This window comes from Rhizobium sp. AB2/73 (assembly GCF_020871915.1).
Classification (GTDB): Bacteria; Pseudomonadota; Alphaproteobacteria; order Rhizobiales; family Rhizobiaceae; genus Rhizobium; species Rhizobium dioscoreae.
The window spans coordinates 1,985,122-2,042,124 of record NZ_CP067071.1 but is presented as its reverse complement, the minus strand read 5'-3'; the positions used below and the strand labels follow the sequence as shown (position 1 = coordinate 2,042,124).

Annotated in this window: 52 protein-coding genes, 1 other RNA gene and 1 riboswitch (2 of these 54 cut by a window edge); of the genes, 32 read left to right on the top strand and 21 right to left on the bottom strand. The window is 59.1% G+C overall.

All coding sequences use genetic code 11. From position 1 onward, the window contains the following. Nucleotides 1-637, bottom strand: partial view of a BadF/BadG/BcrA/BcrD ATPase family protein gene (locus tag I8E17_RS10135; RefSeq protein ID WP_069612581.1) — the 5' portion only. The gene continues 248 nt to the left of window position 1, outside the view; only the first 637 of its 885 coding nucleotides appear in the window; its start codon is at nucleotides 635-637; its stop codon lies off the left edge, out of view. A gap of 545 nt (nucleotides 638-1,182) precedes the next feature. Between I8E17_RS10135 and I8E17_RS10130 the strand changes: the two genes are divergently transcribed. The 7 genes from I8E17_RS10130 to phnF all read left to right on the top strand — a co-directional run bounded on the left by I8E17_RS10130 (nucleotide 1,183) and on the right by phnF (nucleotide 8,094). Then, nucleotides 1,183-2,442, top strand: coding sequence for an ABC transporter substrate-binding protein (locus tag I8E17_RS10130; protein WP_069612843.1), 1,260 nt, complete (start codon nucleotides 1,183-1,185; stop codon nucleotides 2,440-2,442). Nucleotides 2,443-2,643: 201 nt separating this feature from the next. After that, nucleotides 2,644-3,597 (top strand): sugar ABC transporter permease, encoded by a 954-nt coding sequence (locus I8E17_RS10125; protein WP_069612580.1) that lies wholly within the window; start codon nucleotides 2,644-2,646, stop codon nucleotides 3,595-3,597. A gap of 12 nt (nucleotides 3,598-3,609) precedes the next feature. Next, on the top strand, nucleotides 3,610-4,449 hold the full coding sequence (locus tag I8E17_RS10120; RefSeq protein WP_069612579.1) for a carbohydrate ABC transporter permease: 840 nt from the start codon (nucleotides 3,610-3,612) through the stop codon (nucleotides 4,447-4,449). Nucleotides 4,450-4,496: 47 nt separating this feature from the next. Further along, nucleotides 4,497-5,510: a Gfo/Idh/MocA family oxidoreductase gene (locus I8E17_RS10115; RefSeq protein WP_229002113.1), complete on the top strand. Its 1,014-nt coding sequence runs from the start codon at nucleotides 4,497-4,499 to the stop codon at nucleotides 5,508-5,510. 12 nt (nucleotides 5,511-5,522) lie between these two features. After that, on the top strand, nucleotides 5,523-6,527 hold the full coding sequence (locus tag I8E17_RS10110; RefSeq protein ID WP_069612577.1) for an ABC transporter ATP-binding protein: 1,005 nt from the start codon (nucleotides 5,523-5,525) through the stop codon (nucleotides 6,525-6,527). A 150-nt stretch (nucleotides 6,528-6,677) separates the two neighbouring features. Next, the gene (locus I8E17_RS10105; RefSeq protein ID WP_069612576.1) at nucleotides 6,678-7,364 is read left to right on the top strand and encodes a methyltransferase domain-containing protein; all 687 of its coding nucleotides are present in this window, start codon (nucleotides 6,678-6,680) and stop codon (nucleotides 7,362-7,364) included. Between the two features lies 1 nt (nucleotide 7,365). Further along, complete coding sequence (gene phnF / locus I8E17_RS10100; protein ID WP_069612575.1) at nucleotides 7,366-8,094, top strand: phosphonate metabolism transcriptional regulator PhnF; 729 nt, start codon at nucleotides 7,366-7,368, stop codon at nucleotides 8,092-8,094. Nucleotides 8,095-8,132: 38 nt separating this feature from the next. Here the strand turns inward: phnF and I8E17_RS10095 are convergent, their stop codons facing one another. The 7 genes from I8E17_RS10095 to I8E17_RS10065 all read right to left on the bottom strand — a co-directional run bounded on the left by I8E17_RS10095 (nucleotide 8,133) and on the right by I8E17_RS10065 (nucleotide 14,349). After that, nucleotides 8,133-8,483: a VOC family protein gene (locus tag I8E17_RS10095; protein ID WP_069612574.1), complete on the bottom strand. Its 351-nt coding sequence runs from the start codon at nucleotides 8,481-8,483 to the stop codon at nucleotides 8,133-8,135. Nucleotides 8,484-8,543: 60 nt separating this feature from the next. Next, on the bottom strand, nucleotides 8,544-9,020 hold the full coding sequence (locus I8E17_RS10090; RefSeq protein WP_069612573.1) for a 6,7-dimethyl-8-ribityllumazine synthase: 477 nt from the start codon (nucleotides 9,018-9,020) through the stop codon (nucleotides 8,544-8,546). Between the two features lie 89 nt (nucleotides 9,021-9,109). Next, a riboswitch (FMN riboswitch) is annotated at nucleotides 9,110-9,256 on the bottom strand. Between the two features lie 106 nt (nucleotides 9,257-9,362). Continuing rightward, entirely contained in the window at nucleotides 9,363-10,424 is a 1,062-nt protein-coding gene (locus tag I8E17_RS10085; RefSeq protein ID WP_069612572.1) for an ABC transporter ATP-binding protein, read from the bottom strand. An 11-nt stretch (nucleotides 10,425-10,435) separates the two neighbouring features. Then, nucleotides 10,436-11,224, bottom strand: coding sequence for an ABC transporter permease (locus tag I8E17_RS10080; protein ID WP_015340397.1), 789 nt, complete (start codon nucleotides 11,222-11,224; stop codon nucleotides 10,436-10,438). After that, nucleotides 11,221-12,111, bottom strand: a complete 891-nt coding sequence (locus I8E17_RS10075; protein WP_113332876.1) for an ABC transporter permease subunit — start codon at nucleotides 12,109-12,111, stop codon at nucleotides 11,221-11,223. Before I8E17_RS10075 ends, I8E17_RS10080 begins: the two co-directional genes overlap by 4 nt. A 73-nt stretch (nucleotides 12,112-12,184) precedes the next feature. After that, entirely contained in the window at nucleotides 12,185-13,288 is a 1,104-nt protein-coding gene (locus tag I8E17_RS10070) for an ABC transporter substrate-binding protein (RefSeq protein WP_069612571.1), read from the bottom strand. A gap of 188 nt (nucleotides 13,289-13,476) precedes the next feature. Further along, complete coding sequence (locus I8E17_RS10065) at nucleotides 13,477-14,349, bottom strand: MurR/RpiR family transcriptional regulator (RefSeq protein WP_069612570.1); 873 nt, start codon at nucleotides 14,347-14,349, stop codon at nucleotides 13,477-13,479. A gap of 180 nt (nucleotides 14,350-14,529) precedes the next feature. Between I8E17_RS10065 and I8E17_RS10060 the strand changes: the two genes are divergently transcribed. From I8E17_RS10060 to I8E17_RS10040, 5 genes are all read left to right on the top strand, one after another. Then, entirely contained in the window at nucleotides 14,530-15,297 is a 768-nt protein-coding gene (locus I8E17_RS10060; RefSeq protein ID WP_069612569.1) for an N-formylglutamate amidohydrolase, read from the top strand. A 126-nt stretch (nucleotides 15,298-15,423) separates the two neighbouring features. Continuing rightward, nucleotides 15,424-16,995, top strand: a complete 1,572-nt coding sequence (locus I8E17_RS10055) for an amino acid permease (RefSeq protein WP_069612568.1) — start codon at nucleotides 15,424-15,426, stop codon at nucleotides 16,993-16,995. A 148-nt stretch (nucleotides 16,996-17,143) separates the two neighbouring features. Then, the gene (locus I8E17_RS10050) at nucleotides 17,144-18,514 is read left to right on the top strand and encodes a glutamine synthetase family protein (protein ID WP_113366033.1); all 1,371 of its coding nucleotides are present in this window, start codon (nucleotides 17,144-17,146) and stop codon (nucleotides 18,512-18,514) included. Between the two features lie 154 nt (nucleotides 18,515-18,668). After that, nucleotides 18,669-20,054: an aldehyde dehydrogenase family protein gene (locus I8E17_RS10045; protein WP_069612842.1), complete on the top strand. Its 1,386-nt coding sequence runs from the start codon at nucleotides 18,669-18,671 to the stop codon at nucleotides 20,052-20,054. Continuing rightward, nucleotides 20,051-21,199, top strand: coding sequence for an iron-containing alcohol dehydrogenase (locus I8E17_RS10040; RefSeq protein WP_069612566.1), 1,149 nt, complete (start codon nucleotides 20,051-20,053; stop codon nucleotides 21,197-21,199). The genes I8E17_RS10045 and I8E17_RS10040 overlap by 4 nt, the downstream gene beginning before the upstream one ends. A 116-nt stretch (nucleotides 21,200-21,315) precedes the next feature. On the opposite strand, the gene I8E17_RS10035 is transcribed toward I8E17_RS10040, so the two are convergent. Then, a complete protein-coding gene (locus I8E17_RS10035; RefSeq protein WP_113366034.1) occupies nucleotides 21,316-22,776 on the bottom strand; it encodes a L,D-transpeptidase in 1,461 nt (486 codons plus the stop codon). Between the two features lie 216 nt (nucleotides 22,777-22,992). On the opposite strand from I8E17_RS10035, the gene I8E17_RS10030 reads away from it, so the two are divergent. The 3 genes from I8E17_RS10030 (at nucleotide 22,993) to I8E17_RS10020 (ending at nucleotide 24,673) form a co-directional block, all read left to right on the top strand. Then, entirely contained in the window at nucleotides 22,993-23,832 is an 840-nt protein-coding gene (locus I8E17_RS10030; RefSeq protein ID WP_069612564.1) for a DUF4432 family protein, read from the top strand. Between the two features lie 72 nt (nucleotides 23,833-23,904). Further along, the gene (locus I8E17_RS10025; protein ID WP_219510695.1) at nucleotides 23,905-24,243 is read left to right on the top strand and encodes a sulfur transferase domain-containing protein; all 339 of its coding nucleotides are present in this window, start codon (nucleotides 23,905-23,907) and stop codon (nucleotides 24,241-24,243) included. An 85-nt stretch (nucleotides 24,244-24,328) separates the two neighbouring features. Further along, entirely contained in the window at nucleotides 24,329-24,673 is a 345-nt protein-coding gene (locus I8E17_RS10020) for a RidA family protein (protein ID WP_112721022.1), read from the top strand. 40 nt (nucleotides 24,674-24,713) lie between these two features. On the opposite strand, the gene I8E17_RS10015 is transcribed toward I8E17_RS10020, so the two are convergent. From I8E17_RS10015 to I8E17_RS10000, 4 genes are read right to left on the bottom strand one after another with little or no spacing between them, the layout of a single operon-like run. Next, entirely contained in the window at nucleotides 24,714-26,372 is a 1,659-nt protein-coding gene (locus I8E17_RS10015) for a thiamine pyrophosphate-binding protein (protein WP_069612561.1), read from the bottom strand. Next, nucleotides 26,369-27,571, bottom strand: a complete 1,203-nt coding sequence (locus I8E17_RS10010) for a CaiB/BaiF CoA-transferase family protein (RefSeq protein ID WP_069612560.1) — start codon at nucleotides 27,569-27,571, stop codon at nucleotides 26,369-26,371. The genes I8E17_RS10015 and I8E17_RS10010 overlap by 4 nt, the downstream gene beginning before the upstream one ends. Nucleotides 27,572-27,589: 18 nt before the next feature. Next, a complete protein-coding gene (locus I8E17_RS10005; RefSeq protein WP_069612559.1) occupies nucleotides 27,590-28,549 on the bottom strand; it encodes a DMT family transporter in 960 nt (319 codons plus the stop codon). 19 nt (nucleotides 28,550-28,568) lie between these two features. Further along, nucleotides 28,569-29,501 (bottom strand): alpha/beta hydrolase, encoded by a 933-nt coding sequence (locus tag I8E17_RS10000; RefSeq protein WP_113366035.1) that lies wholly within the window; start codon nucleotides 29,499-29,501, stop codon nucleotides 28,569-28,571. Between the two features lie 166 nt (nucleotides 29,502-29,667). Here I8E17_RS10000 and I8E17_RS09995 point away from each other — a divergent pair, with 166 nt between their 5' ends. The 4 genes from I8E17_RS09995 to metF all read left to right on the top strand — a co-directional run bounded on the left by I8E17_RS09995 (nucleotide 29,668) and on the right by metF (nucleotide 34,312). After that, complete coding sequence (locus I8E17_RS09995; protein ID WP_069612557.1) at nucleotides 29,668-30,414, top strand: ribonuclease; 747 nt, start codon at nucleotides 29,668-29,670, stop codon at nucleotides 30,412-30,414. Between the two features lie 125 nt (nucleotides 30,415-30,539). After that, nucleotides 30,540-32,189 carry an energy-dependent translational throttle protein EttA gene (gene ettA, locus I8E17_RS09990; RefSeq protein WP_069612556.1) on the top strand — a complete coding sequence of 550 codons (1,650 nt, stop codon included), beginning with the start codon at nucleotides 30,540-30,542 and terminating at the stop codon, nucleotides 32,187-32,189. A 193-nt stretch (nucleotides 32,190-32,382) separates the two neighbouring features. Then, nucleotides 32,383-33,408 (top strand): metalloregulator ArsR/SmtB family transcription factor, encoded by a 1,026-nt coding sequence (locus I8E17_RS09985; RefSeq protein ID WP_069612555.1) that lies wholly within the window; start codon nucleotides 32,383-32,385, stop codon nucleotides 33,406-33,408. Nucleotide 33,409: 1 nt separating this feature from the next. Next, on the top strand, nucleotides 33,410-34,312 hold the full coding sequence (gene metF, locus I8E17_RS09980; RefSeq protein ID WP_069612554.1) for a methylenetetrahydrofolate reductase [NAD(P)H]: 903 nt from the start codon (nucleotides 33,410-33,412) through the stop codon (nucleotides 34,310-34,312). Between the two features lie 413 nt (nucleotides 34,313-34,725). On the opposite strand, the gene I8E17_RS09975 is transcribed toward metF, so the two are convergent. The 5 genes from I8E17_RS09975 to I8E17_RS09955 form a co-directional block, all read right to left on the bottom strand. After that, entirely contained in the window at nucleotides 34,726-35,652 is a 927-nt protein-coding gene (locus I8E17_RS09975; protein ID WP_069612553.1) for a DMT family transporter, read from the bottom strand. 144 nt (nucleotides 35,653-35,796) lie between these two features. Further along, a complete protein-coding gene (locus tag I8E17_RS09970) occupies nucleotides 35,797-37,041 on the bottom strand; it encodes a lytic murein transglycosylase (RefSeq protein WP_069612552.1) in 1,245 nt (414 codons plus the stop codon). Between the two features lie 79 nt (nucleotides 37,042-37,120). Next, on the bottom strand, nucleotides 37,121-37,912 hold the full coding sequence (locus I8E17_RS09965) for a GH25 family lysozyme (protein WP_069612551.1): 792 nt from the start codon (nucleotides 37,910-37,912) through the stop codon (nucleotides 37,121-37,123). A gap of 214 nt (nucleotides 37,913-38,126) precedes the next feature. Further along, on the bottom strand, nucleotides 38,127-38,747 hold the full coding sequence (locus I8E17_RS09960) for a class I SAM-dependent methyltransferase (RefSeq protein ID WP_069612841.1): 621 nt from the start codon (nucleotides 38,745-38,747) through the stop codon (nucleotides 38,127-38,129). A 50-nt stretch (nucleotides 38,748-38,797) separates the two neighbouring features. Further along, nucleotides 38,798-40,045 (bottom strand): DUF3419 family protein, encoded by a 1,248-nt coding sequence (locus I8E17_RS09955; protein ID WP_069612550.1) that lies wholly within the window; start codon nucleotides 40,043-40,045, stop codon nucleotides 38,798-38,800. 192 nt (nucleotides 40,046-40,237) lie between these two features. Here I8E17_RS09955 and I8E17_RS09950 point away from each other — a divergent pair, with 192 nt between their 5' ends. Further along, the gene (locus I8E17_RS09950; RefSeq protein WP_069612549.1) at nucleotides 40,238-41,626 is read left to right on the top strand and encodes a serine hydrolase; all 1,389 of its coding nucleotides are present in this window, start codon (nucleotides 40,238-40,240) and stop codon (nucleotides 41,624-41,626) included. A gap of 28 nt (nucleotides 41,627-41,654) precedes the next feature. Here I8E17_RS09950 and I8E17_RS09945 read toward each other — a convergent pair whose 3' ends face one another. From I8E17_RS09945 to I8E17_RS09935, 3 genes are all read right to left on the bottom strand, one after another. Then, the gene (locus I8E17_RS09945; protein WP_083258163.1) at nucleotides 41,655-42,815 is read right to left on the bottom strand and encodes a lytic transglycosylase domain-containing protein; all 1,161 of its coding nucleotides are present in this window, start codon (nucleotides 42,813-42,815) and stop codon (nucleotides 41,655-41,657) included. Nucleotides 42,816-42,949: 134 nt separating this feature from the next. Continuing rightward, a complete protein-coding gene (locus I8E17_RS09940; protein ID WP_069612548.1) occupies nucleotides 42,950-43,585 on the bottom strand; it encodes a LysE family translocator in 636 nt (211 codons plus the stop codon). A 120-nt stretch (nucleotides 43,586-43,705) separates the two neighbouring features. Beyond that, nucleotides 43,706-44,917: a pyrophosphate--fructose-6-phosphate 1-phosphotransferase gene (locus I8E17_RS09935; RefSeq protein ID WP_069612547.1), complete on the bottom strand. Its 1,212-nt coding sequence runs from the start codon at nucleotides 44,915-44,917 to the stop codon at nucleotides 43,706-43,708. A gap of 274 nt (nucleotides 44,918-45,191) precedes the next feature. Here I8E17_RS09935 and I8E17_RS09930 point away from each other — a divergent pair, with 274 nt between their 5' ends. From I8E17_RS09930 to mraY, 12 genes are all read left to right on the top strand, one after another. After that, nucleotides 45,192-45,902: a DnaJ family molecular chaperone gene (locus I8E17_RS09930; RefSeq protein WP_069612546.1), complete on the top strand. Its 711-nt coding sequence runs from the start codon at nucleotides 45,192-45,194 to the stop codon at nucleotides 45,900-45,902. After that, nucleotides 45,899-46,660, top strand: a complete 762-nt coding sequence (locus I8E17_RS09925) for an N-acetylmuramoyl-L-alanine amidase (RefSeq protein WP_069612545.1) — start codon at nucleotides 45,899-45,901, stop codon at nucleotides 46,658-46,660. The genes I8E17_RS09930 and I8E17_RS09925 overlap by 4 nt, the downstream gene beginning before the upstream one ends. Nucleotides 46,661-46,927: 267 nt before the next feature. Next, nucleotides 46,928-47,485, top strand: a complete 558-nt coding sequence (locus I8E17_RS09920; RefSeq protein WP_069612544.1) for a transglycosylase SLT domain-containing protein — start codon at nucleotides 46,928-46,930, stop codon at nucleotides 47,483-47,485. Between the two features lie 78 nt (nucleotides 47,486-47,563). Further along, nucleotides 47,564-48,757 (top strand): FAD-dependent oxidoreductase, encoded by a 1,194-nt coding sequence (locus I8E17_RS09915; protein WP_069612839.1) that lies wholly within the window; start codon nucleotides 47,564-47,566, stop codon nucleotides 48,755-48,757. Nucleotides 48,758-48,824: 67 nt separating this feature from the next. Then, an RNA gene (gene rnpB, locus I8E17_RS09910) (RNase P RNA component class A) lies at nucleotides 48,825-49,224 on the top strand. A gap of 428 nt (nucleotides 49,225-49,652) precedes the next feature. Next, nucleotides 49,653-50,093, top strand: a complete 441-nt coding sequence (mraZ, locus tag I8E17_RS09905; RefSeq protein WP_069612838.1) for a division/cell wall cluster transcriptional repressor MraZ — start codon at nucleotides 49,653-49,655, stop codon at nucleotides 50,091-50,093. Nucleotides 50,094-50,107: 14 nt separating this feature from the next. Then, on the top strand, nucleotides 50,108-51,133 hold the full coding sequence (gene rsmH / locus I8E17_RS09900) for a 16S rRNA (cytosine(1402)-N(4))-methyltransferase RsmH (protein ID WP_069612543.1): 1,026 nt from the start codon (nucleotides 50,108-50,110) through the stop codon (nucleotides 51,131-51,133). Nucleotide 51,134: 1 nt separating this feature from the next. Beyond that, on the top strand, nucleotides 51,135-51,656 hold the full coding sequence (locus I8E17_RS09895; protein WP_069612542.1) for a hypothetical protein: 522 nt from the start codon (nucleotides 51,135-51,137) through the stop codon (nucleotides 51,654-51,656). After that, nucleotides 51,656-53,410, top strand: a complete 1,755-nt coding sequence (locus tag I8E17_RS09890; RefSeq protein ID WP_069612541.1) for a penicillin-binding protein 2 — start codon at nucleotides 51,656-51,658, stop codon at nucleotides 53,408-53,410. Before I8E17_RS09895 ends, I8E17_RS09890 begins: the two co-directional genes overlap by 1 nt. Before the next feature lie 66 nt (nucleotides 53,411-53,476). Next, nucleotides 53,477-54,940 carry a UDP-N-acetylmuramoyl-L-alanyl-D-glutamate--2,6-diaminopimelate ligase gene (locus I8E17_RS09885; protein ID WP_113366036.1) on the top strand — a complete coding sequence of 488 codons (1,464 nt, stop codon included), beginning with the start codon at nucleotides 53,477-53,479 and terminating at the stop codon, nucleotides 54,938-54,940. After that, the gene (locus I8E17_RS09880; RefSeq protein WP_069612539.1) at nucleotides 54,937-56,397 is read left to right on the top strand and encodes a UDP-N-acetylmuramoylalanyl-D-glutamyl-2,6-diaminopimelate--D-alanyl-D-alanine ligase; all 1,461 of its coding nucleotides are present in this window, start codon (nucleotides 54,937-54,939) and stop codon (nucleotides 56,395-56,397) included. The genes I8E17_RS09885 and I8E17_RS09880 overlap by 4 nt, the downstream gene beginning before the upstream one ends. Nucleotides 56,398-56,408: 11 nt before the next feature. Further along, on the top strand, nucleotides 56,409-57,003 hold the 5' portion of the coding sequence (gene mraY, locus I8E17_RS09875) for a phospho-N-acetylmuramoyl-pentapeptide-transferase (RefSeq protein WP_069612538.1). Its footprint extends 527 nt past the window's final position; the window shows 595 of its 1,122 coding nt (coding positions 1-595); its start codon is at nucleotides 56,409-56,411; the stop codon falls past the right edge of the window.

Genomic DNA, 57,003 nt, shown 5'->3' with positions numbered 1-57,003 from the left:
CGGCATATTCGAAGATAACAGGCGCATAGCGGGCAAAATCCTTTGGCTTGGAGGCGTGCGCAAATTCGACGATCCGTTCGGGATCATTGCCGTATTCCGCCATGATCGATGCCGTCAGCGCCGAGCCGGGTGTCACCCGGTCATGAGCCAGAAGCGCTTTTTCGAGCAGATCGCGACCAAGGCGTGCGCCGCTTGCCTGATCGCCGACGACAAACCCCCAGCCGCCAATGCCCCAGCTTTTGCCGCCGCGGCGGGCATTGTAGACAGAGCCGGTGCCAAAGGCGCCGATAACGCCATCGGCGTCGCCAAGCGCGCCTTGAAGGGCGATGGTCGCATCGGTGACAACATGCGTGCTCGCAAAGGGCAGGGCGCCTTCGACCTGCGTACCATAATTGCCGACATTGGCCCCGGCGGTTCCGATAATGGCAGGCAATTCCCGCAGCAGTTCAGGGGCGAGGTTCGCATCGATCAGGGCCTGCCTTGCCGAGGCGACGATATGGATCAGCGAGTTTTCCAGATCGGAGAGGATGTTCGCCGCGCCGGCTTTGCCGGTGCCGAGCACCTTTCCCGCAGCGTCTGTGACAGCTGCCCTGCAACTCGTGCCACCGCCATCGATACCAATTGCAAACTGCCCCATCACGCCTCCGGATGCCGCCTGTTCCCCGTTTTTCCATACAATACCAAAAAAATACCATTTACCAATAGGCAAGGCAGGCATTTTTGATTGTTTTCATCCCATTGAATCGCCTTGCTAAATTAATAAGATTCAATCTTTTTGTATCCGAAAGTTAAATTCGGCTGGACAATTGGTATTTTTTTGGACTTAATTCGGTCCAAGGGAACAGTGCGAACGGACATCGGCAAAGCCGGCAGAAAAACAACAGCCGGTAAGTGAGGCGGAAGGGCGCGCATCTCGTCGTTGCGCAAGGCCGTTAGGGATCAGGAGGATCCCGTTTCGACGTTCGGCATAATTTTCCCGCGTGGTTCTTGCCGTGTCTCCGTCTAGTGGCGGCGACGGCAGTTGATTGGGCCGATCGGGCGCAAAGCCTCTGAAGCCTTTTGCATGGAGGGGTCGGCAATATTGGCGGTCCCTATGGAGCGCTGACCGTCTCCTCCGACAGGCCAGCGGATTTTCAGATCGAGAACAGCGCCTCGCTATGGCGCGGAAAACAGGAGAGGGAAATGAAAAACAATGTTCTGAAAGGCTTGCTTCTTGCATCGAGCCTGCTGACTTCTGTCAGCCTGGCACATGCGGCCGATGTGACGCTGACGGTTGAAAGCTGGCGTAACGACGACCTGCAGATCTGGCAGGAAAAAATCATCCCGGCTTTCGAGGCGAAGAACCCGGGGATCAAGATTGTCTTCTCGCCGACGGCTCCAACCGAATACAATGCATCGCTGAACGCGAAGCTCGATGCCGGTTCCGCGGGCGATATCATCACCTGCCGTCCGTTCGACGCCTCGCTCGACCTCTTCAACAAGAAGCATCTTGCCGATCTGACCAAGCTGAAGGGCATGGAAAACTTCTCGGCTGTCGCCAAGGCCGCCTGGTCGACCGATGATGGTAAGTCGACCTTCTGCGTGCCGATGGCTTCGGTTATCCACGGCTTCATCTACAACAAGGACGCTTTCGACAAGCTCGGCCTGAAAGTGCCGACGACGCGTGACGAGTTCTTCGCCGTTCTCGACAAGATCAAGGCTGATGGTACCTACATTCCGATGGCGATGGGCACGAAGGACCTCTGGGAAGCCGCAACCATGGGCTACCAGAACATCGGCCCGAACTACTGGAAGGGTGAGGAAGGCCGCAAGGCTCTGATCGCTGGCAAGGAAAAGCTGACGGACGCTCCGTGGGTCGATCCCTACAAGGAACTGGCCAAGTGGAAGCCCTATCTCGGCGACGGCTTCGAAGCGCAGGGCTATGCCGACAGCCAGAATCTCTTCACGCTCGGCAAGGCTGCGATCTATCCGGCCGGCTCCTGGGAAATTGCTCTCTTCAATACCCAGGCGCAATTCAAAATGGGCGCCTTCCCGCCGCCGGTCGCAAAGGCTGGCGACACCGCCTACATCTCAGATCATCCGGATATCGGTGTCGGCCTGAATACGAAGAGCAAGCATCAGGAAGAAGCCAAGAAGTTCCTCGACTGGGTCGCTTCCGACGAGTTTGCAACCATCTACGCCAATTCGCTGCCGGGCTTCTTCAGCCTGAACTCGCATCCGGTGAAGATGAGCGATGCGCTCGCCCAGGAATTCGTTTCCTGGCGTGACAATCACAAGTCGACGGTTCGTTCCACCTATCAGATCCTGTCGCGCGGCACGCCGAACCTGGAAAATGAGACCTGGACCGAATCTGCAAACGTGATCAACGGCACGGACACTCCGGAACAGGCTGGCGAGAAGCTCCAGAAGGGCCTCGACAGCTGGTACAAGCCGGGCAAGTAAGCATCGCATGATGTGGGCGAGGGGCCTTTCAGGCGCCTCGCCCTTTTCGTTATCTTGAGTAATTGGATTGGCGATCATTTCGCCGTTACATTCGACACGCCTGATGTCGCTTCCATCCGGCTAGAGAGCCGGGGCAACGGGCGGATTTGAACCTTTGCACTGCCGTCTCATCAGGCAGCCAAGAAAAACAGGCAGAAAGCCATGAGCGACGCTGCGACATCAGACGCCCTTGACGTAACGCCGATCAGGCGCTCCAGGCGCTGGCACATCCTCGTTTTCCTTTTCCCGGCCTTCGTCGTCTATACGGCGGTCATGATCCTGCCGCTGATCGAGACCTTGCGGCTGTCGCTTTACAATGTCGTCGACAATCAATCCGTCTTCGTCGGCCTGAACAATTTCAAGGTCCTGTTCGGCGACGATCGCTGGTCGCATGATTTTTGGAACGCGCTGCGCAACAACCTAATTTTCTTCGCCATTCATATGTGCGTGCAGAATCCGATCGGTATTGCGCTGGCGGCGCTCCTGTCGCTACCGAAGCTGCGCTTCGTCGCCTTCTATCGCACGGCCATCTTTCTGCCGACGCTGCTGTCCTTCGTCGTCGTCGGCTTTATTTGGAAACTGATCCTTTCGCCGCTTTGGGGCGTAGCGCCCGAGCTGCTGAATGTGATCGGCCTGAAGTCATTTTTCGCGCCTTGGCTCGGCAGGCCGAGCACGGCACTGATCACCGTGGCTCTTATTTCGGTCTGGCAATATGTCGGTATTCCGATGATGCTGATCTATGCCGCGTTGCTGAACATTCCCGAAGAGGTTATCGAGGCGGCCGAATGCGACGGCGTCACCGGCTGGAGCCAGTTCTGGAAGATCAAGCTGCCGCTGGTGTTGCCGGCGATCGGCATCATCTCGATCCTCACCTTTGTCGGCAATTTCAATGCGTTCGACCTGGTTTATACCGTACAAGGCGCCCTGGCGGGGCCGGATGGCTCGACCGATATCCTGGGTACGCTGCTTTATCGCGTTTTCTTCGGCTTCCAGCTGCAGCTCGGTGACCGCTCTATGGGCGCGACGATCGCGACCGTGATGTTCCTCATCATTCTGGCCGGCGTTTCCTTCTATCTTTTCATCGTACAGCGGCGCATCCGTCGCTACCAGTTCTGAGGAGCGCGACCCATGTCCAAGGCACGCACTTCCACCCTTCGCACCGGCCTCGTGCATCTGGCGCTCATCGCCTATACGCTCGTCGCCATCTTTCCGGTGTTCCTGACCGTCATCAATTCGTTCAAGGATCGCGCCTCGATTTTTCGCACGCCCTTGAGCGTCCCGACACCGTCCTCCTTCAGCATGATCGGCTATGACACCGTTCTGAAGCAGGGGGATTTCCTCACCTATTTCCAGAACAGCTTTGTTGTCACGATCGTCTCGATCATCCTGACGCTGCTGTTCGGCGCGATGGCCGCCTTCGCGCTGTCGGAGTACCGCTTCCGTGGCAATACGGTCATGGGCCTTTATCTGGCGATCGGCATCATGATCCCGATCCGCCTCGGCACCGTTGCGATCCTGCAGGGCATGGTGGCCGCCGGCCTCGTCAACACGCTGACGGCGCTGATCCTCGTCTATACGGCACAGGGGCTGCCTCTCGCGATCTTCATCCTGTCCGAGTTCATGCGCACGGTTTCTGACGACCTGAAGAATGCCGGCCGCATCGACGGCCTCAGTGAATATGCGATCTTCTTCCGCCTCGTCCTGCCGCTGGTTCGCCCGGCGATGGCGACCGTTGCCGTCTTTACCATGATCCCGATCTGGAACGATCTTTGGTTCCCGTTGATCCTGGCGCCGAGCGAAGCGACAAAAACGGTGACGCTCGGATCGCAGATCTTCATCGGCCAGTTCGTCACCAACTGGAATGCGGTGCTGGCGGCGCTGACGCTCGCTATCCTGCCGATTCTCATCCTATACGTCATCTTTTCGCGCCAACTCATTCGCGGCATTACCTCCGGAGCAGTCAAGTGAGCCTATCTGAAAAGCCGATCCGCGTTCTCGTTGCCGGCCTTGGCAATATGGGTCGCAGCCATGCGCTAGCCTATCACAACAATCCGGGCTTCGAGATCGTCGGCCTCGTCAACCGCTCCAAGCGGGACCTGCCCGAGGAGTTGCGGGGATATACGGTCCATCCGGATTTCGAGACGGCGTTGAAGGAGCTGAAGCCGGACCTCTGCTCCATCAATACCTATTCCGATAGCCATGCCGATTTCGCCGTCATGGCCTTCGAAGCCGGCTGCCACGTCTTCGTCGAAAAGCCGCTGGCCACGACGGTCGAAGATGCCGAGCGTGTGGTCGCGGCGGCAAAGAAAGCCGGCAAGAAGCTGACGATCGGCTACATCCTGCGCCATCATCCCTCGTGGATGCGGTTGATTGCCGAAGCGCGCAAGCTCGGGGGCCCCTATGTCTTCCGGATGAACCTCAATCAGCAATCGAGCGGCCCGACCTGGGCGACGCACAAGGCGCTGATGCAGATGACGTCGCCGATCGTCGATTGCGGCGTGCACTATGTCGACGTCATGTGCCAGATCACCGATGCCAAGCCCGTCGAGGTGCGCGGCATGGGCTTGCGGCTGACGCAGGAGATCAAGCCGGACATGTATAATTACGGCCATCTGCAGGTGATCTTCGGAGACGGTTCCGTCGGCTGGTACGAGGCCGCCTGGGGTCCCATGATCTCGGAGACGGCTTTCTTCGTGAAGGATGTGATGTCACCGAACGGCTCGGTGTCGATCGTCATGGATCAGAATGCCAAATCCGATGACATCGACATGCATACGAAGACATCCGTCATCCGTCTGCATAGCGCCGAGACAGGTCCGAACGGCCAGTTCATCCGGCCGGATCAGGACTTGCGTATGGATGGCGAACCGGGTCACCAGGAGCTCTGCGACTTCGAGCAGGCCTTCATGCTGAAGGCCATCCGCGAGGATCTCGACCTCAATCGCCATATGGCCGATGCCGTTCAATCGCTGCGCATATGCCTCGCTGCCGATGAGAGCGTGCGCACCGGCAAGCCCGTTTATCTATAAGGACAAAAGACTGTGGGATCGCTTCAACTGAAATCCATCCGCAAGGCCTATGGTACGCATGACGTGCTGAAGGGCATCGACCTCGAGGTAAAGGATGGTGAGTTCGTCATCTTCGTCGGTCCTTCCGGCTGCGGCAAGTCGACCCTGCTGCGCAGCATCGCAGGTCTCGAAGATGTGACCTCCGGTGCCGTGCTGATCAACGGCCAGGATGTGACTGTGACGCCGCCCGCCAAGCGTGGCATCTCGATGGTCTTCCAGTCCTATGCGCTCTACCCGCATCTGACCGTCAAGGACAATATGGGCTTGGGTCTCAAGCAGGCCGGCACGCCGAAGGGCGAGATCGACAGCCGCGTCGAAAAGGCCTCTGGCATGCTCTCACTTGCGCCCTATCTCGCCCGCCGGCCATCGGAGCTTTCCGGAGGCCAGCGCCAGCGCGTCGCCATCGGCCGCGCCATCGTGCGCGAACCGGAGCTTTTCCTCTTCGACGAGCCGCTGTCGAATCTCGATGCGGCACTGCGTGTGCAGACGCGTCTCGAAATCGCCCGGCTGCATCGCAGCCTGCAGGCAACGATGATCTACGTTACCCACGATCAGGTCGAAGCGATGACGCTTGCCGACAAGATCGTCGTGCTCAATGCCGGTGCGATCGAGCAGATCGGCTCGCCGATGGAGCTTTATAACCGTCCGGCCAATACTTTCGTTGCCGGCTTCATCGGCTCGCCGCAGATGAATTTCATCCCGGCCGAGCGCCTCGGCCAAAGTGGCGCCAAGACCGTCGGCATCCGCCCCGAGCATATCACGCTATCACGCGATCAGGGCACATGGGACGCCAAAGTCATCCATGTCGAGCATCTCGGTGCGGATACCATCATCTATCTGGAGTCGGAGACCACCGGTCTACTCACCGCGCGTCTCTTCGGTGAACACAAATACGAGCCGGACGAGATGGTTTATGCGACGCCGGATGCGAACCAGATGCATCGTTTCGATGTGAACGACAAGGCGATCCGGGCGTAAGCGATTTGGGTCAATCTTTCAAAAGCGGGCTCTGCCGCGGCAGGTCCCCTTTTTTGCTTGCTTTGTATAGTCCGGTCGTCCGGACGAATTCATTTCATTGTCATACAGGCTTGCTATCAAATCGCAGTTCACTCCAACAGCGAGAGCATGATGACAAGCACAGCAACGACTTACGCGACATGGCACAAGGAACCGCAGGGCGACGCCGCCATGGCAGAATCGCATAGCCCTTATTGGCGGCACTTCATTGAGACGGTGCCGGAGCGGGATTTCTCCTCGAAGACCGTCTTGGATTTCGGCTGCAACCGTGGCGGCTTTCTGCGGCTGCTTTATGCCATGCGACCGTTCCGACGCGGTGTCGGCATCGATATCGCTTCGGAGTCCGTGGCTGCTGCCGCCGAAGCTGCAGGCAACATGCCGCTTCAGTTTCATGTCACGACCGACCTGGCGCCCTTTGCCGACAGCTTCGACGTGGCCTTCAGCTATGAGGTGATCTATCTGTTGCCGGAGTTGAGAGAGCATGCCGAGGGGATGTTCCGCGCTATGCGCAATGGGGGCGTCTATTACGCGGTGACCGGGTGCCACAATGAAATGCCGCTTTGGCCGAAGTGGCTCGAACTAATCGGCAACAATAGCAATGCGCCGATGCAGGATCGCTCGCCACAGGACTATATCGAAGCCTTCACGGCGGCAGGCTTCGATGTTTCCGTCAGGCGCTTCGGCTATGATGGTTTTGTGCGTGCCACCAAGGATCGGAAATATTATCCGAGCATTCTCGATGCGTTGAGCTATCCAGCCGAATACAAGCTGTTGTTCCGGCTGGAGAAGCGTATCTGATATGGAAACGATCGACCGAAAGGGCGGCAGCGCGCTCTGGCATCAGATCGGCGAGATCTTGGCGGCCGATATTGCCGCCGGGACTTTCGTACCCGGAGAGAAATTGCCGACCGAGCCCGAACTGATGCAGCGATTTGGCGTCAGCCGTTTCACTGTGCGCCAGGCGTTGGGGCACTTGGAGCAGCGCGGATTGGTCCGCGCCGAACAGGGGCGGGGAACCTTCGTTCATAGGGGCGGGCTCGATTACACGCTGTCGAAACGCACCCGCTTCCACAAAAATCTGATCGAGCAAGGTTTCGAGCCGGGCGGCGAGCTGCTCGTTCACGAGATCGTGCCGGCGACCGAACGCGTCGCGGCCCATTTAAAGATCGCAATCGGCGCGTCGGTCATCCATCGTCGTGGTGTCATGACGGCCGACGGTATTCCAGTGGAATTGGGGGATTCCTATTATCCGGCCGAACGTTTTCCCGATTTCGATCAGGCTAGATTGCGGTATCCGACAATCTCGGCAGCGCTCGCCAGCTATGGCGTCACCGACTATGAGCGCTTGTCGACGGAGATCGAGGCGCGCATGCCGACGGCCGACGAGGCGCGAATCCTGCGCCAGCCGAAATCCGCGCCGCTGCTGGTGACGCGCAAGGTGGATGCAGATACCGACGGAGTGCCGGTCACCTATTCGGAATCGGTCTGGCCGGCCGAGCGCACCACATTCAATCTCGATCTGCGGTGAGAGCGCCGGGAGCCCTTGAGGCTCTTCGCGCGCTTGAACTAGCGGTGTGAAAGGATATTGACGATCTTGCCGAACGGGTCGCGGACATAGAAGCGGCGGACACCCCAAGGTTCGTCCGTGAGGTCATACAATATGCCGAAGCCCAAGGATGTGGCGCGCTGATAAAGCGCATCGACATCGTCGACTTCGATGGAAAGATCGGGGACGATCGTCCCCGAACCGCCTTCGCTGGCGACGCTGATCTGCGGCACTGTTGCCGCTTCGGAGGCGAAAGTCAGGATCCAGCCGTGATCCATGACGATGTCGAGGCCGAGCAGGTCATGATAGAAAAGGCGGGCTGTATCCGGGTCGGCGGTGGGCAGGTTTGGGATGATGCGTAGGACGGTCACTGAGATTTCTCCCTGGTGGACATGGAGGCGGGCAGATGCCGCGCCTCCACCATGCTAAGCTTAAACTGTGACAGCGGGCAGCAGCTTGGCGCGTTCCGCCAGGATGTGGCGGCAGGCGCTGGCCACTTCCCGGCCCTTGATGGTGAAATGTTCCTTGAAGAATTGGATGTGGGCTTCCGACTCCTGGAAGTGATGCGGAGTCAGGACCGCCGACAGGATCGGTACGCCGGTGTCCAGCTGGACGCGCATCATGGCATCGAGAACCGTGTTTGCAACGAACTCATGGCGATAGATGCCGCCGTCGACAACGAAAGCGGTGGCAACGATTGCGGAATAACGGCCGTTACGGGCAAGCGTCTGTGCGTGCAGTGGAATTTCAAGCGCGCCAGGCACGTCGAAGATATCGATCGGCGATGCACCTTCCGTCGTCTGCCATTCGGCAACAAAGGAGTCGACCGAGCGATCGACGATATCGGCATGCCAGCGGGCCCGAATGATCGCGACGCGGCTCGGCTGGGTAGAAATCGAAATGGTCATGAATTTTGCCTTTCAAGGGTTGTTGTCAAATATCCCTTGGGCGAACACGCAACATCGCGGCATCCCTCGCGCGGAGGAGGTGCGATCCTACTTGCTCTCTTCCATCCGGACTATACCGTCGGCTCCGGCATCTCACCGGATCTGCTGACCCTTCCGAAAGCTCGGAAGGCGCTCGCGGGCTCGAGGAAACTCCCCATACCGCCGGTGGGGAATTACACCCCGCCCTGAGAACGTCCGGACTATAAATGCTTTCTCTCATGAAAATCAAAGAAAAACGCCAGGCTTCTGACCCGGCGTCCGTGAATAATTTTCCAAAATGACCCTGCGACGCAGGGTGCTTTCTCAATCCTGAATCACGAGCAGATCGGAGGAGGCGAAGCGCAGCGTCACCTTCTCGCCGACGCTCGGAGGCATCATCCCGGGGCTGTTGAACATGTCGAAGGAAATCGTATTGCCAGCAACGTTCATACGGGTGCGAATAACCGAGCCCAGGAAGTGTGCTGAAGAGACTTCGCCCGTGAGAGCCGTATCGCCTTTGGCCGATTCCGCCAGCGAACCGGCTTCCGGACGCAGGGCGAGTGATACGGTGTCGCCCGGTTTATAGGCCGTCACCGACTGCTTCAGGGTCACACCCTGATCGCCGATCATGATGCGGTTGCTGTCGGGATCGACGACCTTGCCTTCGATCAGGTTCAGCGTACCTACGAAGGAAGCGACGAAGCGGGTTGCCGGCGTGTTGTAAATCTCGAAAGGCGTGCCGATCTGATCGGCGCGACCGGCATTCATGACGACGATGCGATCGGAGATCGACAGGGCTTCTTCCTGGTCGTGGGTCACGAAAACGGTGGTGATGCCGAGCTGCTGCTGGATGGCGCGGATTTCTTCGCGCAGCGAGATGCGGATCTTCGCGTCGAGCGCCGAAAGCGGCTCGTCGAGCAGGAGCACCTGCGGCTTGACGGCGATGGCGCGGGCGAGCGCCACGCGCTGCTGCTGGCCGCCGGACATCTGATAGGGATAGCGGCCGGCGAGATGGTCGAGCTTGATGAGAGCCAGCATCTCCTTGACGCGCTTGTCGATGTCGGGCTTTGCCATGCCGGCCACTTTGAGGCCGAAAGCGACGTTGTCGTGCACCGTCATGTTCGGGAACAGCGCGTAGGCCTGGAACACCATGCCGATATTGCGCTGGTTCGGCTTCAGGGCGCGCTGATCCTTGCCGTTGATCGACAGGGTGCCGGCGGTCGGCGTTTCGAAACCGGCGATCATGCGCAGCACAGTCGTCTTGCCGCAACCCGACGGTCCAAGGAAGGAGATGAATTCTCCCTTCTCGATTTGCATATTGAAATCGTGGACGACCTGAACTTCGCCGAATGATTTCTTGATGTGGGTGAGTTCGAGAAAAGCCATGGTGAGAAGCCTTACGCCTTAATCGGAGCGGATTTTGAGAAACGGGAAACAAGCTGCAGCAAGCCCATGCTGAGCCAGGTAACGGCAAGTGCGATAATGGCTAGGGCAGAGGGCTCGTAAGCTCTATTGGCGCCCATGAGCTGCATGTAGGGCCCGAATGCCGGACGGTTGAGCAGCGATGCCATGGTGAATTCACCCATGACGATCGCAAGGGTGATGAACGCTCCGGACAGCACACCGCTCATGACATTTGGAAAGATGCATTTGAACATGATGGTTGTCCATTTTGCACCAAGGCTTTCGGCAGCCTCCGTCAGCGTGCCGACATCAATGGTACGCATCGCCGTATCGACTGAACGATACATATAGGGCAGGGACAATACAATGTAGGAGCAGACGAGCAGAATGTTCGTCGTCGAATTATAGCCGGTCAGCGGCAGGATCGACGACGAATTATACAGCCGCAGATAGCCGAATACGATGACGATGGCCGGAATGACCAGCGGCATCAGGGTGATGAATTCTACAACAGGCCGAAGCTGCGGCAACCGTAGCCGCACCCAATAGGCCGTGGGCACAACGAGCAACATGCCGAAGATGATGGTCAGAAGCGCCATCAACATAGAGAAGCCAAAGGCCGTTATGAAGCCGAAATCCGAAAAAACGGAGGCATAGGCGTCGAAGCTGTAAGCGTTGCGTCGCATGCGCAGCGAGAACTCCAGTGTACCGATGAGCGGCACCAGGAAGTAGATGAGGCCGATGGCAACGGCGATCCAGGCGAAGAATTTTTGCAGCTTCATTTCTGCCACCGTTCAGCGCGCATGCGCATCAAGATATAAATGACGTTCGAAATACCGGTGATGACGATCATGCCCAGCGCAAGCGCATAGCCCAGATTGGCATTGTGCAGCACGTCGCCGCGGATCTGCGCATAGAGCACGATCGGAACGATATTCAGCGAGCTGCCGGTAAGTGCAATTGCCGTCGCGATGGCGCCGAACGAATTTGCAAACAGTAGCAGCGTCGTGCCAAGCAGGCTCGGCCAGAGGATCGGCAGGGCGACCATCCGCCAATATTGTCCATTGGTTGCGCCGAGAATGGAAGCCGCTTCGTGCCATTCCTTCTTCATGCCGTCGAGCGCAGGTGTAATGATCAGCACCATCAGCGGGATTTGGAAGTACATATAGGTAATGGTCAGGCCGAAGAAGCTCAGCAGGTTGAAGCCGGTGCCGTAGAGGTTGAAGCCGAAGTGAGCGAGCAATATCGTGACCAGACCCTGGCGGCCCAGGGTGGCAATGAACGAGAAGGCCAGCGGCACGCCGGCGAAATTCGATGCGACCCCCGAGAAAGTCAGGAAGGCGTGACGGATCCAGCTGGGAAGCCCGCCAAGGACCAGCGCCCAAGCCAGGTAAAAGCCGATGATCGCGCCGCCGAGCGCCGAAGCGACCGAGATTTTGATACTGATCCAATAGGCGCTCATGATCGTCGGCGTGAACAAGTCGCCGATATTCTTCAGCGTCAGGCTGCCGTCAGGCGTCAGAAACGCGCCTGCGACCAAATAGATCGTCGGCAAAATCAGAAACAGCAGCGCGAAAATCAGGAAGGGCGCTATGCCCAGCCAGTCGACAACCACGCGTTTGTTGATCATGGGAGTGGAACTGACTGTCGATGTTGTGACGATGCTCATGATTGACCCAATCCGCGGCGTCAGAAAAATGGAAAACCTCCCCACCGAAGCGGGGAGGTCATGTCAGGTCGGATTACTGTACGTTCGAACCGACGACAGAATCCCACTTGGTGGTGATGGCGGTCTTGCCGGCATCCTGTTCTTCTAGCGTCGGGAAGACGGCCTTTTCGTAAGCGGCGGCCGGCGGCAGCTTGTCGAGAAGTTCCTGCGGAACCTTCTTGTTCTTCGCCAGGTCGTTGAAGCGGATCGGGTGGCAATAGCCCTTCAGCCAGCCGATCTGGCCTTCGTCGGAATAGAGGAATTCCATCCAGAGCTTGGCAGCGTTCGGGTGCGGAGCGTAGGCCGAGATCGCCTGAACATAGACGCCAGCGATGACGCCCGAAGCCGGTACCGTAACGTCCACCGGCGGGTTGCCGTTCAGGCTGTCGCGCCAGGAGAGACCGTTGTAGTCCCAGGCTACGACGATCGGGGTTGCTCCCTGAGCCAGCGAAGCGGACTTGCCGATGACAGGAACGAAGTTGCCGGCCTTGTTCAGCTTGGCGAAGTAATCGAGACCGGCGGCGCCGACCTTGGTGGCGTCCTTTTCGCCGGCTGCGAGGCCGGCGGCGTAGACGGCCTGGACTGCCTGGTTCGACGTGCGCGGGTCACCGGCGAGCGAAACGGTGTTAGCATATTCCGGCTTCAGGAGATCAGCCCAGTCCTTCGGCGGGTTCTTAACGACGTCCTTATTGGTGACGAAAGAGAGAACGCCGTAATAGTCGCCGTACCAGTAGCCTTCGGCATCCTTGGCGCTGTCCGGAATGGAATCCCAGGTGGACACCTTGTAGGGCTGCAGCAGGCCTTCCTTCTTGGCCGTCGGGCCGAAGGAGAGGCCGACGTCTATCACGTCGGGAGCCTGCGGGCCGGTGTTGCCCTTGTTGGCGCGGATTGCCTCGACTTCATCGCCCGAGCCGGCATCTGGATTCAGTTCGTTGACTTCAATGCCGTATTTCGCCTTGAACGCAGCGATGAGATCGCCGTAACCGCACCAGTTGTGGGGCAGAGCGATCGTGGTCAGCGTGCCTTCCTTCTTGGCGGCAGCGATGAGATCGGCGCTCGGTTCTGCGGCCGCGATAGCCGTCGAAGCGACGAGCATCGCCGTAGAAATTGTCAGAAGACGATGAATTTTCGAGATCACTGCATTTCCTCCTTTTGGGTTTTCAGTGTCTGGCGTTGCTGTTAATGACGTTACATGAAGGTTGTGTGACGACTTCAAAGCGTTGGGTTTGCTGAAAACGCAGTTGATTTTTGCTTCTAATCGACAAGTATGACAGTCGCTGTATTTCACACTCTTCACGAACCGTTATTTTCTGTTTTCATTCCCCTTCAGCTTAGCTTGCGAAACAGCTTGGTTTGCTCGAAAAGACCTTCCAGTGTCTTCATACGCTCGCTTGTCTCATCCCATGTCGAACTTTGTACGGCTTCGATTAGGGCTTCGACGATGAAGAGGGTGACAACCGATGAATCCCAGGCGGACGGCGCCTCGATCTGCACGCGAAAAGTGTATTTCGCATGCTTGGCGGCGGGCGTTGCCCACTGGTCGGTGAAGACGATGATTTCCGCGCCACGCCGGCGGGCGGCGGCAGCCAGATTGACCATTTCCTGCTCGTAACGCCTGATATCGAATATGACGAGCAGATCGCCCGGATTCATGTTCAAGACATATTGCGGCCAGGTGCTCGAATTGGAAGAAAGCAGCGTGGTGTTGGGCCGGATGACCTGCATATGGGTGAAGAAATATTCTGCAAGCGCCCCTGTAATGCGCCCGCCCACGAAATAAAGGCCGCGTTTTCTTTCCGACAGCAGCGCGGCAACGCCATCGAAGGTTGTCACGTCGATGTCGGACAGGGTCTGTCGCAGGTTGCCCATGATGGCGTCGGCGAAACGATTGAGGATATGTGTGCCTGGCGCGTTGGATGCCCAGCGATCGTGCTTTGTCAGCGGGTTGGAGATCGTCGCCTCGACCTCTTGATGAAGATGGGCCTGGAAGTCCGGATAACCTTTGTATCCGAGTTTCTGCACCATGCGCGCGACCGTCGGGGTCGAAACCCGCGCATTTTCGGCGACGGTGGTAATGCTGCCAAGCCCGGAAACGGGATAGTTGTCGAGCAGGCTCTTGGCGAGCTGCTTTTCGGCGCGCGTCAGCGTGTCAAAGCGCGCATTGATTACGTCCGAAACTGTTTTCGACGCATTGTTCACTCGATTTTAGCTCCCCGGGACGGTCTGATGCCGCTTTCCTTGCAGGATATAACAACGGTGTCACATTTCGAGTCAATGTCACAAATGAAGAAATAATTTCAGTTCCCAGTTGACAGCGGCGAAAACCTGAAGAATTCTTTTCTTATAAAGATTTTATTAATCGGTAATGGGGCGTCTCCGATGCTTGCGCAGCAAGGCATTCTGACGAAGGCGGATGGCGATTGTGTCGCGGTCGAAAGACCGGACGGAAGCAGTGCGGTTTTGCTCGTCTGTGAGCATGCCTCCCGCGCACTTCCGGAGCGCTTCGGCGACCTCGGGCTTTCAGCCGAGGCGCTTTCCAGCCATATCGCATGGGATCCGGGCGCACTCGCGGTTGCAAGAGGAATTTCCGCCGGCTTGAACGCCACCTTGGTTTTTCAGCGCTTCTCCCGGCTGATTTATGATTGCAACAGGCCCCCCGAAAGCGCCGGTGCCATGCCGGAGACGAGCGAGATCTATACGATTCCTGGCAATCAGCACCTGGGCGAGGCGGATAGAAAAGCGCGTACGGAAGGGCTCTACATCCCGTTTCACGATCGCATTCGGGCGCTTTTGAAGGAGCGGGCGGCGCGCGGACAAAAAACCGTGATCGTGACAATCCATAGCTTCACGCCGGTCTATAATGGCAAGCCACGGGCAGTGGAGCTTGGCATTCTGCATGATGAAGACCGTTGGCTGGCCGATCGCATGCTTGATGCAGCAGCTGAGGCGCCGCTCTATCAGACAGAGCGCAATCAGCCTTACGGGCCTCAAGACGGCGTCACCCATACGTTGAAGCTGCATGGGCTCGCCAATGGTCTGCATAACGTAATGATCGAGGTCCGCAACGACCTCATTCGAGATGACGTCGGCCAAGGGGTCATGGCCGATTATCTGACGGGGCTTCTCCAGAGCAGTCTGGAAGCCTGAGCATAAAAGAAAAAGACCCCGGGGAGCAGTTCAACTGCGATCGGGCCGCATGGCGAAATGTCAGCGGTCAATGTGACACATGGTTCTCCGCAATCCCGCGGGAAACCGGGCTTTAGGGGGAATGGCATGTCTGATTATTCAGAGTTAGACAAGAAGCAGGATATCCAGATCCTGCACTCCATGGGCTACGCTCAGGAGCTGGAACGGCGCATGAGTTCATTCTCGAATTTCGCCGTGTCCTTCTCGATCATCTGCATTCTATCCGGCGGCATCAATTCGCTGGCTCAAGCGACATCGGGTGCGGGCGGTGCCGCTATTGGTATCGGCTGGCCTGTCGGCTGCTTCATATCGCTCGTCTTCGCTGTGGCGATGGCCCAGATCAGTTCGGCCTATCCGACGGCCGGCGGTCTCTACCACTGGGGCTCGATCCTCGGCAATCGGTTCACCGGCTGGCTGACGGCCTGGTTCAACCTGCTCGGCCTCGTCACCGTCCTCGGCGCCATCAATGTCGGCACCTATTACTTCTTCGTCGGCGCATTCGGCGGCTACTTCAACATGACCGACACCACGCTGGTGCGCATCGTGTTCCTGGTGGTCATCACAGGTCTGCAGGCGCTGGTCAATCACATGGGTATCGGCTTGACGGCGAAGCTGACCGACTTCTCCGGTTATCTAATCTTCGCAACCTCGATCCTTCTGGCGGCTGTTTGCCTGATCGCTGCGCCGTCCTATGATTTTGCGCGGCTTTTCACCTTCACCAACTATTCCGGTCTGGCGACGATTGCTGCCGACGGCTCGGCAACCGGTGCCCCGGTCTGGCCGCAGGTTTCGACTTTCTGGGTCTTCGCGCTCGGCCTTCTGCTGCCGATCTACACGATCACCGGCTACGATGCCTCGGCCCATACGTCGGAAGAGACGGTGAAAGCCGCCCATTCCGTTCCGCGCGGCATGGTGTCTTCGGTTCTATGGTCGGCGCTTTTCGGCTACATCATGCTCTGCTCGTTCGTGCTGATGCTGCCGAATATGGACGATGCCGCCAAGCAGGGCTGGAACGTGTTCTTCTGGGCAATGGACGCACAGGTCAATCCCATCGTGAAGGACATTCTCTATCTGCTGATCTTCATCAGCCAGTGGCTGTGCGGTCTCGCAACGGTAACCTCGGTTTCGCGCATGATCTTCGCCTTCTCGCGTGACGGCGGTCTGCCGGGATCCAAGGCTCTGTCTCGGGTCAGCCCGAAATACCGCACGCCGGTTTCAGCGATCTGGACTGGGTCGATCCTTTCCGTCCTGTTCGTCTGGGGTTCGTCGCTGGTATCGATCGGCGATACGCCGGTTTACACCATCGTCGTCTCGTGCACCGTCATCTTCTTGTTCTTCTCCTTTGCGATCCCGATCACGCTCGGCCTTTTCGCATGGGGTACGGCGAAGTGGGACAAGATGGGCCCTTGGAACCTCGGGGAAGGGCTGTTCAAGCTGTTTGCCGTGCTGTCGATCATCGCGATGATCATCATCTTCGTTCTCGGCATTCAGCCGCCGAACGACTGGGCGGGCATTATCACCGTCGGCTTCCTGGTTCTGACGGCCATCGTCTGGTTCGGTTTCGAGCGCCGTCGCTTCAAGGGCCCGCCGATCGGCGATGCCATTGCCAAGCGCAAGGCTGAGATCGCGGCAGCGGAAGCCGCCGTCGGCGAGACGTAAGCGAAGTCCAATCTTTGCAAGCAATGGGGTCGCAGACCTGCGACCCTTTTCACCGGTAGCGACACGGCGGCCCGCGCGCGGATTATCCCGCAAGGTGGTATCGTTCGGCAGGCCGACGTTTCAATTCATTGTTCAGGCGGACCAAATTATGAGCAGCAGCTATACGTTCGACGACCTCAAGCGAGATGTGGCCGAAGGGCGCATCGATACGGTTCTGGCATGCCAGGTCGACATGCAGGGCCGGTTGATGGGCAAACGCTTCCAGGCGGAATTCTTCATCGAGAGCGCCTGGAAGGAAACGCATAGCTGCAACTATCTGCAGGCAACCGACATCGAGATGGAAACCGTCTCCGGCTACAAGTCGACGAGCTGGGAGAAGGGCTATGGCGACTATACCATGAAGCCAGACCTTGCCACGCTGCGTCGCATTCCTTGGCTGGAAGGCACGGCGCTCGTTCTTTGCGATGTGCTTGACCATCATACGCATGAGGAAGTCGCGCATTCTCCGCGCGCCATCCTGAAGAAGCAGGTGAAGCGATTGGAAGCCATGGGGCTCAGGGCCTACATGGCTTCGGAGCTCGAATTCTTCCTGTTCGACCAGAGTTACGACAGCGCGCGCGAAGCCGGCTATCGAAACATGAAGCTCGCAAGCGGCTATAACGAGGACTACCACATCTTCCAGACCACTAAGGAGGAAGAGGTGATGCGGGCGATCCGCACCGGCCTTCAGGGGGCGGGCATCCCAGTGGAGAATTCGAAGGGCGAGGCTTCGGCGGGACAAGAGGAAATCAACGTCCGCTACGCCGATGCCCTTGATATGGCCGACCGCCATGCGATCATCAAGAATGGCTGCAAGGAGATCGCCTGGTCGAAGGGCAAGGCAATCACCTTTCTCGCGAAGTGGAATTACGGTGCCGCCGGAAGCTCCTCGCACATCCATCAATCCCTCTGGAGCCTCGACGGTAAGAGCCCGAAGTTCTTCGAAGAAGGCGGCAAATACGGCATGTCGCCAATGATGAAGCATTACGTTGGCGGGCTTCTGACGCATGCCAGCGAGATCACCTATTTCCTGGCGCCCTACATCAACTCCTACAAGCGCTTCATGGCCGGCACCTTCGCGCCGACCAAGGCGATCTGGAGCAAGGACAATCGTACCGCCGGTTATCGCCTTTGCGGCGAGGATACGAAATCGATCCGCATCGAATGCCGTGTCGGGGGCTCGGACCTCAATCCTTACCTGGCTTTCGCAGCTCTCATCGCCGCCGGCATTGCCGGCATCGAAAACAAGCTGGAGCTCGAGGCGCCCTTCGTCGGGGATGCCTATGGTGCGCGCGAAGTCCGTGAGATACCGCGCACGCTGCGCGATGCCACGACTGCCTTGATGACGTCGAAGATGCTGCGTGCCGCCTTTGGTGATGATGTCATCGATCACTATACCCGTGCTGCCGAATGGGAGCAGGAAGAGTATGATCGTCGCATCACCGATTGGGAAGTGGCGCGCGGATTCGAAAGAGCGTAAGGCTTTTGCGATCTGCCTCCTGCCTGATTTTCATTTTATGATCGGGCAGGGCGCTGGGATGTTATGTCGGTCCGCCGTTTCTCCGTTGAATGCGGCTGCTGCCTGCGCAACATCCGGGCAATCAATGGATGACCAGGAAAACAGGAATTCGATCATGACCATGATCACATGCGTCTCCCCCGTGAACGGAGAGGTTTATGCCGAGCGTCCGGCGCTGTCGCTGGAAACCGCCAAGGAAGTCGTCACACGTGCTCGCAAGGCGCAAAGGGATTGGGCGCGTCGCCCGCTGGAGGATCGTGTCCAACTCGTGCTGAAGGGGGTGGCCCGGCTCAATGAGATGGCCGATGTCGTCGTGCCGGAGCTTGCCTGGCAGATGGGTCGTCCGATCAAGTATGGCGGCGAATATCGCGGCTTCAACGAGCGCTCGAACTATGTGGCCTCGATCGCCGCCGATGCGCTTGCCCCCTTGGTTGTCGAGGACAGCGCCAATTTTGCCCGCCGCATCGAGCGCGAACCGCATGGCGTGGTCTTCGTCATCGCTCCGTGGAATTATCCCTACATGACGGCCATCAATACAGTTGCCCCGGCGCTGATGGCCGGCAATACCGTCATTCTCAAGCACGCAAGCCAGACGCTGCTCGTTGGCGAGCGGCTGGTGCAGGCTTTCGTCGAGGCGGGCGTTCCCGCCGATGTCTTCCAGAATGTCTTCCTGGATCATGAGACGACCTCGGCACTCATTGCCGCCGGTAGTTTCAATTTCGTCAATTTCACCGGCTCCGTCGAAGGCGGCCGTTCGATCGAGCGTGCGGCTGCTGGCACCTTCACCAGCCTGGGGCTAGAGCTTGGCGGCAAGGATCCGGGCTATGTCATGGAAGACGCTGATCTCGACGCTGCCGTCGATACGCTGATGGATGGCGCGACCTATAATTCCGGCCAGTGCTGCTGCGGCATCGAGCGCATCTATGTGCATGAATCGCTCTACGACGCTTTCGTCGAGAAGTCGGTTGCCTGGGTTTCGAATTACAAGCTCGGCAACCCGCTCGATCCTGAGACGTCGCTCGGGCCGATGGCCAACAAGCGCTTCGCCAAGGTCGTGCGTGAACAGATCGCCGATGCGGTTGCCAAGGGCGCCAAGGCGCTGGTCGATCCGAAGCTGTTCCCGGCCGATGATGGCGGTGCCTATCTTGCGCCGCAGGTCCTCGTCAATGTCGATCATTCCATGGCCTTCATGCGCGAGGAAACCTTCGGCCCGGCCGTCGGCATCATGAAGGTGAAGAGCGATGCGGAAGCGCTGGAGCTGATGAACGACAGCCCCTACGGCCTGACGGCATCCCTCTGGACCAAGGATGTCGAGCGCGCCTCACGTATCGGCCGCGAAATCGAAACCGGCACCATCTTCATGAACCGCGCCGATTATCTCGATCCGGCTCTGTGCTGGACCGGCGTCAAGGAAACCGGCCGTGGCGGCTCGCTGTCGATCATCGGCTTCCACAATCTGACGCGCCCGAAATCCTATCATCTGAAGAAAGTAACAGCATGAGCACTATCTCAGCCAATTGGAGCTATCCGAACGCCTTCAAGCTCGGCCGCGGCCGCATCACGGAGCTCGCGGACGCCTGCAAGAGCCTGGGCATGAAGAAGCCGCTCCTGATCACCGACCGGGGACTTGCCTCGATGTCGATCACGGCGACGGCATTGGATATTCTGGAAGATGCAGGTCTTGGCCGCGCCATCTTCGCTGACGTCGATCCGAATCCGAACGAGAAGAACCTCGAGGCCGGCGTGAAAGCGTTCAAGGATGGCGGCCATGATGGCGTCGTCGCCTTCGGAGGCGGTTCCGGCCTCGATCTCGGCAAGTGCGTCGCCTTCATGGTCGGCCAGACCAGGCCGGTCTGGGATTTCGAAGACATCGGCGATTGGTGGACCCGCGCCAGCGTCGAGGGCATTGCACCGATCGTCGCCGTACCGACGACCGCCGGCACCGGTTCGGAAGTTGGCCGCGCCAGCGTCATCACCAATTCCACAACGCATGTGAAGAAGATCATCTTCCATCCGAAGTTCCTGCCCGGCGTCGTCATTGCCGATCCGGAGCTGACCGTCGGCATGCCGAAGATCATCACCGCCGGCACTGGCATGGATGCCTTCGCGCATTGCCTGGAAGCTTATTCCTCGCCCTTCTATCATCCGATGTCGGCTGGCATCGCGCTGGAAGGCATGCGGCTCGTCAAGGAATTCCTGCCGCGCGCCTATCGTGAAGGAACGGATCTCGAAGCCCGGGCCAACATGATGAGTGCGGCTGCCATGGGCGCCGTCGCGTTCCAGAAGGGGCTTGGCGCCATTCACGCACTCTCGCATCCGATCGGCGCCGTTTACAACACCCATCACGGCATGACCAATGCTGTCGTCATGCCGGCTGTCCTGCGCTTCAACCGCAAAGCCATCGAAGAAAAGATTGCGCGCGCCGCCGCCTATCTTGGCATTTCGGGTGGTTTCGACGGCTTCTATGATTATGTGCTGAAGCTACGCTCGGAACTCGGCGTGCCGGAAAGCCTCTCGGCTATGGGCATTGCACCTGACCGGATCGACGAACTCTCCGCCATGGCAATCGAAGACCCGAGTGCCGGCGGCAACCCGGTGCCGATGACGCTCGAAAACACGAAGGCTTTGTTCCGCGACTGCTTCTGATACGCCGCCGAACTACCTGACGCGCCGGATGGAAATAGTGGTGCTCTGATATTTCAAGACAAAGAAAAAACCGCCGGGGAAACTCGGTGGTTTTTTTGTTTAGGTATGTTTGGCAATCAGTCTACGAATTCGACGACGACGCCGGGCTTGACCATTTTGGCGAGCTCGGTCGCATCCCAGTTGGTGAGGCGGACACAGCCGTGACTCTGCGACTTGCCGATCCGCGAGGGATCCGGCGTGCCGTGGATGCCGTAGGTCGGCTTCGACAGGGCCATCCAGACCGTACCGACCGGGCCGTTCGGGCCAGGCGGAATGTTCAACACCTTGTCGTTGGCGCCTTGCTGGAAATTGATCTTCGGATTGTAAGTATAGCCGGGATTGAAGGCGACGCGCTCGACCGTGACGGTGCCTGACGGCGAGGGCGTGTCGGCGGAACCGATGCTGGCCGGGTAGGCTGCAATCAGCGTGCCGTTGGCATCATAGGCGAAAACCTGCTTGCGGCCCTTATCAGCCAGGATCTTGGCAACGGTGCCGGTCTTGCTGGGGCCTGTATTGACGACCTTGATGGTGCTGCCGGGCACGGTGAAATCGACGCCGGGGTTGAGCGCCTTCAGGTAGCCTTCATCCATATGGAAGCGCTCCGCCAGCATTTCGGTCGTCGACGTGTACCCGAGGGAAGGCATCTGGGACTTCGCGGCATAGTCCTCAGGAATCGAAGCGACGTAGGGGCCAGCCGCATCGGCAGCAGTGATCGTATAGTTGACGATCGGCATGCCGCCGGACATGCGCAGCTGCTCGAGAATCCAATCGGTATTGTTGGGATCAAGCGTCTGGCCGGTCATCTGCTGATAGGCATAGATGGCCTTGGTGACGTTTGCGCCCATGCGGCCGTCGATCGCACCAGGCGAAATACCCTGCCGCGCGAGGAAAACCTCCAGCGCGGTGATCTCCATCTTCGACTTGCCCTTAAGCGTAATAACGGGCTCTGCCGGTGGCGGCTTGTTGACGATGTCAGGTGCGCCCTGTTGCGGATCGATCGACGCGTAATCACTGCCGTTCTGGTTCGCCTGGCCGCGGTTCTGGCCTGGCAACGGCTGATTGTCGAGCGGCTGGCGCTGTATATCGCTGTCACGCGGAATGCCGCCGGTAATCACGCCACGATCCTGCTGACCGTAACCATTATCGGGCTCGCCGTCGTAATTTCCGTAGCTGTCGGTACGATACTGACGATAATCCTGATAACCGTCGTTGTTGGAAAGCTGCGTATCGCCATAGCGGCTGCCGTTATCAGCGTAGCTGTCGCGAGCGGGCGCGCGGGGATAATAGGTGCTGGCCTTCATCTCAGTGGCGACGATATTGCCATAAGCATCGATCAGAACCCGGCGGCCGCGTCCGTCGCGTGCCATGGAATATCCGCCCCCATAAGGATACTGATCAAGAATCCGGCCATCGGGAGTGACGAGAACCGTGTTGCCGTTGCCGCTGCGATAATATTGCGCCTGCGCATCGGTGAGTGCGATCGCAGATACAGCGGCAGTCGTTGCCAAGGCAAAACTCAATTTTACGAACCGGTTCACGTCTGTCGAATCCTCGGGATGGTCGTTCGGCTGACACACACATGGCAATTTTGACGCCAGTATGGAGATTTAGATTATCATGCTGAATAAAATATAAAAATTTATGTGATCAAGGCTTCAAGTTAAGATTTGGTAAGCCAAATAATCGTTTATTTCAGTCGCGCGCCCCCTCGGGACAGCACCTGTGCTCGGCGCCGATCAGGGAGGACTTTAGGGATGATGGATTTTTCCGCGGCCAAGGGGCCGAAATTGTCGTTGGATGAAGGCTCTGTCCTGGATATCGGCGCCTGCATCGTCGAGGGCAACAATCTTGCGCCCGGAAGTGCCGTTCCCGACGATGGAGATCCGCGTATCAGTCATTCCGTGCAGGGCTTCCTCTTCACCTGCGGGCCGGATCATATCCGCCACCCCGAGCCGATGTCCGGCGCCTATGAAGGCAAGCGCTATCCGCTGCATGGTTCCTTCTCGTCTCATCCAGCCAAAATTCTCTGGACCAAATTCGAGAACGGCAACGCGGAATGCCGCGCCGATATCGATGTCATCACAGCCGAACGCCGCACCGCAAGGCTGGAACGTCTTTGGCGGATCGATGGCGCCACGGGCGAGGTCTCGCTTGCCGACCGCATCGTCAATACGAGTACCGAGGCGATGCCGGTCTTTTTGATGTACCATATGAACATCGGCGGCAAATGGTTCGATAGCGGCACGCGCCTTGCCGGAGAGATGCTTGACAATGGCGGCTTTCCTTGGACCTTCGGCGAGGAGGGCGGTGATATCTTCTGCGTGCCGGCACAGGACAAGGGGGAGGATTGGGCCGAAATCTGCCTCGGCCCAATCGCGGCCATCGGCGGGAAGACCTTGAGGGTGCGGTTCGGAACGGACACGCTGCCATTCCTGCAGGTTTGGCGCAATCAGCGCGCGCCTGCCCATGTGCTTGGTATCGAGCCGGTTTCGCATCGCTGGGTCTCGCGGTCCGAACTGGAAGAGGCGGGTGAATTCAATATTCTCCAGCCCGGTGAAACCCGCAATTTCATGCTCAACTTTGCCTTCGTTTGAGAGTGCGCCGCGGTTGACGCTTGGCCTGCTGCGGCGTAGATCAAGGCCACGGTTTTAGAGAGGACATGAACCATGGATATCCGCCCGATTGACGATGAATACTCGGTGTCAGGCCAGATTACCGTTGAGGATCTCGACCAGATCAAGGCTCTGGGGTTCAAGTCCATCGTCTGCCATCGCCCCGATGGCGAAAGCCAGGATCAGACGCCGTTTGGAGTCATCGAAGCCCGCGCCAAGGAACTCGGCCTGGAGATCACCCAGGTGCCTGTCGGTCCGATGGGCGTGACCGAAGAGGCCTTGCAGGGAATGGTCGATGCGCTGGACGAGCTTCCGCGCCCGATGCTCGGTTATTGCCGCTCGGGCGCGCGCTCGACGGCGATCTATCAGAAGACGCATCATATCCGCGGCTGAACGGTCCTTTCCCGGCCTTTTGAGCGCAGGGCAGACCGTGGGTCATGCCCTTTTACCTGTCGAAAAACAACATCAGGAGAACACCATGAGCATCAAGCGTATCGACGTTGGCGCCCGCATGAGCGGCGCTGTCATCCACGGGAACACCGTCTATCTGGCCGGACAGGTTGGTGAAGGTGAAAGCGTAACCGAACAGTGCAAGTCGGCACTCGCTGAAGTCGATCGCCTGCTCGCTGCAGCCGGTTCCAACAAGTCGAAGATCCTGCAGACGCTCATCTACCTCTCCGACATTTCCTACTTCGCCGAAATGAACGCCGCCTGGGAAGCCTGGGTCGATCCGGCCAACACGCCGGCCCGTGCGACCAGCGAAGCCAAGCTCGCTGCCCCGAAGTATAAGGTCGAATTCATCGTAACGGCAGCACTCGACTAAGTCGGGCCGGCGTATTTTTGAAAGGCCGGTGGGCTCGCGCTCATCGGCCTTTTGTTTGCGCAATTTCCGTCAGGGTGCGGGAGGGCGTGATTGCTTCCGGGTCGAGCGCGATCTCGATGATGGCCGGTTTGCCGCTCGCTCGCGCCCGCTCGAAGGCCGGGCCAAACTCCTCCGTCGTCTTCACCGTCTCGCCGTGGCCGCCATAGGCGCGGGCAAGGGCCGCGAAATCAGGATTGTCGAGCGCCGTGGCGCTGACGCGGCCGGGATATTCCCGCTCCTGATGCATGCGGATGGTGCCGTACATGCCGTTGTTGATGACCAAAGCGATGAGCGGCAGGCCGTATTGAACGGCGGTCGCAAATTCCTGGCCATGCATCATGAAACAGCCGTCGCCGGCAAAGCAGATCACTTCGCGCTCGGGAAAGAGCTGTTTCGCGGCAACCGCAGCCGGCAGGCCATAGCCCATCGAGCCGGAGGTGGGCGCCGCCTGCGTGTTGAAACGGCGGAAGCGATGGAAGCGGTGCAGCCAGGTCGCGTAGTTGCCAGCGCCGTTGGTGAAGATCGCATCATCGGCCGTATTGGCTTCGATCCAATCCATGATGCGGCCCATATGGACGGCGCCGGGGCATTCTTGCGGTGTTTTCGACCAGGCAAGATAGGCGGCATGGATACGCTCGGTTCGGTCGGCCCAAGGCATCTCGTGCAGTGGCTCCAAATCCGCGAGAGCCGCAATGAAATCCGCCGGGCTGGCACAGATCGCCAGGTCCGGACGATAGACGCGGCCAAGTTCCGAGGGATCGGCATGGACGTGGACGAGTTGCTGGCGCGGGTAGGGGATATCGACCAGCGTGTAGCTGGAGGACGGCATTTCGGAGAGGCGGCCGCCGAGAAGGATCAGCAGGTCCGCTTCCTTGATTTCCCTTGCCAGCGCTGGATTGATGCCGATGCCGACATCGCCGGCATAGTTGGGATGCAGGTGGTCGAACAGCATCTGCCGGCGGAAGGAGCAGCCGACCGGCAGTTTGAAACGCTCCGCGAACTGCCTCACGCCGGCAACCGCTTCCTCGTTCCAGCGCGTGCCGCCGAGGATGACCATCGGCCGCTGCGCAGCCGCAAGGCGCTGGTTAAGTTCTGCAAGCTGGCGGCGGCCCGGATGAGCGGCAACAGGGACGTAGGGCAGCGCTTGTGGCGCCTCGACCTCATCGCGCAGCATGTCCTCGGGCAGGGTCAGCACCACGGGACCGGGGCGACCCGATGTTGCCACAGCGAAGGCGCGGGTGACGAATTCCGGGATACGGGCGGCATCGTCGATCTCGCCGACCCATTTGGCAAATTCGGTAAAGGCGCGCCGGAATTCCACTTCCTGAAAGGCTTCGCGTTCGCGGGCATCGCGCTGGACCTGCCCGATGAAAAGGATCATCGGGATCGAATCCTGCCGCGCAATATGAAGGCCGGCGGAGGCGTTTGTGGCGCCGGGGCCTCGGGTGACCATGCAAATGCCTGGTTCGCCGGTCAATCGACCCCATGCATCCGCCATCATGGCCGCGCCGCCTTCCTGGCGGCAAACGAGCACCTTGATATTGCTGTCATGCAGGGCATCGAGCACGGCAAGAAAGCTCTCCCCCGGCACGCAGGACATGCGCTGCACGCCATTGGCCTTCAAAGCCTCGACGATAAGTTGCCCGCCCATTCGCTTCATGTGCCTGCCTTCCCCTCCAGTTCGGTCAATTCAGCCAGAACTTCCTCCTGATGTTCGCCGAGACGCGGGCTCGGCCGCGTATAGGTCAACGGCGTTTCCGACAGCACGATCGGTGTCCGCACGCTCGGAATGACGGTGCCGGCGCTATCCTCGAGATCGATCCTCAGGCCTCTCGCCACAATCTGCGGATCGGCAAACATGTCCTCGATCGTGTTGATGGCGCCGGCCGGAACGGCGTTGGCCTCGCAGGCTTTCAGCAGCTCCGCCTTGTTCCACTTCAGTGTCTCCGACGAGATGAAAGCCCGAACCTCGTTGCGGTTGGCGACGCGGGCCTTGTTGGTCGCATAGCGCTCGTCATCGGCCTTGCCTTCCATGCCGAGAATGGCGCAAAGGCGGCGGAACTGCCCGTCATTGCCGACAGCAAGGATGAGATAGCCGTCGACCGTGGGCACGACTTCGTAGGGCGAGATATTGGGATGGGCGTTGCCGAGCCGCGCGGGCGGCTTGCCGGAGATCAGATAGTTCATGTTCTGGTTGGCGAGCACGGCCGATTGCACATCGAGCAGCGCCATGTCGATGAGTTGTCCTTCGCCAGTCTTCAGAGCGTGGATCAGGGCGGCCTCGATTGCCGAGACGGCATAGATGCCCGTGAAGATATCGGCAATGGCAACGCCCGCTTTCATCGGCTGTCCGTCCGGTTCGCCTGTAATCGACATGAAGCCGGACATGCCCTGGACGATATAGTCATAGCCGGCGAGACTGGCATAGGGTCCGGTCTGGCCGAAGCCGGTAATCGAGCAATAGACGATGCGGGGATTGATCTTCTTCAGGCTTTCATAATCCAGCCCATACTTCACCAAGCCGCCGAGCTTGAAATTCTCGATCACCACGTCGGCCGTCTTCACCAGCCGGCGTACCAGCTCTTGGCCTTCCTCGGTCTTGAGATCGGCGATTACCGAGCGCTTGCCGCGATTGGCGGAGTGATAATAGGCAGCGGAGAGATTTTCGCCGTCCTTGCCCTCGACGAAGGGCGGCCCCCATTGGCGCGTGTCGTCGCCGCCGTCGGGATTTTCCACCTTGATGACATCGGCGCCGAGGTCGGCCAGCATCTGCCCGGCCCAGGGGCCGGCAAGCACGCGGGCAAGCTCAATGACACGAATACCGGAAAGCGGAGGTTTCTTGGTTTTCTGGTCTGTCATGTCGATCCGCTCTCTCGCTTAGGGCGTGAATGCAGTTTCAGATGTATCGGATACGAGCTTGGAAGCAAAGCGCCGCTCCCGCCAGAGAATGTAAAGCCCAGAGCCAATGATGATGAGAATGCCGAGCCATTTGATCGCATCCGGGAAATTGTCGAAGACGAGCCAGCCGAAGATCGTTGCTGAAACGATCTCGAAATATTGCAGCGGTGCGAGCGTCGAGGCTTGTACTGCGCGATAGGCATAGACCGTTAGGATGCCGGAGGCCGCCGCAGTCGCGCCGACGCCGAGCAAATAGAGCATTGCCTTCAGATCCGGAATAACCGGATAAAGGATTACAGATCCCGTCGCCTTGCCGATGCCAAGCAGGATCAGACTGAAGCCTATACCCCATAGGCCGGTTTGGAACTGCAGCGGCCACGCATCTTCGCTATGGGAGACGACGCGCGTGATCATCACATAAATCGCAACGCAGAGCGCCGTGACGACGGGCAACAGGGCGACGAAACCGACTTCCTGGAAGCTCGGCTGGATGATCAGCATGGCACCAAGAAAGCCGACTGCGCAGGCCGTATAACGACGCCAGCCAATGGTTTCCTTGAGGAATATGCTGCTGAGGATGGTGAGCATCATCGGCTCGACGAAAAAGATGGCAATGGCATCGGCCACTTCCATGACCTGCAACGCGCTCACGAACGAGACCATGGACAGCGTCAAAAGGGCGGCGCGGATCGCGTGCGCGCCGCTATGGCGCCACGACCATACGCCCCACTGTCCGCGTAAGGCCATCATGGGCAAGGCAAAGAGCGACTGAAAGATGAAGCGCGCAGCGGTGACTTCCGCCGGCGGAATGGTGGTTGCCGCGAGTTTGGAGAAGATATCCATGACCGGCGAGAGGACGACGGATAGAAACATCATCGACAAGCCGAAGGTCAGCTCCGATTGCGGCAATCGGACCGAGGAGCCGCTGGAGGTGTTCATTGCAGAATTTCCTTGAGAATCAGGTCTTTGCTACCGCCGTTCTGCACCAGTCGGCAAATCGGGAGATGGCGTCCTCGGCACCGATTTCGTTGAGCGTCTCGTGCCGCATGTCGGGATAGATCTCGGTGGTGATACGAGAGAAGCCGGCTTTTTTCAAATGCTTTGCCAACCAGGAAATCGCTTTCGCACTGTCGGTAGCCGGATCCTTGCCGCCGCCGACGAGATGAATCGGCATGTCGCGGCGGAGACGATCGAGATGCGCCTTGTGTGGTGCGCGGAAGGTAAGTTCGAACAGGTCGAGCCAGAGCGAGACCGAGGCATCGAAGCCGCAAAGCGGATCAGCGATATATTTGTCCACCTGCCCAGGAATACGCGAGAGCCAGTCGAAATCCGTGCGACGGTTGCTGATCGATTTACTCCAGGTGCCGAAGGTCAGTTTCGGCAGCGGCCCGCTCGGGACGTCCGATCCCTTGAACATGCGCTCCGTCTTCAGGATGAGCTGGGCGGCTCGCCCCGCGACACCCGGATTGAAATTCGAGTTCCAGACCGCGACGCCATCGAACTTGTCCGGATGCGTCACGACTGTGTTCAGGCTGATCAACCCGCCCATGGAATGGCCGAAGAGGATGATCGGCAGGCCGGGATGGACGCCTGCGGCGAGCTCGCGCATAGCGAGCACATCGGCGATGACCTGCTCGACACCATTTCTCCGGGCAAAGCGCCCGATCGGCGCGTCAGGAGCGGTCGTCTCGCCATGGCCGCGATGATCGTGGGCATAGACATGGAAGCCTTGGCCTGCCATCGCATCGGCAAAGGCCTCGTATCGGCGGGAATGCTCGGCAAGACCGTGCGATATCAGCAGGATGCCGCGAGCATCGGTTGCCGCCGGCAAATGATGGTAGGCAAGGGTTGCGCCCGTCGGACTTTTCAGGCGCTTCGTCTCGGCGAACATATATTCGTTCCTCCCCAGTTGGACGAAAGGTTATCATCCGCCCGAATGCAATGGATAGGTGGTAAAGCTCACAGAAAATAAATCTTTCCGAGCGCTGCGATTCAGGATTGCGCCCGCTCGCTCAAACTGCTTATTTGTTCCTATAATGTTCTAGCTGGAGGCAAGAATGAAGCCGTGGCTTCGGGTATTTGCAGTTGTATTTATTTCTGTCGGGACGGCGGCGAGCGCCATGGCGCAGGAACATAGCCGCGGGCGGACGCGCTTTATCCTGGCGGCGAGCTGGGAGCCGGCATTTTGTCAGACGAACCAGAAGAAGGCGGAATGCCGGAATCAATCGTCGAACAACCATGACGCGACGAATTTCTCCCTGCATGGTCTCTGGCCGATGCGGCAAGAATATTGCGATGTTTCAGAGGATCTGAAACAGGCGGATCGTGGCCGCGACTGGAAGGACCTGCCGGCGGTACAACTTTCCCAAGACGTGAAGGTGAAGCTCGATAAGGTAATGCCGGGCACCCAATCCGGCTTGGAACGGCATGAATGGATCAAGCACGGCACCTGCACGAAGCTCAGCGCCGACCAATATTTCTCCATCGCTGCTGGACTGATCGCCGAACTCAATACATCTGCTGTGCGCGATCTCTTCGCCCAGAATATCGGCAAGGAGCTGGATGCCGAGAGCATCAAGGCAGCCTTCGACCAGAGCTTCGGCGAGGGCGCGAATGCGCGTATCAAGATGAGCTGCCGCCGTGTCGGCGACGTCAGGATGATTTCGGAGTTGACCATCGGTCTCTCGGAAGATGCGATCGATCCCCAACCAGGCAATGAGCCGCGGCTCGCCAAACTGATCCAAGGTGCCGGCAGCACGGCTTTCGGCTGCGACCGGGGTGTGGTGGACGCGGCCGGCTTCTGAGAAAATACGGCTTTTCTGACGCGGATAATGCCCTCGGACGAGGTTTCGCCGTTGCCCGAGGGCGGGGTTTCCCCTACATAGCGGCACAACTCGCAACGCTATTCGTCCGTGGAGCAACCCAAGCTATGGCACGTCAGTTTATTTATCATATGGCCGGTCTGAATAAGTCCTATGGCGCCAAGAAAATTCTCGAGAATATCCATCTCTCCTTCTACCCCGATGCCAAGATCGGTATTCTCGGTCCGAACGGCGCAGGTAAGTCGACGGTGCTACGCATCATGGCCGGCCTCGACAAGGAATATACCGGCGAAGCCTGGCTGGCCGAAGGCGCCACCATCGGCTACCTGCCGCAGGAGCCGCAGCTCGATCCCAACAAGACGGTTTTCGAAAACGTCATGGAAGGCGTTGCCAAGAAAACCGAAATCCTCAATCGCTACAACGAATTGATGATGAACTATTCCGACGAGACGGCGGAAGAGGGCGCCAAGCTCCAGGACATCATCGACAGCCAGAACCTCTGGGATCTGGAAAGCCAGGTGGAAATGGCTATGGATGCATTGCGCTGCCCGCCGCGCGATGCCGAAGTCACCAGCCTTTCCGGCGGTGAGCGCCGCCGTATCGCGCTTTGCCGCCTGCTTCTCTCGCAGCCGGACCTGCTGCTGCTCGACGAACCGACCAACCATCTCGACGCCGAGACCATTGCCTGGCTGGAAAAGCACCTGCGCGACTATCCGGGCGCCGTGATGATGATCACGCACGACCGCTACTTCCTCGACAATGTTACCGGCTGGATTCTCGAACTCGACCGCGGCCGCGGCATTCCATACGAAGGCAACTATTCCGCCTATCTGCAGGCCAAGGCCAAGCGCATGCTGCAGGAAGCCCGCGAAGAAGCTGGCCGCCAGAAGGCGATCAGCCGCGAACAGGAATGGATCGCCTCCAGCCCCAAGGCCCGTCAGGCCAAGTCCAAGGCGCGTATCAACGCTTACGAACAGCTGGTCGATGCTGCTGAAAATCAGCGTCCTGGTGATGCGCAGATCATCATTCCGGTCAGCGAGCGTCTCGGCCAGGTGGTCATCGAGATGGAGGGCATCACCAAGGGTTTCGAAGGTCGTACCCTGATCAACGATCTATCGATCAAGCTGCCGCCCGGCGGCATCGTCGGCATTATCGGGCCGAACGGCGCCGGCAAGACGACCCTGTTTAAGATGATCACCGGTCAGGAAAAGCCGGATTCCGGCTCGATCCGCATCGGCGAGACGGTGCATCTCAGCTATGTCGACCAGAGCCGCGACGCGCTTGATGGCAATAAGACGGTATGGGAGGAAATCTCCGGCGGCGCCGAAATCATCAAGCTCGGCAAGTTCGACATGAACTCGCGCGCCTATTGCGGCGCCTTTAACTTCAAGGGCGGCGATCAGCAGCAGAAGGTCGGCAGTCTCTCTGGCGGTCAGCGCAACCGCGTGCACCTGGCCAAGATGCTGAAGTCCGGCGGCAACGTGCTTCTGCTCGACGAACCGACCAACGACCTCGATACGGAAACGCTGGGGGCGCTGGAAAGCGCGCTCGAAAACTTCGCCGGCTGCGCGATCATCATCAGTCACGATCGCATGTTCCTCGACCGCCTGGCCACACATATCCTGGCCTTTGAAGGCGACGGCCATGTCGAATGGTTCGAAGGCAATTTCGAAGATTACGAACAGGACAAGGTCCGCCGCCTCGGCCCCGATGCTCTCAATCCGGGCAGCCAAGCGCATAAGCGCCTGACACGGTAAGTTTGCTGTCTTTCCGTCATGGAGAAACCCCGGCACGTCCGGGGTTTTTCTTTGCCTCGGGCAGGACGCATATATTCCTCAGCCGACAAAAACTAACAGGTTTCCGACATTCAGCCGGGCTCTTCGGCGATTAGCCCTTGCGGAACTCATTCAAATCACATAAAGATATCTTTATATCTTGATTGGGTGGGAAATGACGGATCTGGTTAAACTCGGCTTGGATGACGTAGTAGACGTGCTGAAGGCGGTCGGTGAGCCGACCCGGCTGCGTCTCCTGGCGCTACTGGCGGCCGGCGATCTCACAGTGACCGATCTTACCGAAATTCTCGGTCAGTCGCAGCCTCGTATTTCCCGACATCTCAAGCTGCTCGGCGAAGCCGGGCTGATCGATCGTTACCAGGAGGGCGCCTGGGCCTATTTCCGCCTGAAGCAGGAGGGCAAGGCCGTCACGTTGGCGCGCAGCCTGCTGCGCCATACCGCCGAAAAGGATACGGTACTGTTGCGTGACGGAGAACGTCTCGCCTCCGTAAAGCGTATTCGCGCCGAGCGCGCGCAGGCCTATTTCAGCCGGAATGCCGCCGAGTGGGATGAGCTGCGTCGTCTCCATGTCGCGGATGAGGATGTCGACAAGGCGCTGATCGATCTCATCGGTCCGCAGCCGATCGACTCCTTTCTCGATCTCGGCACGGGTACGGGCCGGATGCTGCAGCTTCTGGCTGGGCATTATCGTCGCGCCGTCGGCATCGATGCCAGCCGTGACATGCTGGCCGTTGCGCGCGCCAACCTCGACCGGGCCAATATCACCGCTGCCTCAGTGCGGCATGGCGATATTTTCAACCTGCCGCTCGAGCAGCAGGATTTCGATCTGATCACTATCCATCAGGTGCTGCATTTCCTTGATCAGCCGGAGGTTGCCATCAATGAGGCCGCCCGAATGCTGCGGCCCGGCGGCCGGCTTGTCATCATCGACCTCGCGCCGCATGGGCTTGAATATCTGCGTGACGAACATGCGCATCTGCGTCTCGGCTTCTCGCATCAGACCATGTCGGATTGGCTGAAACTGGCGGGGCTGGATGTGGAGCGCGTGCAGGATCTTCATTCGGGGAGGGAAGGCGGTCAGGCGCTGACCGTGACCATCTGGCTGGCGCGCGACCCGCGGTTGCTGATTGCGTCCGACCAAGGCCACCAGTCATCCCCCATTCTTGCCGGGAGAGTATGATATGTCTTCAAGCTCAGAAAGCCATAACGCGGGTATCCGCATCTCCTTCGAGTTCTTTCCGCCGAAATCGGAAGAGGCCGAGCAGCAGCTGTGGAACACCGTCGAGGAGCTCAGCGATTGGGACGTTGAGTTTGTTTCGGTTACGTATGGGGCAGGTGGTTCGACCAAAGCACCAACGCTTTCCGCTGTGCGCAAAATGATCCATGAGACGCCGTTCACGACCGCATCGCATCTGACCTGCGTCGGTGCCACGCGTGAGGACACGCATCGGGTGATCGACGAGTTTCTGGCTACCGGCGTTCGCCGTTTCGTCGCGCTGCGCGGCGATCCGCCGGGTGGTGTCGGCGCGGCCTATCAGCCGCATCCGGGCGGCTATGCCAATGCTGCGGAACTGGTGCAGGCTTTGCGCGAGCGCGGCGATTTCGATATTTCCGTCTCTGCCTATCCTGAAAAGCATCCGGAAAGCCGCGATACGGCGGCCGATATCGATATGCTGAAGCGCAAGGCGGACAATGGTGCCGACCGGGCCCTGACGCAGTTCTTCTTCGATAATGATGCCTTCGAGCGTTATCACGATCGCGTTCGCGCCGCCGGCATCAAGATTCCCGTTGTGCCGGGCATCATGCCGATCCAGAACCTGACGCAACTCAAGCGCTTCGCCGGCGCCTGCGGCACGAATATTCCGACCTGGCTGGACGAGCGTTTTGATGGTTTGGACGAGGATGTCGAGGAGCGCGCCAAGGTCGCAGCTGATGTCGCCGCCGAGCAGATCCAGGATCTGGTGCGCCGTGGTATTCACGAGTTTCATCTCTATACGATGAACCGTTCGGCACTGGTTTCCGCTGTGCTTGAACGGCTGGGCCTTGAGCGCAAGATGGATGCGCGGGCCGGGGCGGCCGCCTAAAGTACGTCGCGCGAACTCATGAAAAAGCGCATGTCCCGCGGGGCATGCGCTTTTCTAATGAAACAGAGGTTTTGTTAGCTTTTCGGAGTTTGGTCGTTTGCGTGTTTCGCCGAAGCCGTCAGATGAAGAGCATCGTCACGACGAAAGCGAAGGCCGCACCGACCACCAGGACGTTGATGGATCGCGTTAATCCCATGTCTTCCTCCTCAGTCAGCCGTTAAATTTTATGTCGAAAATGTGTTGCTTGGAAAGAACATTCGATGCTGCGGCGCGGTATCGAATGCGCGGCGTGATTCATGAGCTTTCGGCAACATTTTGATATTGCGATATAAATGTCGATTGCTGGCTCGATGACGGGCTGTGAATAAATATTAATATGTTGTGACTGCGGACCATCTGAATGGAGCAGGAGATCATATTTCCAGCGTTTTGACGCCGCGTTTCATCCACATGAAAAGCCGCCCATCGAGGACGAGCAGACCTGCGGCGATGAGCAGCATGCCAGCGATTTCGGTTGGCCCCATTCGCTCGCCGAGAAAGAGGAAGCCGAGCAATAACGCGCTCGGCGGCACGAGCAGAGTGACGAGGGAGGTGTTGGTGGCGCCTGCAAGCTCGATGATGCGAAAATAGAGGATGTAGGCGAAAGCGGTCGATAGCAGCGCCAGGCCGAGAATGGCTGCAATTGCCGTCACAGGTGGAGCGGCGAGCGCCCAAGGCTGGTCGATCACCAGCGCAACCGGTAGCATGATGAGCGAGGAGCCTGTCAACTGGCCCGCCGCCACAACCGGCGGCGCGATGCCCTTGAAGCGTTTGGCATAAATGGCTGCGAATCCGTAGGAGATTGCCGCTAAGATCGGCAACAAGAGTGCCCAGAGGGGTACCGAGCCGCCGCTGGTAACGCTCGGTCCGAGCAACACGATCGTTCCGAGGAGGCCGGTGAAGCAGCCGACCAGCTTGGCCGATGTCAGGCGCTCATCCGTTGTCAGCTGATTGCCGATCAACACGGTCCACATCGGCGTCGTCGCGTTCAGGATGGATGCAAGTCCGGCACCCATCTGCGTCTGGCCGCAGAAGATCAGCGTATGCGGTAGCGCATTGTTGATTAAGCCCAGCAGCAGAAATTGCGGCCAATAACGGCGCAGGGACTGATAGATGTTGAGGCGACCAGCCAAATAGAGATGCAATGCCACGGCTGCCAGCGACAGGCGCAGAAAGACGAGCGTGAAGGGCGGCACGTGGTGAACGGCGATACGGGCGAAGAAGAACGAACCACCCCAGATCAATCCGAGCAACAGCAGCAGGCCCCAGGTCGAGGCGCTCATTCGATGTTCGCCGTTCATGGCATCTCTCCTCTTTCGATGCATCTAAACCGGAAGAGTGCGGGCTCTCCACCCGTTTCTTGCTATTTTGCTCATGGGCGTGAGGGGAGCAGATACAAAAAAGGCGGCATGGAGCCGCCTTTTTCGATCGATATATGGAGGAAATCAGAGTGCGTTGAGCAGTGCCGTCGTTGCCCAGCCATCGGCCGGCATACCCAGCCGGAACTGTTCCTTCTGGATCGCGACACGCGTGCCGGAGCCGAGGATGCCGTCGATCTTGCCGACATCATAGCCGCGGGCCACGAGCTTGGTCTGAAGCGCCTTCATGTCTACATCGTTCAGGCCCGGCTCGGGATTGCCCTTGTTATAGGGCGGAGCACCGGCAAAGCGCGTGGCGAAATAGGCCGCCGAGGTCGTGTAGATGAACGACTGGTTCCAGCCGAGATAGGTATTATAGTTTGGATAAGTCAGGAAGGCAGGCCCCTTGCGACCCTGTGGCAGGATGAGAGCAGCCGGCAGGGAGCCGAAGCTCGTATTGCCGTCGCGGGGGGTGACGCCGAGCTTGAACCAATCGCCCGCGGTCAGCGGGCCGCCGATGCCGGATTTTTCCCAGGGAAGATTGTCCGGAACCGTCACCTCCTGCAGCCAGGGCTGACCGCGCTGGAAGCCGAGATGCTGGAGGAATCGTGCTGTCGTCAGAATGACGTCAGGTGCGCTGGTCTTGAGGTTGACATGGCCGTCGCCATCGCCATCCGTGCCATAAGCGATGATATCGGGCGGCAGCATTTGTGTCTGGCCGATTTCGCCGGCCCACGCACCCGTCGTCGTTGCCGGGTCGACATCGCCGCGCTGGACGAGCTCGATCAGCGCGATCAGGCGCGGGCGGAAGAAATCCGGCCGGCGGCAATCGTGCGAGAGGGTGACCAGCGCGTTGCGGGTGTTGAAATTGCCTTGGACGGCGCCGAAATCGGTTTCCATCGCCCAGAAGGCGGTGATGACGCCGGGAGGCACGCCATAGTCCTGTTCGGCCTTGGCGAAGACGTCGGCATACTGCTTCATCTTCTGGCGGCCGATGTCGAGGCGACCCTGGCTGACGGTGCGCTGGGAGAATTCGAGGAAGGTTTGACGGAAGACGCCCTGGCTGCGGTCCATGGCAAGAACCTTCTGGTCGATCTGGGCGCCGGCGAGCGTCTTGTCGGCGGCTGCAGCATCCGCGCCGTCCGCAATCGCTTCGGCCTTCACGCCGGCCAGAAATGTCGTGAGATCGCCGCCGCAGGCTACTTTTGGAGTGGCATCGCTGCTCGCGGGCGGCACCGTTGCCGGAGCCGCGCTTTGAGCCAATGCCGTACCGGTCATGGCTGAGGCGAAGAGCAACGCGAGAGCGCCGCGTCGAATGGTGTGACGATCCATGAGCGATCCTTCCTAGTGATAGAATAGGGTCGCTTTCACAGAAGATTGTGACATAAGCAAGAGTGAAATGGGCTCAGTATTAAGAATTTCCCTGCTTCTCTACTGCGGCCACCCAGTTTTGCCAGTTCTGCTCGGAACCGCCGAAAACATTGATGTCCGTCGGGCCTTTGATCCCCGGAATGACCCCCGTAGATGTGTATTGCCAGAAAGCCCAGTTGCGACCTGCGTAAGTCTCTTTCGGGTGCTTGGCGACGGATCGGACCCAGAAATGATAGTCCTGGAAATAGCCGACTAGATTTTCACGATGGAAGTCGACAGAAGTATAAATGATGGGGCGCTTGCCGTAATAGGCCTGCAGGCGATCCATAAAGCGCTTGATCTCGCTGCGTACTGTTTCAGGCGCTGGTCTGGTCTTGCAGGTGGGGGAGCCGGGATTCCATTCGACGTCGACGACGGGCGGAAGCGCCATGGCATCCTTCGGCACGTTGCGGATGAACCAATCGGCCTGCTCATCGGCCGTCGAGCAGAAATAGAAGAAATGATAGGGTGCATGCAGAAGTCCCGCGGCGCTCGCTTCATTCCAATATTCAGTGAAGCGAGGGTCGATCCGGTCCTTGCCCTCTGTCGCCTTGATGAAGACGAAGGCGACGCCGGAGTCCTTAACCGCTTTCCAATCGATATCGCCCTGCCACTTTGAAATATCGATGCCATGAATCGGATGGCGCTGCGGGTGATCGCGGCCGAAATCCTGTGGCTTCGTATCGGCGAACCTGGTCTTGGGGAGAGCCGCCGTCGACAGGGCATCGTAGCCCGTCGTGCAGCCGGTCAAGGCAAGGGCGAGCGGCAGTAGGCATGCCAGAAGCCGGCGCATAGATATCCTGTTATGGCGCGAGTGATCTTGCTGCCCCAAGACTTGGCTTCCGTAATATGGTCCCCGAGAATCCGAAAGAGCGGCAGACCATACCGTTGCCAGCTGGTCTTGCCACTTTATTCACCATATCAACGTAAAAAATGCGTTATCTTCAAGCAAATTCTTATGCTTGGCGCCTTACGAGGCCGGATTTTGCGCTGGAATCCACCGGCACTCAGGCGCCGTGCCGTGCCGCCACGGCTCGCCAGGCGTAACCGCGGCCGATTCTTTCGGTTTTCACCGACATGCCTCGCGCTGCAGCCTTCTCTTCGAGAACAGTCAGAAGATCGGCGCGCGGAGTGACATGGAATTTCTTCAGCCACCCCTTGAGTATGGCACGGAACCAGCCCGGCAATCCCTCCTGCTGGCCGAAATCGACGATGTGAAGCTCGCCGCCCTGCGCGACTGCGTCGAGCGACGCGTCGATAGCGCTTGTCCAGTCGGGAATCATCGAGAGCGCATAGGAAATCATGACGCGGTCGAAGCCGTCGGTGCCGAAATCGGTGGGTGAAAAGGCTGTAGCGTCGGCGACGCGAAAATCCGGCATCTGTTTCAGGCCACGGAAGTTGCTGCGTGCCGAGATCAGCATTTCCTGCGAGATATCGAGGCCATAGAGGTGGGCGGACGGGAAGCGCCGATAGGCGAGCAGCATATTGCGGCCTGTGCCGCAGCCCACTTCCAGGAGCGAGCCACCGACGGGCACATTCAGCTGTTCGATGGTCCGATCGCGGCCGAACAAGTAATATTTGCGGGTCAGATCATAGATGTGACGCTGATAGCGGTACATGCCGTCCATCAGCTTGGCGTGGTTGTTCGCGCTGGTTTCTATGCCTGTATCCGCCTGGCTCACGCTTTTTTTCCGTAGATATGGAAGCCGCCGTAGATGGCCGAACGGTCACGGGTGTTGAGTTCCTGTGAGCGTTCTTCGAAATAGATCCACTGATCGCGGATCGCTGGAGAGAGGCGGCCCTCGATGATGCTCTTTTCGGCGGCCGTGCGGAAGATGACGCGGGCGTCTTCGCGCGCCGTGCGGGTAATCTCCGCCCAGAGGCCATTGAGCTGCTCATCGGTCATCCAGTCCTGCGCATCGAGCAGGACATAGCGATCGCGCGAGGCTGCCGGCTTCGAAGCGAGAAGTTCGGTGAAATTGGCGTGATGGACGCTCACACGATCGGTATTGGCGCGAATCGCCGCATAGTGCTCCGGCTTGAGATAGGTGGGCAGGGGGCCTTGGTGCTGGGCAGCGTAGCGTCGCGAGAATGCCTGCCAGGCGAAGTAATTGTCACGCATCGGGAAGTGACAGGCTAGCTTTTCCAGGCGGTGTTTCAGCACGGCGGAAATGGAATCGTCACCCGCGAGGCTAGCAAGTTCGTCATATTGCTGCGGCGGGATGCCGAGGCCGAAGAGCGAGCTCTTGCGGCCGAGCAGCCAGCGGACTGCTCGCTTGTCAAAGATCGGAGCGATCTCCTCCTCGAAGAACTGACGCTGCTCGCGCATCGTGCGGGCTTCCGTCATCTTATCGAGGCGGACGCCGTGCAGGCGTGCCAGTATATGGGCGGCGCCAATGAATCGGCCGAGAAGGCCGGTCTTGTAGATATTGCGGTTGAAGACCGTGATGCGGCGGCGGCCATAGAGATCGCGACCGTCCCAGTAGTCAGCCGTTGCCGCGTCGAGGCGGGGCGCGATGAACTGATCGTAGGCTTGGCTATTGGCCGCAATGCCGGGCGTTCCGAAGAAACGCACCAGGTCCGCATGACCGGGAAGCAGGCGGAAGGCGGCAAGCTTCAGCTTGTTCAATGCAATGTGGTGGCGATTGAGATCTACGACATCGATGGATGCGGGATTTTGCGAGAGGTAGGCGAGCATGTTGCAGCCGCCCGAACCGATGGTGACGATGCGATGATGCGCCTGCAGCTCCATCGCCTCCATATCGATATCCGGATCTTCCCAGATCTGCGGATAGACAAGGCCGGAAAACAACATGCCGAACAAGCGCTCGGAAAGGCCTGCTTTGGACAGTGCCTTGTGCTGGAGCAGAGCGTCCTTGAGTTTCCGGTTCTTTTGGAGACCGGCATCCGGGGCGAATTCCGTCATCTGAGTCTTGTCACCGATTTGTGAAGTTCAGGGCGTTTAACCCGGCAATGCTACAGTCTGATGACGCGGGCTGTTGGCAGATCCGGCGGAGAAGCATCCTTGCACATATTTAAGGAGCCCTGACCATCATAGGTCTTTCATCTTGCCGCGTTTCCTGATTGTCTCCGCCTACCTTTCTGGAGAGTATGTGACATGCGTTTGATATCGAGAGTGATCGGGGCGCTGGTTGTTCTGCTGCTGATCATTGTCGCCGGCGGAGCCGTCTGGCTCTCTCTTTACCCGCCGGAATTGCTGAAGGTTGGCGATGGCTACGCGGCAAAGATCGTCTGCTCCAATACGTTCGTGGCCAAACGGGACCCAGAAAAAGTGATGGAGGAGGATGTACAGGCTCCCGGCAATCCGGCATTGAAGCTCATTCGCGTCTATGTCGACCGGGACGAGGGCGTGGTCACGGCCCGCTTCCTTGGACTGTTTGCACCGAACCGTGCGCTCTATCGGGGCGCGCTCGGCTGCGCGCTGGTGCCGGACGGTGATCTGCAGGCGGCCCGCAGCGCTGTCTTCCTCAACAAGGTCAAGGCGCCAAAGAGCGACGCTGTGTGGCCGGATGGGGATACGGTAAACCTCGGTCAGGACGGCGAGGGGACGAAACTTGCCAACATCGTGTCGAATTCGGATCTCGCCGGGCCCGCCATGCGCGCGATCGTTGTCGTCAAGGACGGGCGCATTGTCGCCGAGACCTATGGCGATGGCTTCAGCAAGGCAACGCCGCTGATCGGCTGGTCGATGACCAAGACGGTCAATGCCGCCATCATCGGCCGGCTCATGCTGGCCGGGCGCATGTCCTTCGACGATCAGAATCTTCTGCCGCAATGGAGCATGGACCCACGCAAGGACATCAAGCTCAGCGATCTTCTTGCCATGGAGAGCGGCCTTGCCTTCAACGAATCCTATGGCACCGTGTCGGACGTTACACGCATGCTCTATCTCGATCCGGACGTGACCAGTATCGCAGCCAACGCGCACCAGTTGGCCGCGCCCGGCGAGCGTTTCAGCTATTCCAGCGGTACGGCAGCGCTGCTTTCGCGCCTCTGGATGAACCGGCTGCCCAATCTGAGCGCTGCCATCTCCTATCCGCGCGAGGCGCTTTTCGGGCCGCTCGGCATGTACAGCGCCGTTTTCGAGGCCGATGAGCGCGGCACCTTCGTTGGCAGCTCCTATCTCTATGCCAATGCCCGGGACTGGGCGCGCTTTGGTCTCTTTCTGCTGCAGGATGGGGTCTGGAATGGGCGCCGCCTGCTGCCGGAAGGATTTGTCGGCGCCATGCGCACGCCGACAAAGGCTTCCGAGGGCGTTTACTCGCAGGTTCAGGCCTGGCTTGCAGGCCCCGGTGGCTCCAATGCGCAATTTGGCCTGCCTGCGGATACCTTCTGGATGACCGGCCACGACGGCCAAACGATCGCAATCGTCCCGTCGGCCAATCTCGTTGTCGTGCGGATGGGGTTGACGCCGACCTGGGCGTATTATCGACCGCAAATCCTGGTGAAGCGGATCATGGATACAATAAAGCCGGCCACGAACTAGGCCGGCTTCTCACAAGGTTTTTGTAAAATCAGTAATTGCCGTTGGCGACGTCCGTCAGGCCTTTGCGCTTGGCGTCGTAATAATAGCCACGGGCATAAAGCTGGACGGCGTTGGCTTCCTTGTTCTGAGCCTTGCTGTCCGCCGTCATCCAGGCACCGCGCAGATATTTGGCGGCATATTTGATGTTGGTTTCGGCATCAAGGAGGCCGGATGCCGGGCCTTCGTAGCCCATGGACTTGGCCGTATTGTACTTGATCTGCATCAGGCCGAAATATCCGGCGCGGTTATAGGCTTTCGGATTGTAGCGGCTTTCACGGTGAACGACGCGGTGGATCAGGGATTCCGGAATTTCATAGATCTTGGCGTATTTCTGAATGAGCTTCGTTACGTAGCTCTTTTCCGCAGCCGGGACGTCGGAATCGTAATTTGGAGTGTTGGTGGTGGTCATGACAGCGGGAACGACCGTCGGGCCGCTGCTGTCAAAATTGAAGTCATAATGCATGCGGTTGTCCGCATAGCGCGGAATGCCGATCTGGGCGGGCGTGGCGAATGCGACCTCTGCCTGTGCCGTCGAATCCGGACGCGGCGTCGGCACGGCAACCTGAATGGCCGCCACATCCGATGTCATTGGAATGGTCGGCTCGCTCTGAGCCACGGAGGCGGAAACCGGCGCGAGGGCAGCATCGCCGGGACGTGCCGGATTGGGCACCGGGATCGCGACCACGGAAGGCACCAAGGGCACGTCGGATGCTGCATAGGCCGCTGCGGCTGATGTGCTGCCGGCGGGCGCGCCCGTTGCCGCAGCGATTGCGGCGGCTCCCTGATTGGCAGCGTTCGCCACAGGCGCGCCGAAGCGTCCCTGTGCGGCATCCATCTGCTGCTGACTTACCGCTGCTGCCACGTTTGCAGTGCCCGGAACAAGACGGCCGGACTTTGCCATTGCCATTTGTTGCGGCTGCTGCGGGCCGATGAAGCCCGGCGCTGCTGCGACCATTGCGGCGCCTGCGGGTGCGGTTGCGCCGGTTGCGGTCAGGGTCGTATTCGGATGCGGCACGTTGGCGTGTGCCGACGGGAGTTCTGCCTGAGACGTCTGCTGCTGATGCGTGCTTGCGCAACCGGCGAGAGCGCCGCACATCATTGCCGATAAGGCAACGCTGCGCTTCAGGCTGGGAAATCCGATCGTTACCATTCTGTCACTTTCGAAAAAACCAAACCTAATTTCGATGCAATTCGGCCACAGGACCGCCAAATTCGGTCACAGGATCGATAAAATTATGAATCCCCATTAACCTATCCGTGATCGCCCCGCAACCCTGCGCCGCCTCAGGCGGCCATCCGGCGGTATCCGGCGGTCACCGCGCCGGCTGCAATCAACAGGGTTCCGCCCGTTCTGTTAACGGCGCGCTGCACGCTTGCCTTGCGAATGAAGCCGCGCGCCAGGTCGGCGACGAACACGTAAATGAGTGAGTTCAGCGCCGCCAAAGTGAGGAAAGTTGCCTCCAGAATAAGCGTTTGCTGAAGAAATGGCTTCGACATGTCGAGAAATTGCGGAACGAATGCAATGAAAAAGACGATGCTCTTCGGGTTGAGAGCTGTCACAACATATGCGTGTAAGAGAATTTTTAACGGTTTTTCCTCTGGGAGATTGTCGTTGTCACCCAGAGGACCCGTCACAATCGGGGCTCTCCAGAGCTTGATTCCGAGGAAAACGAGGTAGGCTGCGCCGATCAGCTTAAGAATCGTGAATAGTGTCGCTGATGTGGCGAGGAGGGCGCCGAGACCGGCTAGCGATGCGGTCATCGCGGTGAAATCGCCAAGCGTCACGCCCGTCACCGTTGCCAGGGCCGTCTTGCGGCCGTGGCCGAGCGCATAGGATATGACAAGAAGAATGGTCGGACCCGGTATGGCCAGCATGATGCAGGATGCGGCGGCGAAAGCGAGCCAGGTTTCGATGGACATAGAATCCTCCTCTATTCCTCTTCCGCCGTCAGCAAAGACATTGGATTTGCGATCCGTCAATCCGCCTGATTGTCAATCAGGCGGATTGACCACCGATTAAGCCGATTGATCGCCGATCGGTCAGGCTTGTGAGTACTTCTGCCCGATATGGTCCATGACTTCGGCAAACCAGGGAGTGGCGATATCGAAGGCCTTGCCGCCCTTGATGCGCGGGAATTCGATGACGCGCAGCTTACCGCCCTGACCTTCATCATGTCCCGTGACGCCGGACACCTTATTGAGGGCACTTTCCACCGCGAGGTCGACCATCCCCTGAATCAGGCGCAGGTCCTCGCCGTTTGCGGGGGCGGAGCGTGCGAAATAGCCCGACTTCTGTACCATGGAGCGTTCGGCGCCGATGATCGCTGCGAACTGTTTCTGAAACCAGCCGCCGACATTGATCGTGTCGATCTTTACGTGGCCGAAGGCGTCGCGCTTGACGGTTTCGCCGGAGGCTTCCCGTTCGGCAACGATGGCGTCGAGGCCGGCACCTTCCGATACGAAGAGCGTCACCTGGCCGGTCTTCTCCATGATATTGCGCAGGCGTTCGCCTTCCACCTCGATATCGAATGCCATTTCCGGCAGATAGAGGCCGTCGATGCCCTTCATCTCGGCGTTCATCATGAAGCCTTCGACATATTCGTTCGCGCTGCTTTTCTGGATATAGGCGCGCGCGGTCGCCGCCGTCAGCCAGCCACAGTGGCGGCCCATCACTTCATGAATGACGAGCGTTTTCGGTGCTGCGGTCTGTTCGTTGCTGACGTTGTCGAAGAAGTGAGCGCCGACTTCGGCGGCCGTCCAGGCCCCGAGGGACTGACGGATCGGCACGATGTCGTTATCAACAGTCTTCGGCAGGCCGACGACGGTCAGATCATAGCCGTTGGCGCCAAGATAGGCAGCAAGATCGGCCGCCGTCGTATTGGTGTCGTCGCCGCCGATCGTGTGAAGGATGGTCACACCGTCGGAAGCCAGTCGCTCGGCTGCGACGCGCAGCGGGTTTTCGCCTTCCTTGACCAGGCCGCGCTTGACGCAGTCTGCAATGTTGGTGAGCTTGACGCGGCTGTTGCCGATCGGCGAGCCGCCATAGCGATGCAGCAGATAGGCGCGCTCGCGCATGGCCTGCGTCACCTCGATGCTGTCACCCAGCAGAACCCCCTGATAGCCGGAACGATAGGCGATGATGTCGAGATCGGGCGCCACATCGTTATAGCGCTGGATCAGCCCGCCAACGGCAGACGAAAGGCAGGGCGCCAATCCACCGGCAGTGAGCATTGCGACTTTCTGTTTGGCCATGGGGATCCTCCTTGCAGACAAGCTGCTTCATTTCAATGGTTGCGGTGGAATGGATGCGACAGGCAGGCAAGGGTGTAAAGTAAAGAATTTACGAAAGCGGCGGTTTGTTTCGTCTTCAAAAGCCGAGCGAGGCGATTGGACGATAGTTCGCATTTGCAGCATCATTACCAAATTGTGAAAAGTGTTTTCGGGCTCGCGACGAATGGACTGCTTGCAATGGCAACCATTATTTGATCAAGGTGTTCTACTGTTTCAGTAGGATATCGAGACCGGCATGTCGTTCTGGGAAAAATTGCTGAATGCTATCGGTAGCACTGCCGGCAATGCTCTGTCGGCGGTGGTCGAGGCTATTCGCACCGTCTTTGAAGGCGATCCGGAAACGCGCCGTAAGGTGGCATTTTCCGTCGCCATAATCGCTCTTTCCGCCAAAATGGCGAAAGCAGACGGTGTGGTCACGGAAAACGAGGTCAACGCGTTCCGCGAGATCTTCGAATTTCCGCCCGACCAAGCGAAAAACGTCGCCCGTCTTTATAATCTGGCGCGCCAGGACGTGGCCGGTTACGAAGCCTATGCGGAGCGGCTGTCTTCCCTTTGCGAGACCTGCACGAAGAATTGCCCGGTGCTGGAAGACGTACTCGACGGTCTCTTCCATATCGCCAAGGCGGATGGCCTGATCCATGAGAAGGAAATGGATTTCCTTCAGCATGTGGCCGAAATTTTCCATATGAGCGAAGAGCGGTTCGAGCAGATAATGGCGCGCCATGTGAATGTTGGCGGCCGCGATCCTTACAAGGTGCTCGGCGTCTCGCGCCAGGACGATTTCCCGACGATCCGCCGTCGCTACCATGGCCTCGTCTACGAGAACCACCCGGATCGCCTCGTGTCGCGTGGGGTGCCGGAAGAGTTCCATGCCATCGCGAACGAACGCATGGCGGCTCTGAATGCGGCTTATGCCGAGATCGAGAAAGAACGCCGCGCAGCATGAGTGCATTCCAGGCCGATTTCGCTCGTGCCCATGTGCAGCCTTCGCCGAACCATGGCGAGAGGCGGGATGGACGTCGGCCTGATATCATCCTTTTGCATTATACCGGCATGGGGACCGCCGAAGGAGCTTTGAACTGGCTCTGTCGTCCGGAGAGCCAAGTGTCGAGCCATTATTTCGTCTTCGAGGACGGGCGGATCATGCAGCTTGTTCCCGAAGAGCGCCGAGCGTGGCATGCGGGCAAGAGTTCGTGGCATGGCGAGACCGATATCAATTCATCGTCGATCGGCATTGAGATCGCCAATGCCGGCCATCCCGGCGGACTGCCTGAATTCCCCGATGCGCAGATCGAAGCGGTGATCGAACTGTGTCGCGATTGCGGCCAACGCTGGGCAATCGCGCCTGAACGGGTGCTTGGACACTCCGATGTTGCCCCTGTGCGTAAGGTCGATCCGGGCGAGAAATTCCCCTGGGCGCGGTTGGCTGCGGCCGGTGTCGGGCACTGGGTTGAGCCGGCGTCGATCACCGGCGGTCGCTTCTTCCAGAAGGGCGATGTCGGTCAGCCGATCGAGGCCTTGCAGTCGATGCTCTCGCTTTACGGCTATAGTACTGAAATAAATGGCGAATTCTCGGAAAAATTGAAGGGCGACGTCGAAGCCTTCCAGCGCCATTTTCGGCAGGAACGTGTGGACGGCATCGCCGACTTTTCGACGATCGATACGCTGCATCGCCTGCTGGCCGCGCTGCCGCGCTATTCCTGAATTCGTTCCATCCCGTTATCGGCGTTTATAGCCGGCTATAGATGCGAAAACGCGTAACACCCTGCTGCGCCACAGCTTTTCCCTATTATCTCCGCATTGCATTGGTCTAACGACGCTCGCTGAACGGCGGTCGCGCCGTCTGGGTTTGTGTGTCGCGCGACCGTAGACGACTAATGGGGACTGTGCATTCCGGCGGCTCTTTTTGCCTCCAGCCGGACGTGATGGCTTGCGCTATCCGCGGTCCCGCCCCTGGAGACAAAAGACTACATGAAAAATTTGATTGTTGCGGCTGTGGCATGCGTGGGCGTGCTGCTGGCGGGATATGATTCTGCCTCTGCAGGCGAGCGCCATGCGAAGCAGAAAACGGTTCCTCTCAAGATCGTCAGCCGCACCACCGGCTTTCCGGTTCCCAATGTTCCCGCCGAATTGCGCGATGCCGAGACCTCCTTCGCACGGCAAAATCGCTATTCCGCGCTGATTGCCAAATATGCCAAGCAGAACGGCGTTGCAGTTGAACTCGCCACTGCCGTCATTCAGATCGAAAGCAATTTCAATCCGAAAACTCGTGGAAGTGCAGGCGAAATCGGCCTGATGCAGATCAAGCCGGCGACCGCCAAGCTGATGGGCTATACCGGCCGCACCAAGGGTCTCTACGATCCCGAAACGAACATCAAGTTCGGCATGAAATATCTTGCCATGGCGCAGGACCTTGGCGGCGGACCGACCTGCAACACCATCCTCAAATACAATGCCGGCCACGGCGCCACGCGCATGAACCCGATCTCGAAGCGTTATTGCGGCAAGGTGCTTGCCCTTCTGGACTGACATTCATGCCAGGATTTCGGATAGGGCGGAATCGTTTTCCGTGCTATCGAAATCGCGACTATGGATGAGGGTTACAGCATGGCAGCGGATTTCAGGTTCATCGTCGTTGGCCGGGGCATGATGGGGGCAGCCGCTGCCCGTCACCTGGCAAACCAAACGGACGGCGTTGCCGTCATCGGGCCGGATGAACCTGAAGATCGCGCCAGCCATCAAGGTGTCTTCGGCAGTCATTACGACGAGGGCCGCATCACCCGGACGATTGACCCGGACACGGACTGGGCCCGTCTCGCAAACCGTTCGATCGGCCGTTATGCGGATATCGAACGGGATAGCGGCATTCAATTCTATGCTCCGGTCGGCTGCCTTGTTGTCGGGCCGGAGCGGGGCGGTGAAATAGCTTATGTCGGCGATGTCGTGGAAGCGGGCAGGCGGCTCGGCGTGCAAACCGATATCCTCGATGGTGCCGAGCTCAAGGTGAAGTTTCCCTTCTTCTCCTTCGCATCGGGAAGCGAAGGGGTCTTCGAACCGCATGGGGCCGGCCATATCAGCCCGCGCCGGCTGGTCAAGGCGCAATCCCTGCTGGCGGAAAAGGCGGGCGCGCGCGTCGTCAAGCAGACGGCGCTGTCGATCCGCGATGAGGGTGGCCTTGCTGTCGTCACGACGGCGGAAGGCGATACATTCAGCGCGGAAAAGATATTGCTCGCTGCCGGCGGTTTTTCCATTGCCGAGAATCTCTTGCCGCGACCTGTTGAGATGAAGGTTTATGGCCGCACGATCACTTTCTTCGAGGTGAGCGAGGCGGAAGCCCAAGCCCTTTCCGGCATGCCATCGGTGATATCGAAGGCGGCTGATGATGTGGACAGCATCTATATGCTGCCGCCGATCCGCTATCCGGACGGCAAATATTACATGAAGATCGGTGGCGATCCCGATGATCTCCAATTCGAAACCGAGGCGGAGCTGCGTGCCTGGTTCCGCACCGCCGGCCGCGACAAGGCCCGCGAGCATCTGGTGCGGATATTCCACGGGCTCGTTCCCGGCGTGAGGCGGCCACCGGCTTTCACCAACTCCTGTGCCGTCTCCTATTCGCCAACGGGCTATCCCATGATCGGCTATACCTCTTCGCCGCGTGTTGCGGTCCTGACGGGTGGCTGCGGTACGGCCGCCAAGAGTTCCGATGAAATCGGACGGCTCGGGGCGGAACTGCTGCTTACAGGCCGAATCAACGACGAAGGCTACAGCACGGATTTCTCAGCGCATTTCCGCAACTGACATCCGCTCTTCACAAACAAGCATATTTCGGTGGCAATTGCGGACGGTCTCGGTTAATGAGCCTGTGCCAGTTGGCCGGGCAGCCGCGCTTCATCAATGCCGAAAGGCGATGGGGTGAGGAAAGTCCGGGCTCCACGGAAACACGGTGCCGGATAACGTCCGGCGGGGGCAACCTCAGGGAAAGTGCCACAGAAAGCAAACCGCCCGATCTCCGGATCGGGTAAGGGTGAAAGGGTGGGGTAAGAGCCCACCGCGTCTCTGGCAACAGCGACGGCACGGAAAACCCCACCGGGAGCAAAACCGAATAGGGATGACACGGAGTGCGCAAGCGCTCCAGCCTGTTTCCGGGCCGGTCATCCGGGTGGGTTGCACGAGGCGCCGCGCAAGCGGCGTCCCAGATGAATGGCTGCCACGTTCCGGCCTCGGCCGGAGCCATACAGAACCCGGCTTACAGGCCAACTGGCAAATCATCGCGCTACTTCGAACGGCGCGTCCGACGCTTCCGCGAAAATTTTTGAAGCTGCCGAATGCCCTGCATTTCAAGGCTTTCAGCCCTCGACAGGCGAGGGTTTTAACCTGTGAAAACAATCCGTTTCGATACGTATCCTGAAGCCGATCCTAACCTTTCGTTAAACTTAACGTCTTATGAATATTCAGGCTGCGGCCACGTCTGACGTGGCTTCATCCCATTGACGCCCATATGGTCCCATGGTATCCCAAAAGAACACTGCACAAGGGCAAATCAGAGCCCAATTATCGCAAAGCCATGATTGCTCCCGTTCTGGGGGTGTCGCAGGGGCGTCGGCTCTTTCGGCTTGCGAAGCTGTGTCCGATTTTGGCTGTGCCTGTAAGCGAGTAGCGGCTTGCGGGTCATGGGGGACGGGTGTTTCGCGTCATGAACCGCTTCCTGTCAAATGCGACCAACCGGATCGATTCCAAAGGGCGGGTTTCCGTGCCGGCGGCGTTTCGTTCTGTGTTGGCCGAGCGCAATATCCAGGAGCTGTACTGCTTTCAGGATTTTGTGTTTCCGGCGATCAGCGTCGGTGGTCTCGATCTGCTCGATCGCTTCGAGCGGCAGATTGCGACGGACGATCCGTTTTCGCCGGCAGCAAACCAGATGTCGCTCCTCATTCACGGGGGCGGGGTCTTCATGAGGCTCGATGCGGAAGGGCGGCTGATGGTCACGGATTTCATCCGCGACTTTACCGGAATCGCAAACGAAGTAACCTTTGTCGGTCGGTCGGATCATTTTCAATTGTGGCGACCGGAGGCCTTCCTGGCCTTGCAGTCGCAGGCACGAGAGGAGCGCAGGCTGGCGGGCAGGCGCTCGGAATAGAGCGGGGAAGCGGAATGGCGGCGAATTCAGGCGGAGGTTCTTCTGATGCCGGTGGCGGACCGGTTCGTCACATTCCGGTTCTTCTTCCTGATGTGTTGGAGGCGCTGGCTCCGGCGCCTGGCAAGGTCATCCTCGATGGAACGTTCGGGGCTGGCGGCTATACCTCAGCCATCCTCAAGGCTGGCGCCAATGTGATCGCGCTCGATCGCGATCCGACAGCGATTGCTGCGGGGCAGGCGCTGGTTTCCGCCCATCATGGCCATCTCAAGCTCATTCAATCGCAGTTTTCTCAGCTGGCTGAGCATGCTCCTGAAGGCGGCCTTGATGGCGTCGTGCTCGATATCGGCGTCTCCTCCATGCAGATCGATGAGGCCGAGCGTGGTTTCTCTTTCAGCAAGAACGGCCCGCTCGACATGCGTATGTCGGCAAGCGGCGTCTCGGCCGCCGATGTCGTCAATCGCGCCAAGCTTGCCGATCTCATTCGCATTTTCGTGTTTCTGGGCGAGGAAAAGCAGGCGCCGCGCATCGCTCACGCGATCGAGAAGCGGCGTGCGGAGGCTCCTTTCGCGACCACTCGCGATCTGGCCGGTCTGATCGAGGTCGTGACGCCGCGAAAGGCGAAGGACAAGATTCATCCGGCGACGCGGGTCTTTCAGGCTTTGCGGATTTTCGTCAATGACGAGCTCGGTGAGCTGGCTCAGGCATTGTTTGCAGCCGAGCGCGCCCTCAAGCCGGGCGGGCGCCTCGTTGTCGTTACCTTCCATTCGCTGGAGGATCGCATCGTCAAGAAATTCTTCGCCGACCGTTCGGGTCGTGCCGCCGGATCGCGTCACATGCCGATCGTGAACGAGCGGCCCGCCACCTTCGAGCCCGTCGGCAAGTCGATGATTTCTGCGAGCGAAGCCGAAGCGGAAGTCAATCCGCGTGCTCGTTCGGCCAAGTTGCGTGCGGGGGTTCGCACCTTGGCTCCGGCGGAGGCGGCAGATCTTTCGATCTTCGATCTGCCCAGTCTCGCCAGTCTTGGAAAGCTTGGGGGCTAAAATGCTGAAGACTTTTGACATTGTGCTGATCGGCGTCATGACGGCCATGGCCAGCGTGACCTATACGATCAAGCATCGTGCCGAGCTGAAGCTGGAAGAGGTTCGCCGCCTCGAATCCGAAATCAAGCTTGAGAGGGATACGATCGATCTCCTCAAGGCGGACTGGGCACTGGTTTCTCAGCCGAACCGGCTTGAACGCCTCGTCAACACCTATAATAGCGAACTTCAGCTGCAGCCGACGCTCTCGACAGCGATCGTTCAGCCAAGCGAATTGCCGATGTTGCGCTCGCAGCTTCCGCCGCCGACGGTAACGGCCTCCAACGATCCGAAGAGCGGCAAGGCGGGCGGTGCCAAGAACGGCGCATCGGTGGCCTCGAGCAACGGCGATACGACGGATGCTCAGATCAGGAAGGCCATCGCCGATGTCGCAGCCGCTCCGGCGCCGCGACCGAAACCGCCTGCTCTTGCCAAGCGCAAGAAGCCGGATGTCGACAACATGGCAACGGGATCGGTGAGGGATTAATGTCTTTTCTTTCGCGCATCATGGTCCTGAAGAGCAAGGCCCATTTCTCCACTGACGGCAACAACCGCCCAAGCGACGGCTTTTCTCGTTCGAGCTTTGAGGGCGTGCGCAAGCGCAAGTCCAGTCAGGCAAAGAGCCGCGTCGTCTTGTTGGTCGCAAGCTTCGTCGCCGTCTATTGCGTGATCGGCGGCCGGCTTGTCCAATTCGCCATGACATTGCCTGAGATGACGTCAAGCATTCTGCCTCCGGATCGTCTGATGGCCTCGCGTCCTGATATCGTCGACCGTAATGGCGCCCTGCTGGCAACCGACATCCGCACGGTCTCGCTGTTTGCCGAGCCGAACAAGATCATCGACGCGGACGAAGCCGTCGAGGAATTGCGCAAGGTTCTGCCGGATCTCGATACCAAATCCACCTACAAAAAGCTTTCGGCGAAATCCTCGCACTTTGCCTGGCTCCGTCGGCAGCTGACGCCGAAGCAGCAGAACCAGATTTTGGCGCTCGGCATTCCCGGCATCGGCTTCCGTCCGGAGAAGCGCCGCTTCTATCCGGGCGGTACGACTGCCCCCCATATTCTCGGCTACGTCAACATCGACAATCGCGGCGTTGCGGGCATGGAGAAATATATCGACGACCAGGGGCTCGCCGACCTCGCTGCTGCGGGCATGACCAACGATCAACCGCTGCAGCCGGTGAAGCTTTCGATCGATCTGCGCGTACAAGGCATCGTTCGCGATGCGGTCGTCAATGCCGTCAAGAATTTCCAGGCCAAGGGCGCGGGTGCCGCAGTCCTCGACGTCCACACCGGCGAGGTTCTCGGTATGGCCTCGGCTCCGGACTTCGATCCGAACTATCCGAACGAGGGCGCCACGGAAGGCTGGCTCAACCGCATGACGAATGGCACGTTCGAAATGGGGTCGACCTTCAAGACCTTCACCATGGCCATGGCGCTGGACGATGGCAAGGTGACGTTGCGGGATGCCTTCGATGCCACCAACCCCATCCGCATCGGCGGCTTTACCATCAAGGATTTCCACGGTCAGCGGCGCGTTCTGACGGTTCCCGAAATCTTCCAGTACTCCTCGAACATCGGCACGGCCAAGATCGCCGATCTTGTCGGGATCGAGGGGCACAAGGAATTTCTCACCCGTATCGGCCTGCTCACGAAGATGCAGACCGAATTGCCCGAGGTGAAGATGCCGTCACAGCCACGCGTCTGGAAGAAGATCAATTCGATCACGATTTCCTTCGGTCACGGCGTCTCGACGACGCCCTTGCAGACAGCCGTCGCGGGAGCAGCGCTCGTCAACGGCGGCAAGCTGATAGAACCGACCTTCCTGCCGCGCACGCGCGACCAGGCCGATGCCATCGCCAAGATGGTCGTCAAGAAGAGTACCAGTGATGACGTGCGCTTCCTGCTCGAGTTCAACGGTACCAGGGGCTCGGGTCGCAACGCCCGCGTTCCCGGCTACAATGTCGGCAGCAAGACCGGCACGGCCGATAAGGTGGTCAACGGTCGGTATTCCAACACGCTGAACTTCAATACCTTCATGGCCGTGTTTCCGATCGACAATCCGCAATACATCGTCATGACCTTCATCGACGAGCCGAAGAGCGGCGAGCGCGGCGGCGGGACGATTTCGGCCTTCACGGCATTGCCGATCGCCCGCGACATCGTCGCTCGCGCGGCGCCAATTCTCGGGGTACAGCCCAGTTTTGGAAAAGATGACTCGGCCTTGCTGGCGTCTTATTAAGCGTGAAAGAATACACACGTCGATTCGCGAGGGGCGGACTGATCGAGAAGGCGAAAAGTACATTCGATGAACTTGCGGGATATTGCCGGAAATGAGTTTCCGGAACTCAACACACAGATTGGCGGAGCGCTTGGCGATCTCGAGATAAGCGGGATCTCTGCCGACAGCCGTAAGGTGGTGCCAGGCATGGCCTTTGTTGCCGTTGCCGGTACGAAGGCGGATGGAGCAAGTTTCATTGCCGATGCCGTTTCGCGCGGCGCTTCCGTTATCGTTGCGGGTCATGTGGCCGATGCCGGAAATGTGCCGCTGCTGCAGGTTGGCGAGCCGCGCCGGTTCCTCGCTGTCGCCGCATCCCGTTTTTACGGACGCCAGCCGGAAACCATGGTGGCGGTGACGGGAACTGCGGGTAAGACCTCCGTTGCTTCTTTCACGCGCCAGATCTGGGCATATGCCGGCCATCCGGCCGCCATGATCGGCACGACGGGCGTCGTTTCGCCGACCCGCAACGAATATGGCGCGCTGACGACGCCCGATCCGGTGTCGCTGCACAAGTTGCTGGCCGAACTGGCGGAGGAGGGCGTTACCCATGCGGCGATGGAAGCATCCAGCCACGGCCTCGACCAGTTCCGGCTCGACGGCGTGAAGCTTGCTGCTGCTGCCTTCACCAATCTCGGTCGTGATCACATGGATTACCATCCAACGGTCGAGGACTATATGGCGGCCAAGATGCGGCTGTTCCGCGATTTGCTGCCGAAGGGTTCGCCGGCTGTCATCTTTGCCGATGACGCCTGGTCCGCGCAGGCGATTGCCGCCGCCAGAGACGCTGGGCATGATGTCCGCACCGTCGGGCGCAAGGGCGATTTCCTGACGCTGAAGCGCGTCGAGCATTTTCGCCACAAGCAGATCGCCGAGGTCCGTGTCGGCGACGACATCTTCGAAGTTCATATCCCGCTCGCAGGCGATTTCCAGATCGCCAATGCGATGGTCGCTGCCGGTCTCTCGATCTCGACGGGTGTTGCCGCGCCCATTGCCATGGCAGCGCTCGAAAAGCTTGTCGGTGCGTCCGGCCGCCTGGAGCTGGTCGGTCATACGCATGACGGCGCGCTCGCCTATGTCGACTATGCCCATAAGCCGGATGCGCTGGAAAACGTCCTGAATTCGGTGCGGCCGTTCACGACGGGACGTGTCATCGTCGTCTTCGGCTGTGGCGGCGATCGCGATCGCGGCAAGCGCCCGATCATGGGCGAGATCGCCTGCCGTCTGGCCGATGTCGTCATTGTCACCGACGACAACCCGCGTTCCGAGGATCCGGCGATGATCCGCTCGGAGATCATGGCGGCTGCCGCTTGCGCGACGGAGATCGGCGATCGCGCCGAAGCAATCCGCAAGGCTGTCGGGCTGCTTAAATCCGGCGACACGCTGATCGTTGCCGGCAAGGGACATGAGGAAGGTCAGACGATCGGCAGTGTCACGCTGCCGTTCTCCGATCATGCCGAATTGCGCAAAGCATTGGAGGATTTGAAGTCTTGAGCTGGCTATGGACAACTGAGGATCTGATCGCTGCAATCTCGGGCCGCTTCGTCGGATCGCTGCCCGCTGGTATCACGGGCATTTCCATAGACAGTCGTTCCATCCAGCCGGGCGAGGCCTTTTTCGCCATCAAGGGCGATCGTGTCGACGGCCATGACTATGCCAATATCGCTATGGCGAACGGCGCCGCTTTCATCGTGATCAGTGAGGCACGGCTGCCGGCGATGGGCGGCCTGGCCGTGCCGAAGGTGGTCGTCGATGACGTCTTGGCGGCGCTTGCGCGGCTCGGTGTTGCCGCCCGCAAGCGCACGCGGGCGAAGATCATCGCCGTCACCGGTTCGGTCGGCAAGACGACGACAAAGGAGATGCTGCGCCGCGCGCTGACGCCTTCGGGGAAGGTGCATGCCTCCGTTGCTTCCTTCAACAATCATTGGGGCGTGCCGCTGACATTGGCCCGCATGCCTGAGGATACCGATTTCGGCGTTTTCGAGATCGGCATGAACCATCCCGAAGAGATCAGGCCGCTGGTCAAGATGGTGCAGCCGCATGTCGCGATCATCACCACGATCGCGCCGGCCCACCTCGGCAATTTCAACAGCATCACCGAAATTGCTGCCGCAAAGGCGGAGATATTCGACGGTGTCGTGCCGGGCGGTCATGCCATCCTCAATCACGACAACGATCAGTTCGAGATGCTGGAGAAGGCTGCCATGACGGCCGGGATCGAGCATATCCATAGCTTCGGCCAGCATGCGAAGGCCGATGTCCGCCTCGCAGAGTTTAATGCCTCGGAAGAGAATTCGACACTTTGGCTGACGATCGGCGGCGAGACCATGGAGGTCGCGCTTGGCGCACCGGGGCGTCACATCGCGGAAAACGCGCTTGCCGTGCTGGGCGCCGTCATGCTTGTGGAGGCCGATCTCGATCAAGCGGTCGATGCGCTGGCCGACCTGCAGCCGGAAAAGGGCAGGGGCCAACGCCATAAGCGTGCGATCGGCAACGGCTACTTCACGCTGATCGATGAAAGCTACAACGCCAATCCTGCCTCCATGCGCGCGGCTATCGCGTTGCTGGCGACGACATCGCCGCAGGCGGGACCAGGCGGACGGGCGGGCAGGCGGATCGCCGTGCTCGGCGACATGTTGGAAATGGGGGATTATGCCCAGCGCGTGCATGCCAACCTCGCGGGGCCGCTGCTTGCTGCCGGCATCGAGCATGTCTGGCTGGCTGGTCCGGAGATGGCAGCTTTGAGGGATGAGCTGCCGGAAAGCGTTCATGTCGAATATCACGAGACGACTGAGGAACTCTCGGAATTCGCGCTCAATTCTGTCGCCCCCGGCGATGTCTTGATGGTGAAATCGTCGCTGGGAATGGGGTTTGGAAAGATCATTGCGGGCTTGCTTGACAAATTTCCCGCATTTTCCGACACGGGCCTCCACACCCATCAGGGGCTTTAGAAAGGGCTCTTATGCTGATCTGGCTTGCCGAACTGTCGGACCATATTCATTTTTTCAGTACCCACTTCAGATTCCTCAATCTGTTCAGATACATCACGTTCCGTACCGGCGGTGCCCTGTTCACGTCAGCGTTGATCGTTTTTCTCTTCGGGCCGCGAATCATCTCCTCCCTGCGTGTGCGTCAGGGCAAAGGGCAGCCGATCCGCGCTGATGGTCCGCAGACGCATTTCAAGAAGGCCGGCACCCCGACCATGGGCGGCCTCATGATCCTGGCCGGCATCGTCGTATCGTCGCTGCTGTGGGCTGATCTTGCCAATGTCTACGTCGTCGCCACCTTGCTCGTGACGCTCGGCTTCGGTGCGATCGGCTTCTATGACGATTATCTCAAGGTCACGAAGCAGAGCGACAAGGGCTTTTCCGGCCGCGCGCGCCTCGGCATCGAATTCGTGATTGCAGCGATTGCCGTCTATTTCATGATGACGACGGCGCTGTCCTCCGGTCCCGCCGGCTCCACCTTCGGCTCGTCGATTGCCTTCCCCTTCTTCAAGAACCTGCTGCTCAATCTCGGCGTGTTCTTCGTATTTTTTGGCGCTTTTGTCATTGTTG

Coding starts and splice junctions, on each gene's coding strand:
- I8E17_RS10130 (WP_069612843.1), top strand. CDS start 1,183: ATGAAAAACAATGTTCTGAAAGGCTTGCTTCTTGCATCGAGCCTGCTG.
- I8E17_RS10125 (WP_069612580.1), top strand. CDS start 2,644: ATGAGCGACGCTGCGACATCAGACGCCCTTGACGTAACGCCGATCAGG.
- I8E17_RS10120 (WP_069612579.1), top strand. CDS start 3,610: ATGTCCAAGGCACGCACTTCCACCCTTCGCACCGGCCTCGTGCATCTG.
- I8E17_RS10115 (WP_229002113.1), top strand. CDS start 4,497: ATGGGTCGCAGCCATGCGCTAGCCTATCACAACAATCCGGGCTTCGAG.
- I8E17_RS10105 (WP_069612576.1), top strand. CDS start 6,678: ATGACAAGCACAGCAACGACTTACGCGACATGGCACAAGGAACCGCAG.
- phnF (WP_069612575.1), top strand. CDS start 7,366: ATGGAAACGATCGACCGAAAGGGCGGCAGCGCGCTCTGGCATCAGATC.
- I8E17_RS10090 (WP_069612573.1), bottom strand. CDS start 9,020: ATGACCATTTCGATTTCTACCCAGCCGAGCCGCGTCGCGATCATTCGG.
- I8E17_RS10085 (WP_069612572.1), bottom strand. CDS start 10,424: ATGGCTTTTCTCGAACTCACCCACATCAAGAAATCATTCGGCGAAGTT.
- I8E17_RS10080 (WP_015340397.1), bottom strand. CDS start 11,224: ATGAAGCTGCAAAAATTCTTCGCCTGGATCGCCGTTGCCATCGGCCTC.
- I8E17_RS10075 (WP_113332876.1), bottom strand. CDS start 12,111: ATGAGCATCGTCACAACATCGACAGTCAGTTCCACTCCCATGATCAAC.
- I8E17_RS10060 (WP_069612569.1), top strand. CDS start 14,530: ATGCTTGCGCAGCAAGGCATTCTGACGAAGGCGGATGGCGATTGTGTC.
- I8E17_RS10055 (WP_069612568.1), top strand. CDS start 15,424: ATGTCTGATTATTCAGAGTTAGACAAGAAGCAGGATATCCAGATCCTG.
- I8E17_RS10050 (WP_113366033.1), top strand. CDS start 17,144: ATGAGCAGCAGCTATACGTTCGACGACCTCAAGCGAGATGTGGCCGAA.
- I8E17_RS10045 (WP_069612842.1), top strand. CDS start 18,669: ATGACCATGATCACATGCGTCTCCCCCGTGAACGGAGAGGTTTATGCC.
- I8E17_RS10040 (WP_069612566.1), top strand. CDS start 20,051: ATGAGCACTATCTCAGCCAATTGGAGCTATCCGAACGCCTTCAAGCTC.
- I8E17_RS10030 (WP_069612564.1), top strand. CDS start 22,993: ATGATGGATTTTTCCGCGGCCAAGGGGCCGAAATTGTCGTTGGATGAA.
- I8E17_RS10025 (WP_219510695.1), top strand. CDS start 23,905: ATGGATATCCGCCCGATTGACGATGAATACTCGGTGTCAGGCCAGATT.
- I8E17_RS10020 (WP_112721022.1), top strand. CDS start 24,329: ATGAGCATCAAGCGTATCGACGTTGGCGCCCGCATGAGCGGCGCTGTC.
- I8E17_RS10015 (WP_069612561.1), bottom strand. CDS start 26,372: ATGAAGCGAATGGGCGGGCAACTTATCGTCGAGGCTTTGAAGGCCAAT.
- I8E17_RS10010 (WP_069612560.1), bottom strand. CDS start 27,571: ATGACAGACCAGAAAACCAAGAAACCTCCGCTTTCCGGTATTCGTGTC.
- I8E17_RS10005 (WP_069612559.1), bottom strand. CDS start 28,549: ATGAACACCTCCAGCGGCTCCTCGGTCCGATTGCCGCAATCGGAGCTG.
- I8E17_RS10000 (WP_113366035.1), bottom strand. CDS start 29,501: ATGTTCGCCGAGACGAAGCGCCTGAAAAGTCCGACGGGCGCAACCCTT.
- I8E17_RS09995 (WP_069612557.1), top strand. CDS start 29,668: ATGAAGCCGTGGCTTCGGGTATTTGCAGTTGTATTTATTTCTGTCGGG.
- ettA (WP_069612556.1), top strand. CDS start 30,540: ATGGCACGTCAGTTTATTTATCATATGGCCGGTCTGAATAAGTCCTAT.
- I8E17_RS09985 (WP_069612555.1), top strand. CDS start 32,383: ATGACGGATCTGGTTAAACTCGGCTTGGATGACGTAGTAGACGTGCTG.
- metF (WP_069612554.1), top strand. CDS start 33,410: ATGTCTTCAAGCTCAGAAAGCCATAACGCGGGTATCCGCATCTCCTTC.
- I8E17_RS09975 (WP_069612553.1), bottom strand. CDS start 35,652: ATGAACGGCGAACATCGAATGAGCGCCTCGACCTGGGGCCTGCTGCTG.
- I8E17_RS09970 (WP_069612552.1), bottom strand. CDS start 37,041: ATGGATCGTCACACCATTCGACGCGGCGCTCTCGCGTTGCTCTTCGCC.
- I8E17_RS09965 (WP_069612551.1), bottom strand. CDS start 37,912: ATGCGCCGGCTTCTGGCATGCCTACTGCCGCTCGCCCTTGCCTTGACC.
- I8E17_RS09960 (WP_069612841.1), bottom strand. CDS start 38,747: ATGGACGGCATGTACCGCTATCAGCGTCACATCTATGATCTGACCCGC.
- I8E17_RS09955 (WP_069612550.1), bottom strand. CDS start 40,045: ATGACGGAATTCGCCCCGGATGCCGGTCTCCAAAAGAACCGGAAACTC.
- I8E17_RS09950 (WP_069612549.1), top strand. CDS start 40,238: ATGCGTTTGATATCGAGAGTGATCGGGGCGCTGGTTGTTCTGCTGCTG.
- I8E17_RS09945 (WP_083258163.1), bottom strand. CDS start 42,815: ATGGTAACGATCGGATTTCCCAGCCTGAAGCGCAGCGTTGCCTTATCG.
- I8E17_RS09940 (WP_069612548.1), bottom strand. CDS start 43,585: ATGTCCATCGAAACCTGGCTCGCTTTCGCCGCCGCATCCTGCATCATG.
- I8E17_RS09935 (WP_069612547.1), bottom strand. CDS start 44,917: ATGGCCAAACAGAAAGTCGCAATGCTCACTGCCGGTGGATTGGCGCCC.
- I8E17_RS09930 (WP_069612546.1), top strand. CDS start 45,192: ATGTCGTTCTGGGAAAAATTGCTGAATGCTATCGGTAGCACTGCCGGC.
- I8E17_RS09925 (WP_069612545.1), top strand. CDS start 45,899: ATGAGTGCATTCCAGGCCGATTTCGCTCGTGCCCATGTGCAGCCTTCG.
- I8E17_RS09920 (WP_069612544.1), top strand. CDS start 46,928: ATGAAAAATTTGATTGTTGCGGCTGTGGCATGCGTGGGCGTGCTGCTG.
- I8E17_RS09915 (WP_069612839.1), top strand. CDS start 47,564: ATGGCAGCGGATTTCAGGTTCATCGTCGTTGGCCGGGGCATGATGGGG.
- mraZ (WP_069612838.1), top strand. CDS start 49,653: ATGAACCGCTTCCTGTCAAATGCGACCAACCGGATCGATTCCAAAGGG.
- rsmH (WP_069612543.1), top strand. CDS start 50,108: ATGGCGGCGAATTCAGGCGGAGGTTCTTCTGATGCCGGTGGCGGACCG.
- I8E17_RS09895 (WP_069612542.1), top strand. CDS start 51,135: ATGCTGAAGACTTTTGACATTGTGCTGATCGGCGTCATGACGGCCATG.
- I8E17_RS09890 (WP_069612541.1), top strand. CDS start 51,656: ATGTCTTTTCTTTCGCGCATCATGGTCCTGAAGAGCAAGGCCCATTTC.
- I8E17_RS09885 (WP_113366036.1), top strand. CDS start 53,477: ATGAACTTGCGGGATATTGCCGGAAATGAGTTTCCGGAACTCAACACA.